General features: G+C 46.9%; 54 protein-coding genes (2 of these 54 cut by a window edge). 30 read left to right on the plus strand and 24 right to left on the minus strand.

Translation table 11 applies throughout. The annotated features are described in order from the left end of the window. Nucleotides 1-1,041: the 3' portion of a translational GTPase TypA gene (gene typA, locus DYB02_RS01830; RefSeq protein ID WP_005456840.1), read on the plus strand. It extends 789 nt beyond the left edge of the window; 1,041 of the gene's 1,830 nt are visible here — the last part of the coding sequence; its start codon lies beyond the left edge, outside the window; its stop codon occupies nt 1,039-1,041. A 72-nt stretch (nt 1,042-1,113) separates the two neighbouring features. Then, a complete protein-coding gene (locus DYB02_RS01835; protein ID WP_015296074.1) occupies nt 1,114-1,656 on the plus strand; it encodes an AAA family ATPase in 543 nt (180 codons plus the stop codon). A gap of 31 nt (nt 1,657-1,687) precedes the next feature. Here DYB02_RS01835 and DYB02_RS01840 read toward each other — a convergent pair whose 3' ends face one another. Continuing rightward, nucleotides 1,688-2,329, minus strand: coding sequence for a DUF2959 domain-containing protein (locus DYB02_RS01840; protein ID WP_005456820.1), 642 nt, complete (start codon nt 2,327-2,329; stop codon nt 1,688-1,690). A 34-nt stretch (nt 2,330-2,363) separates the two neighbouring features. Here DYB02_RS01840 and DYB02_RS01845 point away from each other — a divergent pair, with 34 nt between their 5' ends. The 3 genes from DYB02_RS01845 to DYB02_RS01855 all read left to right on the plus strand — a co-directional run bounded on the left by DYB02_RS01845 (nt 2,364) and on the right by DYB02_RS01855 (nt 4,740). Further along, nucleotides 2,364-3,308, plus strand: a complete 945-nt coding sequence (locus DYB02_RS01845; RefSeq protein ID WP_005456793.1) for a virulence factor BrkB family protein — start codon at nt 2,364-2,366, stop codon at nt 3,306-3,308. Beyond that, nucleotides 3,280-3,714, plus strand: a complete 435-nt coding sequence (gene dtd, locus DYB02_RS01850; RefSeq protein WP_005456795.1) for a D-aminoacyl-tRNA deacylase — start codon at nt 3,280-3,282, stop codon at nt 3,712-3,714. The genes DYB02_RS01845 and dtd overlap by 29 nt, the downstream gene beginning before the upstream one ends. A gap of 108 nt (nt 3,715-3,822) precedes the next feature. Beyond that, nucleotides 3,823-4,740 (plus strand): bifunctional GNAT family N-acetyltransferase/hotdog fold thioesterase, encoded by a 918-nt coding sequence (locus tag DYB02_RS01855; RefSeq protein WP_005456791.1) that lies wholly within the window; start codon nt 3,823-3,825, stop codon nt 4,738-4,740. Here DYB02_RS01855 and DYB02_RS01860 read toward each other — a convergent pair. The 4 genes from DYB02_RS01860 to hslR all read right to left on the minus strand — a co-directional run bounded on the left by DYB02_RS01860 (nt 4,726) and on the right by hslR (nt 10,234). Next, a complete protein-coding gene (locus DYB02_RS01860; RefSeq protein WP_029845785.1) occupies nt 4,726-6,780 on the minus strand; it encodes an AsmA family protein in 2,055 nt (684 codons plus the stop codon). The two genes, DYB02_RS01855 and DYB02_RS01860, sit on opposite strands and share 15 nt — an antisense overlap. Nucleotides 6,781-6,975: 195 nt before the next feature. After that, nucleotides 6,976-8,604 (minus strand): phosphoenolpyruvate carboxykinase (ATP), encoded by a 1,629-nt coding sequence (pckA, locus tag DYB02_RS01865; RefSeq protein ID WP_005478630.1) that lies wholly within the window; start codon nt 8,602-8,604, stop codon nt 6,976-6,978. Nucleotides 8,605-8,940: 336 nt separating this feature from the next. Then, nucleotides 8,941-9,816, minus strand: a complete 876-nt coding sequence (hslO, locus tag DYB02_RS01870; RefSeq protein ID WP_005465326.1) for an Hsp33 family molecular chaperone HslO — start codon at nt 9,814-9,816, stop codon at nt 8,941-8,943. A 31-nt stretch (nt 9,817-9,847) separates the two neighbouring features. Further along, nucleotides 9,848-10,234, minus strand: a complete 387-nt coding sequence (hslR, locus tag DYB02_RS01875) for a ribosome-associated heat shock protein Hsp15 (protein ID WP_005465328.1) — start codon at nt 10,232-10,234, stop codon at nt 9,848-9,850. A 255-nt stretch (nt 10,235-10,489) separates the two neighbouring features. On the opposite strand from hslR, the gene gspC reads away from it, so the two are divergent. The 12 genes from gspC (at nt 10,490) to DYB02_RS01935 (ending at nt 21,807) form a co-directional block, all read left to right on the plus strand. Beyond that, complete coding sequence (gspC, locus tag DYB02_RS01880; RefSeq protein ID WP_005465330.1) at nt 10,490-11,413, plus strand: type II secretion system protein GspC; 924 nt, start codon at nt 10,490-10,492, stop codon at nt 11,411-11,413. Between the two features lie 36 nt (nt 11,414-11,449). Beyond that, nucleotides 11,450-13,474 carry a type II secretion system secretin GspD gene (gspD, locus tag DYB02_RS01885; RefSeq protein ID WP_005496714.1) on the plus strand — a complete coding sequence of 675 codons (2,025 nt, stop codon included), beginning with the start codon at nt 11,450-11,452 and terminating at the stop codon, nt 13,472-13,474. Next, a complete protein-coding gene (gspE, locus tag DYB02_RS01890; RefSeq protein WP_005496716.1) occupies nt 13,474-14,976 on the plus strand; it encodes a type II secretion system ATPase GspE in 1,503 nt (500 codons plus the stop codon). The genes gspD and gspE overlap by 1 nt, the downstream gene beginning before the upstream one ends. Next, a complete protein-coding gene (gene gspF / locus DYB02_RS01895; protein WP_021822962.1) occupies nt 14,976-16,193 on the plus strand; it encodes a type II secretion system inner membrane protein GspF in 1,218 nt (405 codons plus the stop codon). The genes gspE and gspF overlap by 1 nt, the downstream gene beginning before the upstream one ends. A gap of 61 nt (nt 16,194-16,254) precedes the next feature. Then, nucleotides 16,255-16,698 (plus strand): type II secretion system major pseudopilin GspG, encoded by a 444-nt coding sequence (gene gspG / locus DYB02_RS01900; protein ID WP_005465191.1) that lies wholly within the window; start codon nt 16,255-16,257, stop codon nt 16,696-16,698. A gap of 30 nt (nt 16,699-16,728) precedes the next feature. Then, entirely contained in the window at nt 16,729-17,325 is a 597-nt protein-coding gene (gene gspH / locus DYB02_RS01905; protein WP_023624183.1) for a type II secretion system minor pseudopilin GspH, read from the plus strand. Continuing rightward, the gene (gene gspI, locus DYB02_RS01910) at nt 17,312-17,701 is read left to right on the plus strand and encodes a type II secretion system minor pseudopilin GspI (protein ID WP_025525990.1); all 390 of its coding nucleotides are present in this window, start codon (nt 17,312-17,314) and stop codon (nt 17,699-17,701) included. The genes gspH and gspI overlap by 14 nt, the downstream gene beginning before the upstream one ends. Continuing rightward, nucleotides 17,688-18,371: a type II secretion system minor pseudopilin GspJ gene (gene gspJ, locus DYB02_RS01915; protein WP_020839934.1), complete on the plus strand. Its 684-nt coding sequence runs from the start codon at nt 17,688-17,690 to the stop codon at nt 18,369-18,371. The genes gspI and gspJ overlap by 14 nt, the downstream gene beginning before the upstream one ends. Then, nucleotides 18,364-19,374, plus strand: coding sequence for a type II secretion system minor pseudopilin GspK (gene gspK / locus DYB02_RS01920; RefSeq protein ID WP_005478666.1), 1,011 nt, complete (start codon nt 18,364-18,366; stop codon nt 19,372-19,374). The genes gspJ and gspK overlap by 8 nt, the downstream gene beginning before the upstream one ends. Continuing rightward, the gene (gene gspL / locus DYB02_RS01925) at nt 19,343-20,545 is read left to right on the plus strand and encodes a type II secretion system protein GspL (RefSeq protein ID WP_021822857.1); all 1,203 of its coding nucleotides are present in this window, start codon (nt 19,343-19,345) and stop codon (nt 20,543-20,545) included. Before gspK ends, gspL begins: the two co-directional genes overlap by 32 nt. A 7-nt stretch (nt 20,546-20,552) precedes the next feature. After that, nucleotides 20,553-21,044: a type II secretion system protein M gene (locus DYB02_RS01930; RefSeq protein ID WP_005458943.1), complete on the plus strand. Its 492-nt coding sequence runs from the start codon at nt 20,553-20,555 to the stop codon at nt 21,042-21,044. A 1-nt stretch (nt 21,045) separates the two neighbouring features. Continuing rightward, complete coding sequence (locus DYB02_RS01935; RefSeq protein ID WP_021822200.1) at nt 21,046-21,807, plus strand: type II secretion system protein N; 762 nt, start codon at nt 21,046-21,048, stop codon at nt 21,805-21,807. A gap of 286 nt (nt 21,808-22,093) precedes the next feature. On the opposite strand, the gene cysQ is transcribed toward DYB02_RS01935, so the two are convergent. The 4 genes from cysQ to DYB02_RS01955 all read right to left on the minus strand — a co-directional run bounded on the left by cysQ (nt 22,094) and on the right by DYB02_RS01955 (nt 25,160). Beyond that, a complete protein-coding gene (gene cysQ, locus DYB02_RS01940; RefSeq protein ID WP_005458987.1) occupies nt 22,094-22,921 on the minus strand; it encodes a 3'(2'),5'-bisphosphate nucleotidase CysQ in 828 nt (275 codons plus the stop codon). 41 nt (nt 22,922-22,962) lie between these two features. Then, on the minus strand, nt 22,963-23,532 hold the full coding sequence (gene nudE / locus DYB02_RS01945) for an ADP compounds hydrolase NudE (protein ID WP_005459019.1): 570 nt from the start codon (nt 23,530-23,532) through the stop codon (nt 22,963-22,965). A gap of 220 nt (nt 23,533-23,752) precedes the next feature. Then, a complete protein-coding gene (gene nfuA, locus DYB02_RS01950; protein ID WP_005458964.1) occupies nt 23,753-24,337 on the minus strand; it encodes a Fe-S biogenesis protein NfuA in 585 nt (194 codons plus the stop codon). Between the two features lie 97 nt (nt 24,338-24,434). Beyond that, nucleotides 24,435-25,160 carry an amidophosphoribosyltransferase gene (locus tag DYB02_RS01955; protein ID WP_029806006.1) on the minus strand — a complete coding sequence of 242 codons (726 nt, stop codon included), beginning with the start codon at nt 25,158-25,160 and terminating at the stop codon, nt 24,435-24,437. Nucleotides 25,161-25,244: 84 nt separating this feature from the next. Between DYB02_RS01955 and bioH the strand changes: the two genes are divergently transcribed. Together bioH and DYB02_RS01965 are read left to right on the plus strand one after the other, a co-directional pair. Further along, entirely contained in the window at nt 25,245-26,012 is a 768-nt protein-coding gene (gene bioH / locus DYB02_RS01960; RefSeq protein WP_029785475.1) for a pimeloyl-ACP methyl ester esterase BioH, read from the plus strand. 123 nt (nt 26,013-26,135) lie between these two features. Beyond that, nucleotides 26,136-26,600: a hypothetical protein gene (locus DYB02_RS01965; protein WP_005459035.1), complete on the plus strand. Its 465-nt coding sequence runs from the start codon at nt 26,136-26,138 to the stop codon at nt 26,598-26,600. 135 nt (nt 26,601-26,735) lie between these two features. Here the strand turns inward: DYB02_RS01965 and DYB02_RS01970 are convergent, their stop codons facing one another. Further along, complete coding sequence (locus tag DYB02_RS01970; RefSeq protein WP_029806004.1) at nt 26,736-29,057, minus strand: Tex family protein; 2,322 nt, start codon at nt 29,055-29,057, stop codon at nt 26,736-26,738. Nucleotides 29,058-29,269: 212 nt separating this feature from the next. Here DYB02_RS01970 and DYB02_RS01975 point away from each other — a divergent pair, with 212 nt between their 5' ends. The 5 genes from DYB02_RS01975 to envZ all read left to right on the plus strand — a co-directional run bounded on the left by DYB02_RS01975 (nt 29,270) and on the right by envZ (nt 34,637). Continuing rightward, the gene (locus tag DYB02_RS01975; RefSeq protein WP_029806002.1) at nt 29,270-31,150 is read left to right on the plus strand and encodes a putative ATP-dependent zinc protease; all 1,881 of its coding nucleotides are present in this window, start codon (nt 29,270-29,272) and stop codon (nt 31,148-31,150) included. 154 nt (nt 31,151-31,304) lie between these two features. Next, entirely contained in the window at nt 31,305-31,796 is a 492-nt protein-coding gene (greB, locus tag DYB02_RS01980) for a transcription elongation factor GreB (protein WP_005458979.1), read from the plus strand. Nucleotides 31,797-31,908: 112 nt separating this feature from the next. After that, a complete protein-coding gene (locus tag DYB02_RS01985; RefSeq protein ID WP_029806798.1) occupies nt 31,909-32,301 on the plus strand; it encodes a DUF1090 domain-containing protein in 393 nt (130 codons plus the stop codon). Between the two features lie 218 nt (nt 32,302-32,519). Next, nucleotides 32,520-33,239 (plus strand): osmolarity response regulator transcription factor OmpR, encoded by a 720-nt coding sequence (ompR, locus tag DYB02_RS01990; RefSeq protein WP_005459027.1) that lies wholly within the window; start codon nt 32,520-32,522, stop codon nt 33,237-33,239. 105 nt (nt 33,240-33,344) lie between these two features. After that, nucleotides 33,345-34,637, plus strand: a complete 1,293-nt coding sequence (envZ, locus tag DYB02_RS01995) for a two-component system sensor histidine kinase EnvZ (RefSeq protein ID WP_005459014.1) — start codon at nt 33,345-33,347, stop codon at nt 34,635-34,637. Nucleotides 34,638-34,701: 64 nt separating this feature from the next. On the opposite strand, the gene DYB02_RS02000 is transcribed toward envZ, so the two are convergent. From DYB02_RS02000 to DYB02_RS02065, 13 genes are all read right to left on the minus strand, one after another. Continuing rightward, a complete protein-coding gene (locus DYB02_RS02000) occupies nt 34,702-36,093 on the minus strand; it encodes a uracil-xanthine permease family protein (protein WP_025506826.1) in 1,392 nt (463 codons plus the stop codon). Nucleotides 36,094-36,325: 232 nt separating this feature from the next. Continuing rightward, nucleotides 36,326-38,407 carry an ATP-dependent DNA helicase RecG gene (gene recG, locus DYB02_RS02010; protein ID WP_005459023.1) on the minus strand — a complete coding sequence of 694 codons (2,082 nt, stop codon included), beginning with the start codon at nt 38,405-38,407 and terminating at the stop codon, nt 36,326-36,328. A gap of 98 nt (nt 38,408-38,505) precedes the next feature. Next, nucleotides 38,506-39,189, minus strand: coding sequence for a tRNA (guanosine(18)-2'-O)-methyltransferase TrmH (gene trmH / locus DYB02_RS02015; protein ID WP_005478720.1), 684 nt, complete (start codon nt 39,187-39,189; stop codon nt 38,506-38,508). A gap of 57 nt (nt 39,190-39,246) precedes the next feature. Then, nucleotides 39,247-41,367, minus strand: coding sequence for a bifunctional GTP diphosphokinase/guanosine-3',5'-bis pyrophosphate 3'-pyrophosphohydrolase (gene spoT / locus DYB02_RS02020; protein WP_005459012.1), 2,121 nt, complete (start codon nt 41,365-41,367; stop codon nt 39,247-39,249). A 39-nt stretch (nt 41,368-41,406) separates the two neighbouring features. Continuing rightward, the gene (rpoZ, locus tag DYB02_RS02025; protein WP_005379346.1) at nt 41,407-41,679 is read right to left on the minus strand and encodes a DNA-directed RNA polymerase subunit omega; all 273 of its coding nucleotides are present in this window, start codon (nt 41,677-41,679) and stop codon (nt 41,407-41,409) included. 181 nt (nt 41,680-41,860) lie between these two features. Further along, the gene (gmk, locus tag DYB02_RS02030; protein WP_005496750.1) at nt 41,861-42,484 is read right to left on the minus strand and encodes a guanylate kinase; all 624 of its coding nucleotides are present in this window, start codon (nt 42,482-42,484) and stop codon (nt 41,861-41,863) included. Nucleotides 42,485-42,789: 305 nt separating this feature from the next. Beyond that, nucleotides 42,790-44,004, minus strand: a complete 1,215-nt coding sequence (locus tag DYB02_RS02035) for a tetratricopeptide repeat protein (RefSeq protein WP_021822536.1) — start codon at nt 44,002-44,004, stop codon at nt 42,790-42,792. Between the two features lie 12 nt (nt 44,005-44,016). Beyond that, nucleotides 44,017-44,649 (minus strand): energy transducer TonB, encoded by a 633-nt coding sequence (locus DYB02_RS02040; protein ID WP_005458947.1) that lies wholly within the window; start codon nt 44,647-44,649, stop codon nt 44,017-44,019. Between the two features lie 4 nt (nt 44,650-44,653). Continuing rightward, a complete protein-coding gene (locus DYB02_RS02045) occupies nt 44,654-45,061 on the minus strand; it encodes an ExbD/TolR family protein (RefSeq protein WP_005458951.1) in 408 nt (135 codons plus the stop codon). Nucleotides 45,062-45,086: 25 nt separating this feature from the next. After that, on the minus strand, nt 45,087-45,614 hold the full coding sequence (locus DYB02_RS02050) for a MotA/TolQ/ExbB proton channel family protein (RefSeq protein ID WP_005458945.1): 528 nt from the start codon (nt 45,612-45,614) through the stop codon (nt 45,087-45,089). Nucleotides 45,615-45,623: 9 nt separating this feature from the next. Next, nucleotides 45,624-46,985, minus strand: coding sequence for a MotA/TolQ/ExbB proton channel family protein (locus DYB02_RS02055; protein ID WP_021822144.1), 1,362 nt, complete (start codon nt 46,983-46,985; stop codon nt 45,624-45,626). A gap of 3 nt (nt 46,986-46,988) precedes the next feature. After that, on the minus strand, nt 46,989-47,753 hold the full coding sequence (locus tag DYB02_RS02060; protein WP_005496754.1) for a DUF3450 domain-containing protein: 765 nt from the start codon (nt 47,751-47,753) through the stop codon (nt 46,989-46,991). A 72-nt stretch (nt 47,754-47,825) separates the two neighbouring features. After that, entirely contained in the window at nt 47,826-50,426 is a 2,601-nt protein-coding gene (locus DYB02_RS02065) for a TonB-dependent receptor plug domain-containing protein (RefSeq protein WP_005458992.1), read from the minus strand. Nucleotides 50,427-51,246: 820 nt separating this feature from the next. Between DYB02_RS02065 and DYB02_RS02075 the strand changes: the two genes are divergently transcribed. From DYB02_RS02075 to DYB02_RS02100, 6 genes are all read left to right on the plus strand, one after another. After that, a complete protein-coding gene (locus DYB02_RS02075; protein WP_029804662.1) occupies nt 51,247-52,272 on the plus strand; it encodes an ABC transporter permease subunit in 1,026 nt (341 codons plus the stop codon). 1 nt (nt 52,273) lies between these two features. Beyond that, on the plus strand, nt 52,274-53,317 hold the full coding sequence (locus DYB02_RS02080; protein ID WP_015296095.1) for an ABC transporter permease: 1,044 nt from the start codon (nt 52,274-52,276) through the stop codon (nt 53,315-53,317). A gap of 38 nt (nt 53,318-53,355) precedes the next feature. Further along, nucleotides 53,356-55,182, plus strand: a complete 1,827-nt coding sequence (locus tag DYB02_RS02085; protein WP_005458972.1) for an extracellular solute-binding protein — start codon at nt 53,356-53,358, stop codon at nt 55,180-55,182. Between the two features lie 9 nt (nt 55,183-55,191). Next, a complete protein-coding gene (locus tag DYB02_RS02090) occupies nt 55,192-56,049 on the plus strand; it encodes an ABC transporter ATP-binding protein (protein ID WP_021823357.1) in 858 nt (285 codons plus the stop codon). A gap of 36 nt (nt 56,050-56,085) precedes the next feature. Beyond that, on the plus strand, nt 56,086-56,925 hold the full coding sequence (locus DYB02_RS02095) for an ABC transporter ATP-binding protein (protein WP_021822504.1): 840 nt from the start codon (nt 56,086-56,088) through the stop codon (nt 56,923-56,925). A 129-nt stretch (nt 56,926-57,054) separates the two neighbouring features. Next, entirely contained in the window at nt 57,055-57,480 is a 426-nt protein-coding gene (locus DYB02_RS02100) for a phosphate-starvation-inducible protein PsiE (protein ID WP_005458957.1), read from the plus strand. A gap of 157 nt (nt 57,481-57,637) precedes the next feature. Here DYB02_RS02100 and DYB02_RS02105 read toward each other — a convergent pair whose 3' ends face one another. Next, nucleotides 57,638-57,671, minus strand: the 3' end of a protein-coding gene (locus DYB02_RS02105) for a GGDEF domain-containing protein (RefSeq protein ID WP_029804665.1). 656 nt of this gene lie beyond the right edge of the window; only the last 34 of its 690 coding nucleotides appear in the window; its start codon lies off the right edge, out of view — the gene reads right to left on this strand; the stop codon is at nt 57,638-57,640.

Consider the following 57,671-nt stretch of genomic DNA (forward strand, 5'->3'; position numbering starts at 1 on the left):
CTAGAGCGTCACGAAGTTGAGCAAGCTAACGCAGGTGATATCATTGCGATCACTGGTCTTGGCGAGCTAAAAATCTCTGACACTATCTGTGCACAAAACGCAGTAGAAGCACTACCTGCACTGTCTGTTGATGAACCGACAGTAACGATGACGTTCCAAGTAAACACGTCTCCATTCGCTGGTAAAGAAGGTAAGTTCGTAACTTCACGTAACATCCTTGAGCGTCTAGAGAAAGAATTGGTACACAACGTTGCACTACGCGTTGAGCAAACAGACGATCCAGACAAATTCCGCGTATCAGGCCGTGGTGAACTTCACCTATCTATCCTGATCGAAAACATGCGTCGTGAAGGCTTCGAGCTTGCAGTATCTCGTCCAGAAGTAATCATCAAAGAAGAAGATGGTCAGCTAATGGAACCGTTCGAAACCGTAACTATCGACGTTATGGAAGAGCACCAAGGCGGTATCATGGAGAACATCGGCCTACGTAAAGGTGAGCTAAAAGATATGGCTCCAGACGGCAAAGGCCGTGTACGTATGGACTTCATCATGCCATCTCGTGGTCTGATCGGTTTCCAAACGGAATTCATGACACTAACTTCTGGTTCTGGTCTTCTTTACCATACGTTCGATCATTACGGCCCTCACAAAGGCGGTAACATCGGTCAACGTGTTAACGGTGTACTTATCGCGAACGCAGCTGGTAAAGCACTAACGAACGCACTGTTCAACCTTCAAGAGCGTGGTCGTCTATTCATCGGTCACGGTGTAGAAGTTTACGAAGGCATGGTTATCGGTATTCACAGCCGCGACAATGACCTAACAGTAAACGCACTGAAAGGTAAGCAGCTAACCAACGTTCGTGCATCTGGTACAGATGACGCACAGGTTCTTACTCCGCCAATCGTTATGACTCTAGAACAAGCTCTAGAATTCATCGATGACGACGAACTAGTAGAAGTAACACCTGAAAGCATCCGTATCCGTAAGAAATTCCTAACGGAAAGCGACCGTAAGCGTGCTTCACGTTCAGCAAAATAATTTGCTGTAGCGGATTAGCTTAAATACAAGCCTCGAGTTAAGCTCGGGGCTTGTTGTTTTTAGGGAGATAACATGAAGCCGATTGTGATTACCGGTGGTCCAGGAGCGGGCAAAACAACGTTACTCAACGCGTTAGGCAAACAAGGCTACGCCACGTTTGCTGAAGGCTCACGCTCGTTGATAGAGCAGCAAAGTGCATTGGACAATGGCATTTTGCCGTGGACCAATCTGCCTGAGTTTGCCAAATTGTGTCTGAACCTAATGAGTGAGCAAAAGCGTGAGGCGTTGAATACTAACGTGGCTTTTGTAGATCGCGCGATTCCAGATATTGTTGCTTATCTACAAGTCGGTGGTTGTCACGTTGACCAAGCTTTCTTAACTGAAAGTGCTGGGTACCATAGTCAGGTGCTTACTTGTCGACCTGAAGCGTCCATTTACGTACAAGATGAAGTGCGTCCGCACAGCTTTGAAGAAGCGCTGAAAATCCATCAAACCCTAATCAATACTTATGTTGAGCTCGGATATCAAGTGGTGGAAGTGCCATGGGGCAGTGTTGAAGAGCGCGTGGGTTTTGTTCGAAGAGTAATAGGCTTAGTCGGCGAGGTAGCAGACTAAAACCTCCTCGCGAGGAGGAGGCCTGAATGATTTACTTTTGATTAAGCTTTTGCAGGAACTTATCCGATTCAGCGATCGCTTCGTTCATTTGTTTGATGGCAAATTGAATGTCTTTCTCTAAGCTAGAGAACTCGCCTTGCAAAGAACCAATCGCACTCGCGTTGAGGTTATGTTTTAGATACAGCGTATTATCACGCAGTGTGTTCAGCACTGGCGTCATCTTTTTCTCTGCACGCTTCATTGCGCTGAGCATGGTTTTGTAAGAGGCTTTGGTTTCACGCAGTTTTTGTTCGCTTGAGCGGCGCAGTTTCGCACTGGTGTACAAGTCTAACTCGCCTTGCCATTCTTCAAACAGTGCATCAGAGACATCTTCGATTGCAGCAATACGGTCACGCACATCTTGAGCGGCTTTTTCGCTGTCTTCGTATTTGTCATTGATGTTGTTGTAAACGCTTTCTAATTCACCACCGTCAAAATTGGTTAGTGCTGATAAGGCTTCAAGTGCGCTAGTGAATTCTTCTTGTGCTTCTTGTTGTGATTCTTTGGCATCTTCCACTCGGTCAACCATAATATCTCGTTTATGGTAGCCCACTTGCTCCATCGCAGAGTAATACGCAGATTGACACCCTGTTAAAGTGAAAATTGATAGTACAATTGCTAATAAATAAGGCATTCTTATGTCCTCGACGCTAATTATGGGATGAACTATGAACCAGTTATCAGAGAGTTACAAGGCGAGATTGAGCAATCTACTGCCAAGTTGCGTCGCGTTTTTTAAGTATCTTCTTAAGCGTTTGACGCATGATCGCGTTAATGTAAATGCTGGCTACCTTGCCTATATTACCTTGCTATCCATCGTGCCAATGTTAACGGTACTGTTATCAATATTGTCGAAGTTCCCTGTTTTCGCGAACGTTGGCGAAGTGCTGCAAGGCTACATCATCGAAAACTTTGTACCGGCATCTGGTGAGGCGGTGCACACTGCACTGCAAGAGTTTGTGGCGAACACCGGCAAAATGAGTGCCGTCGGTGGTGGCTTCTTGTTTATTGCTGCGCTGATGCTGATCTCCAACATCGATAAAAATCTAAACTACATCTGGCGAGTCAAAGACAAGCGCCGTTTGGTGTTCTCATTTTCGATGTATTGGATGGTATTAACGCTAGGGCCGATTTTAGTCGGCGCGAGTATTGCAGCAACGTCTTATGTCACGTCGTTACAAATCTTAGAAAATGAAACGCTGTCTGGCGCCTTCAATTTGTTCTTACGCTGGTTGCCGCTCTTGCTGTCATTTTTTGCATTTTTAGGTTTGTACATTCTGGTGCCAAACAAAAAAGTGCATTTAGCGCATGGCGCTGTAGGCGCCGCCGTTGCGGCGATACTGTTTGAATTAAGTAAGAAAGGCTTTGCCCTCTATATCACTCAGTTCCCCTCTTACCAGCTGATTTACGGCGCTTTAGCCGCAATTCCTATCTTGTTTGTCTGGGTTTACTTGTGCTGGATGATCGTCTTGCTGGGGGCAGAAGTCACCGCAGCATTGGGTGAGCAAGAGCACTGGAGTGAAGATCTAGACATGATACACTCGTCGGCTGAATCTCAGTTAGCAAATGAAGGAAGCGAGAGTAGTGATAGCGCTAATTCAACGAGTCAGTGAAGCAGCCGTTCGTGTAGACGGTGAAGTGGTTGGGGAAATCAATACAGGTCTTCTTGTCCTACTTGGTGTTGAGAAGGACGACGATGAAGCCAAAGCAAAACGTTTGATGGAACGTGTGACCACCTACCGAGTCTTTGAAGACGACGAAGGAAAAATGAACCTCAACGTCAAACAAGTGAACGGTAAGGTTTTGGTGGTGTCTCAATTTACGTTACCGGCAGATACCAAGAAAGGCACACGTGCAGGCTTTTCTCGTGGTGCGCATCCAGCCGACGCTGAACGTCTGTATGACTACTTTTCTGACTTGTGTGAGCAGGAATTGCCAACCGAGCGTGGTCGCTTCGCGGCCGATATGAAAGTGTCATTAATTAATGACGGCCCAGTGACTTTTTGGCTACAGGTCTAATCTGGCGTGGATACACCCATGGTCTAAGCTATATACCCAAGTGATTTGATTTTACTTGGGTATTTTCTCCCCAAGATTCTTACTGATTTGCACTTTCAAAGGATTGATATGTTCAAACTCATAACTCCAACAACCGAAAATCAGCTTAACAAGTACTATCAATTTCGTTGGCAAATGCTTCGAGAGCCATGGCGCATGCCAGTAGGCTCTGAACGGGATGAATATGATGTGGTGAGCCATCACCGCATGATTGTGGATAGCCGTGGCCGTCCAATGGCGATCGGACGTTTGTACATTACTCCGGATAACGATGGCCAAATCCGCTATATGGCGGTGAAAGGCAATCGTCGCAGCAAAGGCATGGGATCACTGGTGTTGGTCGCGTTGGAATCGCTTGCGCGCCAAGAAGGTGCGAAACGTTTGGTATGTAATGCTCGTGAAGACGCGATTGCGTTTTATGAAAAAAACGGTTTTGAACGTCGTGGTGAGTTGACCGATGAACGCGGTCCGGTTCGTCACCAACAAATGGTGAAGCCGCTTGATCCGATGGCGAATGTGTTACGTCGCCCAGAATGGTGCACGGAATTGCAGCAGCGCTGGGAAGCGCAAATCCCAATTGCGGACAAAATGGGCATCAAAATCAACCAATACACCGGTTATCAGTTCGAATGCAGTGCCCAGCTCAATCCGAATTTGAACCCGCACAATACGATGTTTGCTGGTTCGGCATTTACGTTGGCAACGCTGACGGGATGGGGAATGACGTGGTTACTGCTCAAAGAGCGCGGTTTGCATGGCGATATTGTTCTGGCAGACAGCTCGATTCGTTATCGTCATCCGGTGGAGCAAAATCCGGTGGCGAGTACCTCGCTTGATGGTATCAGTGGTGATTTGGATCGCTTGGCGTCAGGGCGCAAGGCGCGCATTGTCATCCATGTGGTGATTTACAGCGGCGATACGCCTGCGGTTGATTTCGTTGGCACGTACATGCTGTTGCCCAACTATTCGCAACTACTCAGTTGCTAGTTCTTCTTCGGCTACGACCTCGTTCGTAGCCGGCTCTAACTCTTCTGTTATCTCCTCAACCAGCTCTTCTTCCGGTTGCTCTAGATTCGCCTCTGCAATGCCATGAAAGCTCGATTCCTCCGGCTGAGCATCGTTCGTTGGTACGTTCGGTGTTAAGTGGTCTGGCTGTTGTGGTGAGTCGCAGTCATTACGTGATATTTCACCATCGAGCAGATCGCCTATGATTATGCCGCAGTGATCCTTGAGCTGGAATGTCAAACCGCTGAGTGGGTTGTTGGCCATGTCAAACTCGCCGCCAATCTGACCGGATATGACATTGCCGGAGATGGTTACAGGCTTGAGTGATACAGCGCCCCGCTGCGCGTGCACTCGAATAGGGGAAAACGTGATGCTCTTAAGCGACTTATCGGCTTGTGAGCGTAGTGTCGTTTCTCGTAGGTTTGCTTCCACTTGCCCCGTTAAGCTGTACGCCAACATGTTGTTGTCACCAGATAGACCTTGCAGGTCGAGATTGAGGTCAGAAAATCCATCTACCGCGAATACATCGGGCAGGTATGGGTGAAGCAGTTTGAGTGGAATGCCATCTGCACTCAAATTAAGCGCCCAAGGTTGGCTTGCCGTACTTAAATCAAGTTGACCAAAGCCTTCAATGTAACCTTGTTCTAGTGGAGCAAACAGACGAGAGAGTTGCCACAACCCTTGCTCACTTTGTGTCGAAATCGCAGCATGAGAAGACAGAACTTGGTCGTAGCTCGCATTCACGACACTCGCGTCGAGACTGCCATGCCATACGCCCCAATAACGGTGCTGGCGCTTTAACTTTAGCGCTTTTCCTTCGACGTTTAAGCCAGAGAGTTGCCAGAATGGTTCGTGCGCTAATTGGATTATCTGACTACGTTCAATATCAAGTTCTTGGATATCCACTTCTTGTAACGCGCTGGTGGCAGCCTTCCACCAATCCTTGTTGTCATCAGACTGGATAGCCCATTTCAATCCTTGAACAGAAGCCGTGTCGAGTTGCCAGTGCGTCGGTTTGAATTGACCAGATACCTGTACGCGGCCTTGCTGCCAATCTAGGCTCAGTTCTTGGAGCTGGATATTCTCGGGCGTGAAAATGGCGTTCAAGCGTGGCTCTATTGCGGTTTGCTCTTGGAAACGAACACTGTCAGCTTGTAAAGACACTTTGGCAGTGGCATTCCATAGAGATGCAGGCAGTGAGGCATCTTCAACGGACAGTTCAAGGTTTTGCCAGTGCCATTCCCCCCATTCAATATCGGCGTTAAGCAAGTCGAGGCTATTAATGTGGTTAATGGTGAACGGCAATTCTTGCCACGGTTTAGAGAGTAAAGATTGTCGCTGTGCATTGGTGATTGCCAACTTATCAATCGTGACATTGACCAAAGACCAGCCTTGCGGATATTGCTCACCTTGCCCTGAGATTTGGCTATTGTGCCATTTAAAAGACGTGCCATAGAGGGTGCTGTTTTGGGCTTGATAATCCACATCAACCAGTACTTTTTGTATCGCCTCACCGTGCCAATACATTTGCTCTGCAGAAGCCTGAATAGCGCCGTAAGGCCATAATTGTTGAGCGTTTAGCCAAGTAGGATCTTGGATTTGGATACTCAATCCAGTTACGGAAAAGCGCGCATCCGCGTAATCAATATTTTTCAGCGCAATCTGGTGGAACTGGATCGACTCTAAGTTAGGCCGTGTCGGTATGCCTTTTTTTAGACTCACCCCATCGATCAGCAAGCTATCGATAATCCATTTCCCATCTCGTCGTATGTCAGGGTTCAGCCACACGTCGACTTGTTCAATATAAGGCAGTTGAGCGTCTTGGGAGCGAACGTTTTGCAGCGAAAGGTGGTAAGGGAAGTCGTAATGAACGCGCTCCGCTTGGATCGGTAAGCCAAGGTAGGGTGAAACCCATTGCCATGTAGAATTGGCGTATGAGGTGGTTAACAGCGCAATAATGGTCGCCGGAAGGGCAATCAATACCACCAGTAAGAGAATTAGAATTCGACGCGCTGTTTTCATCCCTGTCAGAACCTGTAAGTGAAGTGTCGGAAAACTGATGAGGTCAGTTATACAAATAACCCAGTTAGGCTTTAGCTTGTATCAATCTGGTGTGGGATTCAATAAAAAGCCCCTCAAAAGAGGGGCTTGAAGAGCATTTTTGTAACTAAGTCACTGTTGTCATCAAATCACAGGTCACTCAGTTTTGCTTCGGTATTAGTCCAGTTGAGGACCAGCCGCAACCAGTGCTTTACCTTCCGCGTTGTCTGTGTACTTATCAAAGTTATTGATAAAGCGCTCAGCCAAGTCTTTCGCTTTGCTTTCCCATTGTAGTGGGTCAACGTACGTGTCACGAGGGTCAAGGATGCTTGGATCCACACCTGGTAGTGAAGTAGGTACTTCAAGGTTGAAGATTGGAATGTGCTTAGTTGGCGCATCTTCAATCGAGCCATCTAGGATCGCATCAATGATGCCGCGTGTATCTTGGATAGAGATACGTTTACCTGTGCCGTTCCAGCCGGTGTTCACTAGGTATGCTTCTGCACCTGCGGCTTCCATACGTTTTACCAGTACTTCTGCGTATTTAGTTGGGTGAAGCGTTAGGAACGCTGCGCCAAAACATGCAGAGAATGTTGGTGTTGGCTCAGTAATGCCTCGCTCTGTGCCAGCCAGTTTTGCAGTAAAGCCAGATAGGAAGTGGTATTTGGTTTGCTCTGGAGTCAACTTAGACACTGGCGGTAGCACGCCAAATGCGTCTGCCGATAGGAAGATCACTTTGTTTGCGTGACCGCCTTTTGATACTGGCTTAACGATGTTTTCGATGTGGTAGATAGGGTAAGAAACACGTGTGTTTTCTGTCTTAGAGCCGTCATCAAAATCGATAGAGCCGTCGCTACGAACCGTTACGTTTTCTAGCAACGCATCGCGGCGGATCGCGTTGTAGATGTCTGGCTCAGCTTCTTTCGATAGCTTGATGGTTTTTGCGTAACAACCGCCTTCGAAGTTGAAGACACCATCGTCATCCCAGCCGTGCTCATCATCACCAATTAGAGCGCGTTTAGGGTCGGTAGAGAGTGTTGTTTTACCTGTACCAGATAGGCCGAAGAATACTGCTACGTCGCCGTCTTTGCCCATGTTGGCACTACAGTGCATCGATGCGATGTCTTTCAGAGGAAGGAAGTAGTTCATCATCGCGAACATACCTTTCTTCATCTCGCCGCCGTACCACGTACCACCGATCAGTTGTGTACGCTCAGTAAGGTTGAATACCGTGAAGTTTTCAGAGTTCAGACCTTGCTCTTCCCATTTCGGGTTGGTGCATTTCGCGCCGTTCATTACTACGAAGTCAGGTTCAAACGTTGCAAGTTCTTCTTCGGTAGGACGAATGAACATGTTTTTCACGAAGTGTGCTTGCCATGCTACTTCCGTGATCACACGAATGCTCAAGCGAGTATCTGGGTTAGCACCACAGTAACCGTCAACGACAAATAGGCGTTTGCCAGACAACTGGTTAGTCACCAACTCTTTTAGGTCGTTCCACACTTCCTGAGTGATTGGTTTGTTGTCATTTTTTACGGTGTCAGAAGTCCACCACATGTGTTCTTCTGTCGTCGCATCTTTAACGATGTATTTATCTTTTGGTGAGCGACCAGTAAAGATGCCTGTATCAACAGCAACCGCACCTAATTCAGTAACCACACCGCGTTCGTAACCAGTTAGGTCAGCGCGCGTTTCTTCCTCAAACAGCAATTCGTAGCTTGGGTTGCGAACAACCTCTTTAACGTTATGCAGTCCGTGTTTGGTTAGATCAAGTGTTGCAGCCTTTGTATGTTCCATAACGGTCATAGGTGCTCCTTATAAGGATTTTTGTAGGGATTTTGTAAGAATGTTTTAATTTTTATCTGCTCACCATGCTAGCAACGGGGCGGGGAGAAAACAGGGAGATAGTTCAAAAATTGCCCATGATTTCATTAAGGTTTTAGGTAACCCGTCACATATTGGTGCGAATAGTTTATCGTGCGCGCAATCCTTTGCGCTAGGGCAAAACGATTATTAATTACTTAAAATTAAGCAGTTGTTTTATTACGTGGAAAGCTAGGTGTTACGGGGGATAGATCACAAAAAGGCCAGCATAGTGCTGGCCTTTTGTGGGTAAATTACGTGCTTGATAAGCTATAAAAATTAATGCAGCGTTTTATTGCCGCCTGAAGCTTGCGTATACAGTTCGGTAACTTCAGTTTCATCGAACGTATATGTTGTGCCACAGTAATCACAGTGTAAAGAAACCGATCCTACTTCAGCCAAAATGTCGTAAATTTCAGCTTTCTCAACGGTAATGATTGCCGCGCCGCTGCGCTCACGTGAACAGCCACAGTGGAACGCTACTGGTTGAGGTTCGTACACGCGTACTTTGTCTTGGTTGTATAGACGGTATAGTAGATCGTTCGCTTCTAGGCCAAACAGTTCTTCGTCTTTTACGGTGTTAGTCAGTTGCTCTAGGTGCTCGAAGTCATCTGGAGAACCAGTGCCATCAGGAATAACCTGAATAAGCATACCCGCCGCGTGCGGTTTACCTTCGAATTCGCCAGTGCGGATCCAAAGACGCGTTTTTAGCTGCTCAGAGTTAGCGAAGTAACCTTCTAGCACTTCCGTCAGGTTTTCACCTTCTAGACCAACCACACCTTGGTAGCGCTCGCCTTTTTTCGGCTCGATAGTGATAACTAGGTAACCTTTACCCATCATTTCGTGCAGGCTAGCGTCATCAGCGATGTCACCTTCCCAGCGCGCTACACCACGAACTTGTTGGTTGTGGTCGCCATTGATTACTGCAAGAGAAACAGGGCCGTCACCTTGAAGTTGGATTGTGATTGAGCCTTCGAATTTAAGAGTTGCAGTCAAAAGAGTCGTTGAAACGAGTAGCTCACCCAACAGTTTTTGTACTGCTGCCGGATATTCCTTGCTGGAGATAATACGTTGGTACGCTTCATCCAATTGTACCAACTCGCCACGCACTGAAAGATCTTCGAATAGGTAGCGGTTTAAAACATTATTTGCCATGGAGTGCTTTCCTCGTCGGTAATTCCGGCTTTTATTGGTGTTTGAACTTAATGATGTCTCGGCGCTGCTTTTTATCTGGGCGGCGTTCCGGACTAGGGTTGTGGGCGTTAAGTTTGCGTTGTGTCGCGTGTTCCTCACGTTTCGCTATACTTTCATTAGTTTCGCGATACAGGGTCTGTGCGACAGGGGCGCCTCGTCGTTGATCAGAAATCTTTTCGATAATCACGGTTTTTTCTTCGTTGCCTTGACGAAGTCTGATCTCAGCGCCCAATTCAACGATTTTACTCGGCTTGCTTCGTTGGCCATTATAGTGGACTTTACCACCATCGACCATATTACGAGCGATAGAGCGGGTTTTATAAAATCTTGCGGCCCATAGCCATTTATCTAGCCTAACGGCTTCATTTAGGGAACTCATAGAACACTACGCTATCTAATCACTGCCCGAATGTGGCAATGAGTGCTGGATTATTCACCTACAGATGGAGTCAAGGCGTATTTTTTTCAAGGGAGTTGGCAAAAACTGCATAAGAAAAAGGTATGAAAAGGAAGTTGTGATATAGTTCACTGCTCTTTGTTGAGTAATAATTTTATTGCAAATTTAGCAATTTAGAGTCGATAGTTATATTTTTATAGCCCAATTGACTAACGTTAGAATAAAGGAATCAATTCAGTGAAGCGTTTAGAGCTAAGTGCAGGATTATCAAGCAGACCGCTACTGGCTCAGATCAAGTCCAACCACCACGCAATTCAAGCGAAGCTCAGTTTGCTACTTACTTGCCTATTTATTGCGATAACTGGGTGGATACTCGGTAAAGTGGTGTGGTTAGCAATCCCTCAAACGTCTGATGTGCCAAAATGGAGGCCGTCGGCGGGTAACGTTATTGCCAGCAATAAATCGAATACGATTGATTTCAATGCCCTTCAAAGCGCCAACTTATTTGGCAAGTACACCGAACAAAAGCCTGTGGTCGTTGAGCAACCTGTTGTGAAAGACGCCCCAAAAACACGCCTGAATCTTACCCTTGTTGGCGCCGTTGCTAGCAGCAATCCTCAAACCAGCTTAGCGGTGATCGCTAACCGTGGTAAGCAAGCGACCTACGGAATTAGCGAAGAAATTGAAGGTACGCGTGCCACACTAAAAGCGGTGTTGGTCGATCGCGTGATCATCGATAACGAAGGCCGAGATGAAACTCTAATGCTGGAAGGCGTTGAGTATAAAAAATTGTCAGAATCGCCGCAGGCTACTCGAGTGCAAGCTGCACAGAAAGAACCTGCGTCAGACGTGAGTGACAAACTAGAGCAAATCCGAGAGGAGATTGCGAAAGATCCACAGAGTGTCTTTAAATACATCACCATTTCTCCAGTGAAAAAAGACGACGCCATTATTGGCTACCGAGTTTCTCCGGGTCGTGATGCGGCGTTATTTAATGATGTGGGTCTAGAACCTGGTGATATTGCGGTGCAACTTAATGGGATCGATTTAAGTGATCCATCTTCTTCAGTACAACTGATGCAAGTGATGAGCGATCCGCAAGAACTGAATTTGACTGTTGAGCGAGATGGTCAGCAGTACGACATCTATATCCAATTGTAATACTTAGGCAACCAGCGTAAGTTCAGGGAGACATACGTGAAACATTGGTTTAGCAAAAGTGCTTGGTTACTGGCAGGGAGTCTACTCTGCGTTCCAGGTGCTATGGCAAATGAATTTAGTGCGAGTTTCAAAGGCACTGACATTCAAGAATTCATCAACATTGTTGGTCGTAACTTAGAAAAGACCATCATCGTTGACCCTTCGGTGCGCGGTAAAATCGACGTTCGCAGCTACGACGTGTTAAACGAAGAGCAATATTACAGCTTCTTCCTTAACGTGTTGGAAGTGTACGGCTATGCAGTCGTAGAAATGGACAACGGCGTACTCAAAGTCATCAAAGCAAAAGACTCTAAGACCTCTGCAATCCCTGTTATGGGTGATGGTAGCGCAAAAGGCGATAGCGTCATCACTCGCGTGGTTGCTGTGCGAAATGTCTCTGTTCGTGAATTGTCACCGCTATTGCGCCAGCTGATTGATAACGCCGGTGCGGGTAATGTGGTTCATTACGATCCAGCTAACATCATCCTGATCACCGGTCGTGCAGCGGTAGTAAACCGTCTAGCAGAAATCATCAAACGCGTTGACCAAGCTGGTGACAAAGAGATCGAGCTAGTAGAGCTTCGCAATGCCTCGGCTGCTGAAATGGTTCGTATCGTAGAAGCCCTGAACAAAACGACCAACCAAAAGAGCACGCCTGAGTTTCTTGAACCAAAAATCGTCGCGGATGAGCGTACGAACTCGATCCTGATTTCTGGCGATCCGAAAGTACGTGCACGCCTGAAACGTTTGATTCGTCAACTTGACGTAGAAATGGCAACGAAAGGTAACAACCGAGTGGTTTACCTTAAGTATGCAAAAGCAGAAGACCTAGTTGATGTACTGAAAGGTGTCTCTGACAACCTGCAAGCCGAAAAACAAGCGGGTCAAAAAGGTGCATCCAGTGCACAACGCGGTGAAGTCGTGATTGCGGCTCATGAAGCAACCAACTCACTTGTTCTGACTGCGCCGCCAGATATCATGATGGCTTTGCAAGACGTAATTTCTCAATTAGATATTCGCCGTGCTCAGGTTCTGATTGAAGCCTTGATTGTTGAAATGGCCGAAGGTGATGGTATTAACCTAGGCGTTCAGTGGGGGTCACTAGAAACGGGTGCTGTGATCCAGTACGGCAACACAGGTGCGCCAATCGGCCAAGTCATGGTTGGTTTGGAAGAAGCGAAAGACGTTACCAAAACGGAAAGCTACTGGAATAGTGACACGAACAAGTGGGAAAACCGTCAGTACACTGAAGAAGGTGACTACTCAACACTTGCATCTGCTCTTGGCGGCGTAAATGGTGCCGCAATGAGCATCGTGATGGGTGACTGGACGGCGCTAATTAGTGCGGTTGCTTCGGATTCCAACTCAAACATCCTGTCTTCTCCAAGTATCACTGTGATGGATAACGGCGAAGCCTCATTCATCGTGGGTGAAGAAGTGCCTGTTATTACTGGCTCGACTGCTGGTTCAAACAACGACAACCCATTCCAAACCGTTGATCGTAAAGAAGTTGGTATCAAGCTCAAAGTTGTACCACAGATCAACGAAGGTGATTCTGTTCAGCTAAATATCGAACAAGAAGTCTCTAACGTATTGGGTGCCAATGGTGCCGTTGACGTTCGTTTCGCGAAGCGCCAACTTAACACTTCCGTGATGATCCAAGATGGTCAGATGCTGGTGCTAGGTGGTTTGGTTGATGAACGTGCACTAGAAAGTGAATCGAAAGTGCCACTGCTTGGTGATATTCCAGTATTGGGTCACTTGTTCAAATCAACCAGCACGCAAACCGAAAAACGTAACTTGATGGTCTTCATTAAGCCGACCATCATCCGTGATGGTATGACCGCAGATGGTATCACTCAGCGCAAATACAACTTTATTCGTGCAGAGCAGCTTTACAAAGCTGACCAAGGCTTGAAATTGATGCCAGATGAGAAGATCCCTGTGATCCCAGCATTTGGCCAAGATCGTAAGCATCCTGCTGAAATTCAAGCGTTTATCGATCAAATGGAAAAGAACTAATGGTAGATATGTTAGACACTGCGCCAAGTATGCGTCGTCTGCCATTCAGTTTTGCCAATCGCTTTAAACTGGTTTTGGAGACTGAGCATCCTGAGCGTCCTCCAATTCTTTACTACGTGGAACCGCTAAATCCAGCGGCTCTGGTTGAAGTGCGTCGTGTGCTTAAGCGCAGTTTCGTGCCTCAAGCCATCGATAAAGAATCCTTCGATAAAAAGCTGACTGAAGCGTATCAACGTGATTCATCAGAAGCTCGTCAATTGATGGAAGATATCGGTGCCGACAGTGACGATTTCTTCTCGTTGGCAGAAGAGCTACCGCATGACGAGGATTTGTTAGAGTCGGAAGACGATGCGCCAATCATCAAATTGATCAATGCCATGTTGGGTGAAGCGATCAAAGAAGGTGCGTCCGATATCCATATCGAAACGTTTGAAAAGACGCTTTCTATCCGCTTCCGTGTCGACGGCGTTCTGCGCGAAGTCTTGACGCCAAGTCGTAAGCTTGCGCCGTTATTGGTGTCTCGTGTGAAAGTTATGGCGAAGCTCGATATTGCTGAAAAGCGTGTGCCTCAAGATGGTCGTATCTCACTACGTATTGGTGGCCGAGCGGTCGACGTGCGTGTTTCTACCATGCCATCCTCTCACGGTGAACGAGTGGTAATGCGTCTGTTAGATAAAAACGCAACGCGCCTTGACCTGCACAGTTTGGGCATGACTCCTTCGGTACACGACAACTTCCGTCACCTCATTGGTCGCCCACACGGTATCATCTTGGTGACCGGCCCTACGGGTTCTGGTAAATCGACCACTTTGTACGCCGGCTTGCAAGAAATCAACAGCAACGAGCGCAACATTCTGACGGTGGAAGACCCAATCGAATTTGATATCGATGGCATTGGCCAGACTCAAGTTAACCCGAAAGTCGACATGACATTTGCGCGTGGTCTACGTGCGATCTTACGTCAGGACCCGGATGTGGTGATGGTGGGTGAGATCCGTGACTTAGAAACCGCGCAAATTGCGGTGCAAGCGTCTTTGACTGGTCACCTGGTAATGTCGACGCTGCATACCAACACCGCTGTTGGTGCGATCACGCGTCTGCGTGATATGGGTATTGAACCATTTTTGATCTCCTCTTCACTGCTTGGTGTGCTAGCGCAGCGTCTGGTTCGTACGCTCTGTTCTGACTGTAAAGAACCTTACGAAGCGGACAGCGAACAGAAAAAATTGTTTGGCATGGCAGAAAGTGAATCGCTCATTCTACATCGCGCGAAAGGCTGTGAAGCGTGTAACCAAAAAGGTTATCGCGGACGTACCGGCATTCATGAATTAGTGCTTGTCGATGAAACGGTTCAAGAGCTGATTCACCGCGAAGCAGGTGAGCAAGAAGTGGAAAAAGCCGTTCGTAATCATACGCCAAGTATTCGTAGTGATGGTCTAAGCAAAGTACGTCGTGGTATTACGTCACTTGAAGAAGTGATGCGAGTGACGAAGGAAGCGTAATGGCAGCATTTGAATACAAAGCGCTGGATGCAAAAGGCAAACAAAAAAAAGGCACGATTGAAGGGGATAACGCTCGTCAAGTGCGCCAACGACTGAAAGAACAAGGAATGCTCCCTGTTGAGGTCGTGGAAGCCAAAGCAAAGGCGGCTAAGTCTTCAGGCTCAGTGGGCTTCAAACGTGGTATCAAAACGGCTGAACTGGCTCTGATCACGCGTCAATTATCCACACTTGTTCAATCAGGTATGCCTCTTGAAGAGTGTCTTCGAGCAGTTTCTGAACAAGCAGAAAAGCCACGAATTCGCACCATGATCGCTGCAGTTCGCTCCAAAGTCACCGAAGGTTACCCATTGGCAGATAGCCTAGGTGATTATCCACACGTCTTTGACGAACTGTTTCGCTCTATGGTCGCCGCGGGTGAAAAATCTGGACACCTTGATACGGTTTTAGAGCGCTTGGCGGAGTACGTCGAAAACCGTCAGAAAATGCGTTCTAAGCTGTTGCAAGCGATGATCTACCCTGTCGTATTAGTGGTGTTTGCGGTGGCGATTGTCTCGTTCTTGTTGGCGACCGTGGTACCCAAAATCATCGAGCCGATCATTCAAATGGGGCAAGAGTTGCCACAGTCAACGCAATTTTTGCTGGCGGCTAGTGAGTTCGTCCAAGAGTGGGGGCTGATTATATTTGCCGTGCTAGTAGTTTGTTTTTATGGCTTAAAACTGGCGTTGCAAAAACCAGATTTTCGTTTGTCTTGGGACAGAAAAATCATCAGCTTGCCGCTCGTCGGTAAGATTTCTAAAGGTCTCAATACTGCTCGTTTCGCTCGTACCTTGTCGATTTGTACTTCAAGTGCGATCCCAATTCTTGAAGGGATGCGAGTGGCGGTTGATGTGATGTCGAACCGTTACGTAAAGCAGCAAGTGTTGATTGCTGCAGACAACGTCCGTGAAGGGGCAAGCTTGCGTAAAGCTCTGGATCAAACCCGTCTATTCCCACCGATGATGCTGCATATGATCGCTAGTGGTGAGCAGAGTGGTGAGTTAGAAAGCATGCTGACGCGTGCGGCGGACAACCAAGACCAAAACTTTGAATCTACGGTCAATATTGCGTTGGGAGTGTTCACTCCTGCCTTGATCGCATTGATGGCTGGATTGGTGTTATTCATTGTCATGGCGACCTTGATGCCGATGCTAGAAATGAATAACTTGATGAGCGGATAATATTCGAATTAAGGCGTGTCTAAATTAAGACGTGGCTTGAATCTAACTTTCGGAGAAAAAAATGAAATTTAAGCGTAGTAAGCAACATGGTTTCACACTGTTAGAAGTGATGGTAGTTGTTGTTATCTTGGGTATTTTGGCAAGTTTTGTTGTTCCAAACTTGCTAGGCAACAAAGAAAAGGCAGACCAACAAAAAGCGATCACTGACATTGTGGCGTTAGAGAACGCGTTGGATATGTACAAGCTAGACAACAGCGTGTACCCAACGACAGACCAAGGTCTAGACGCATTGGTTACTAAGCCTTCTAACCCAGAACCGCGCAACTACCGTGATGGTGGTTACATCAAGCGTCTTCCAAATGACCCTTGGGGTAATGCATACCAATACCTAAGCCCTGGTGACAACGGCACGATTGATATCTTCACTCTAGGTGCGGATGGTCAAGAGGGCGGTGAAGGTCCAGCAGCGGATATTGGCAACTGGAACATGCAAGACTTCCAATAAAATGAGCGCAAGCCAGCACTAATGAAACAAATGCGAAAACATAACGGTTTTACATTAATAGAAATCCTATTGGTGCTGGTTTTGCTATCCCTTACCGCGGTGGCGGTGATCACTACGTTGCCTACCAGTCAAAAAGACCTCTCTAAACAATACGCGCAAAGTTTCTTTCAGCGTTTGCAGTTGCTTAACGAAGAAGCCGTACTCAGCGGTAAAGATTTTGGTGTGCGTGTCGACGATACCAAAAAGACCTACACCTTGCTTAGCTTGACCGCTGAAGGCTGGAAGCCGCTAGAAATGAAGCAAATTCCAAGCAAAACCAAATTAGAAGATGACATTGCATTGCAATTGGATCTAGGTGGCGGTGCTTGGGATAAAGACGATCGTTTGTTTGAGCCGGGTTCACTGTTTGAAGACATGTTTGCCGACGAAACTGAAGAAAAGAAAGTGAAACCACCGCAAGTCTTCATTTTCTCGAGCGCAGAAGTCACGCCGTTTACCTTGTCTTTTTTCCCACAAAAAGGCGATGCGTTTAACGATGGTTGGAGAGTGATCGGAAAAGAGAGTGGGCAAATTCTGTTGGTAGCGCCAGGTGAAGAAGTGGAAGAGGATGCGAATGCGCAATTTTAAGCAAACTCAACCAAACTTAAACCGTCGCCGAGTGCGAGGGATGACGTTGCTTGAAGTGTTGGTTGCACTGGCTATTTTTGCCACCGCGGCGATCAGTGTGATTCGCTCTGTGAGTCAACACATCAACACAGTCAGCTACTTAGAAGAAAAGATGTTTGCAGCAATGGTTGTGGATAACCAAATGGCGAATGTGATGCTAGATACTGGCGCGCTGAAAGCCAAGAATGGTACCGAAGAGCTAGCAGGGCGTACATGGTATTGGAAAGTCACGCCTGTAGCCACCATGCAGCCATTGCTGAAAGCATTTGATGTAAGTGTCGCGACCGCGAAAAACGCGAGTCCAGTTGTTACGGTAAGAAGCTATGTGGCGCAGTAAACCCAATCGCGCAAATAAGCGCCGCGCAGCAAAAGGTTTTACACTCATTGAAGTGCTGGTGTCGATAGCGATCTTTGCCAGTTTGAGCGTGGCGGCATACCAAGTGGTGTCGCAAGTTCAGCGCAGTAATGAGTTGTCGCAAGAGCGAACTCAGCGTTTGAATGAACTGCAACGCGCCATGGTGATGATGGATAACGACTTCCGCCAAATGGCATTGCGTCAAACGCGTACCAACGGCGAAGACCCTGCCGGGCAACTGATCTTTTGGTCGGATTATTTACTCGATTCCGACGCGAAAGGCCTAATGTTTGCACGTGTGGGTTGGCATAACCCGCAGCAACAGTTCCCGCGTGGTGAAGTGACTAAAGTGGGCTATCGCGTTAAAGAAGAAACCTTGCAGCGTGTTTGGTGGCGTTATCCAGATACCCCAGTTGGGCAGGAAGGCATTGTCACTCCGTTGCTGACGCAGGTGGAATCTTTCGACATGCGTTTTTATGACGGTAAACAGTGGAAGAAAGAGTGGGACAGCAATAAAGAGCTGCCGAAAGCTGTCTCAGTTGTCTTGAAGTTGAAGGATTACGGTGAAATAGCGCGCACGTATCTAACGCCAGATGGCAAGCTTGCGGAAAGTGAAAGAAACAAAGCATCGGAGGGCAACAACAATGGCTAATCGTCAGCGTGGTGTTGCTTTGATTATTGTACTGATGCTGTTGGCGATTATGGCGACCATTGCTGCCACCATGTCTGAACGTTTGTTTTTGCAGTTTCAGCGCGGTTCAAACCAAATCCATTACCAGCAAGCATATTGGTACAGTGTTGGTGTTGAAGCCTTGGCTGAAGTGGGTATCGAGCAGAGCTACAAAGACAGCGATACCATCAACCTCAGCCAACCTTGGGCGATTAAAGAACAAGTGTACCCATTGGACTATGGTCAAGCTGCAGGACGTATTTGGGATAAGCAAGCGTGCTTTAACCTCAATGTGTTAAGTCGAGTGCAGCCGACCGGACAACAAACCACTCGACCATATTTGGTTCAAGTGCTGCAGCGTTTGTTGGAAGAGTCAGATGTAGAGCCGTATCAAGCGGAAGTGATTGCCGATTCCACTTGGGAATACATTGATTCAGACAGCACAGTACGTTCAACCACCGGCGTGGAAGACAGCACCTACGAATCGATGAAACCTTCGTATTTAGCGGCTAATGGTTGGATGGCAGACAAAACTGAACTGCGCGCGGTATATCAAGTGAGTGGTGAAATTTATCAAAAGATTGAGCCCTTGGTATGTGCGATCCCAAGTGATGATTGGCGTTTAAACGTCAACACGATAGAGGTGGAACAAGCGCCGATTTTAGTCGCTATGTTTTCACCGAACTTGAGCAGCAGCGATGCGGTTCAACTGATAGAAAAGCGTCCCTTCGATGGTTGGGACAGCGTAGATGAATTTCTAGCGGAGTCAGAATTAACTGGCTTGAGCGATGATGTAAAGAAAAACGCCAAAGGCTATTTAGGAGTGGATAGCTCCTTCTTCGAATTGGATGCACAAGTGTTGGTGGATGATTCACGAGTACGTATCCGAAGCCTTTTGCAAAGTACAAATAGAGAAACGGTGACGGTCGTTCGCCGTCGTTTTGGAGGGATCAGTGAGCGAGTTTCTGACCGTTCGGCTGAGTAGCGAACAACAAAGTACCATTCCTTGGGTGGTGTGGTCGACAGAACAACAGGAAGTGATTGCCAGCGGTGAACTTGCCGGATGGGAACACTTGGATGAGTTGGTATCGTATGCTGGCCAGCGCCAAGTCATCGCTTTACTAGCGAGTAATGATGTGGTGTTAACTCAGGTGGACATTCCGCCTGGTGCCACACGTCAGTTCGACAACATGTTGCCTTATTTGATTGAAGATGAAGTCGCGCAAGATGTGGATAGCTTGCACTTCACCGTATTGGGTAAGCAAGCGGATAAAGCACAAGTGTGTGCGGTCGAGCGTGCATGGGTACAAACCGTGCTACAGCGTTTTGCTAGCCAAGGGTTGACCATCAAACGCATCTTGCCAGATGTATTGGCATTGCCTGTCAGTGATGACAACAGCAGTGCGGCACTGATTGGTGAGCAATGGCTAATTCGTCACTCAGAGACGGAAGGCGCGGTGGTGGATTCGGCGTGGCTGGATCTTTACCTCTCTTCTTACCTGCAAAACCATGAAGGTTGGCAACTCGATTGCTACAGTTCCGTGCCAGAATCGACTGTTGAGAGTGTATGGGTTCCTAAGCCAGAAGAAATGACGATGGCGTTGCTCGCGAAAGGCGTCGTGAGTAGTAAAACGAACCTGTTAACTGGCGAGTTTAAGCCGAAGTCTTCTTGGGGTAAGTACTGGAAAGTTTGGCAAAAGGCGGCTATCGCTGCGGGTGTTTTGTTAGTGGTGGTCGTGGCTCAGCAACTTCTCGTCGTCCACAAGTACGAGGCGCAAGCACAAGCCTATCGTGAAGAAAGCGAACGTATTTTCCGTCAGGTTTTCCCAAACAAGAATCGAATTCCGACCGTAAGCTACTTAAAGCGCCAAATGACGGATGAAGAGCGCCGTTTATCTGGTGGCTCAACAGATGTTGCGATGTTGTCTTGGCTTGCTGCCTTGCCAGCAACGCTTGGTCAGGTGAAAGATCTAGAAATCACCAGCTTTAAGTATGACGGCCAACGTGGTGAAGTGCGCATTCACGCACGTAGCTCAGACTTCCAGCCTTTTGAGCAGGCTCGTGTGAAGTTGGCTGAGAAGTTTAATGTTGAGCAAGGTCAGCTTAATCGCAGCGATAACGTTGTGATGGGTAGCTTTGTGTTGAAGCGTCAGTGAGGTGATGATGAAGAATTTAATTTCTCAAGCGCAAGCTTGGTGGAGTGGCATCTCTCAGCGTGAACAACGACTTGTGCTGGGCTGTGGTGCATTCGCCATCCTTGGCATTCTTTACTGGGGGCTGCTGCAGCCGATGAGCCAACGTGCAGAGTTGGCGCAATCTCGTATCCAAAGTGAAAAGCAATTGCTTACATGGGTACAAGACAAAGCTGATGACATTACCGCATTGAGAAAAAGCGGGGGTGTCAGTTTTTCCAATCAGCCACTTAACCAACTTGTCTCTTCATCAGCGCGCCGTTTTAAGGTGGAACTGATTCGTGTGCAACCACGCAACGACAGTGTGCAAGTGTGGATTAAACCGCTCGCATTCAACCAGTTGGTGGATTGGTTACGCTACTTGAAAGAGCAGCAAGGCATTGAAGTTGAATTTTTAGACATCGATCGTACAGACCAAGCGGGCATGATTGATGTGAACCGTCTGCAATTTAAGCGAGGTTAAGGTGAAGCGAGCAGTACTTTACGTTGTAATCTTTATCGTTTGTTTTTCTGTTAGCTTGATCATGGGGTTACCTGTTTCTTGGGTTCTCCAGCAAGCCCCCACTGTGAAAGGGCTAGACATACAAGGTGCTCACGGTTCCGTTTGGCAAGGTCAGGCTTCCAGCGTGCGTTGGCAGCGTCAAAACCTAGGGCAAGTGAATTGGGATTTCCAATGGTCTAGCTTATTTACCGGCAAAGCCGAATTTTCGGTACGTTTTGGGCGCGGCAGCGATATGAACATTCGCGGTCGAGGTTTAGTTGGATACAGTCTCAGCGATGGCCCTTACGCAGAAAATTTGGTTGTGTCGATCCCTGCATCGAAAGCCGTCGAACAAGCGCGCCTGCCGGTGCCTGTTGGTGTTGATGGCCAGCTGGAGTTGAACATTCGTCATGCGACTTACGCAGCTCCGTGGTGTAAAACTGGTGAAGGCACATTGGTTTGGAGTGCCAGTGGCATTCAAAGTCCAGTGGGAAGCTTAGAGCTCGGCCCTGTTATTGCTGATTTGAAATGCCAAGATAGCGTGCTAACTGCATCAGGTGAGCAAACCAGTAAGCAAGTTTCCTCGGCGTTTTCAGCGGAGCTGATGCCGAATCAACGCTATTCAACGAAAGCGTGGTTTAAACCTGGCGCAGATTTCCCATCAAGCATGGGGGAGCAGTTGAAATGGCTTGGACAGCCAAACGCACAAGGCCAATACGAGTTTGACTACAAAGGCCGATTCTAATCTCGAGCCAACCTAATATAGAAAAGAGCTGCCAATGTGCAGCTCTTTTTGCTTTTGGATCATAGTAGGCCAAACCCTCTATTCGCTGTACGTAAATAAACGAGGGACAAAACTGATTGTTTAAGTGTTTGTATTTTAATGGAATTGTGTGATTTTGTGCAGTTTAATTAGCTTTAGGTATATGGCAGGTCAAATACTGTTAAAGCTGCTCATGCGGGAAAAAGAAAAGGCCGTGAACGGAATTCACGGCCTAATGATACAAGTTGAGTTACGCAAGTATAAGTACTTAATCTTTGCGTTGCAGGATGTCATCCCAAGGCAAATTCGTATCGCCCAGCACGATAAAGTTCGGGTTCTCTAGCGTTTCCCGTTCGTTGTAAGACAAAGGTTCGAGGTGAGTGCTGAGAATGCGTCCGCCGGCTTCTTCCACGATGCATTGCGTTGCTGCTGTATCCCATTCGCCAGTAGGGCCCAAACGTAAATAGCAATCGACCGCTCCTTCCGCCACCAAACACGCTTTTAGTGCTGCAGAACCGAGAGGAATTAAGTCGTAGTTCCAAGCGCTGCTCATGCGGCTGGTGATACGATTAATGTCTTGGCGACGGCTGATAGCAATCGCAATGTTTTGTCCTGCTTGTTCATGTTTGTGCGTGTGGATTTTCACGCTTTCAGACATGTCTGGGATTTTCCACGCACCTTTGCCGCTGTATGCGTAATACGTGACGCCAGAAACAGGCCCATACACCACGCCCATCGCTGGCTTGTTGTTGTCAATTAATGCAATGATGGTCGCAAAGTCGCCACTGCGTGCGATGAATTCTTGTGTGCCATCTAATGGGTCGACCAACCAATAACGCTGCCATTGTGCGCGCTGCTCTAAGCTGATGTCGGCGGCTTCTTCAGACAACACGGGGATGTCTGGTGTCAGTTCACTTAAACGTTCAGTGATGAGTTTGTGCGCGGCAATATCGGCGCTTGTGACCGGTGTTTCATCACTTTTGGTATACGCTTCATATTGCTTTTTCTCGTAGATATCGAGAATCATTTGTCCCGCACTGCGGGCAATTTCGATAACTTGAGGAAGCAGGTGAGATAGATCTTTTGTCATTGGCATAGGTGATAGTCCTTACTCACAATATTTGTCGGTTTACACCGTTATTGATTGTTGTTGTGAGTGGTGTTTGGTAAGTGTTTCAGTGCCAACATTAACGCCGTGATGCTTCGTGCTTCACAGAAGTCCAAATGCGTTAATAGCTCTTCGGCTTGTGCGAGTGGCCAGCGCACAATTTCTAACGGCTCTGGTTCGTCGCCTTCTTGCTTTTCAGGGTATAGCGATTGACCTAGAAACAGCGTCATCTTGCTCGAAAAATAAGAAGGAGCAAGGATCACTTGTTTTAACGGGGTGAGTTCCTTACAACCAAAACCAATTTCTTCTTTTAGTTCGCGGTCAGCGGCCTGATGTGGCGTTTCACCGGGATCGATAAGACCTTTAGGAAAACCCAGTTCGTAACGCTCTGTACCAGCAGCGTATTCACGTACCAACAGTAAATCGCCCTGTTCGGTTACCGGTACAACCATTACGGCATCGCGGCCACTTGGCTTCATGCGCTCATAAGTGCGATGCTCGCCATTGGAGAAGCGAAGGTCGAGGGCTTCCACAGCAAACAGTTTTGATCGTGCGACCGTCTGACAAGAGAGAATCTCTGGTGGGGTCCTTTTCGACATGGCGCTGACTCCTTGGTGTCGTTGGCTTTTGTAAGGTGCGTAAGATTCTTAATATATGAGAACTCTGCAAGAGTTGCTAGTTTGATTTCATCGCTTCGGCAGTGTTCGCTCGATAACCTTGAAAGAGGTCGTGTGTGACGAAGAATCTCACGTGTTTAATGGATTGTTCAGATACAAAAATGGGAGACCAAAGCCTCCCATTTTCACCGACGATAAGCTCTTAGTAGTAAGAGTGGTCACCACGGTCGTGTTCTGTTGCATCTCGAACTGCTGTTAGCTCACCAACGAACTGGTTTAGTAGCTCTTTCTCGATGCCTTCTTTTAGTGTTACGTCAACCATTGAACAACCGTTACAGCCGCCACCGAATGCAACGATAGCTACGCCTGCTTCAGTAATCTCAACCAAGTTCACGTGACCGCCGTGGCCAGCAAGCTGTGGGTTAACTTGAGTTTGGATAACGTACTCAACACGCTCAACAAGTGGCGCATCATCCGACACTTTACGCATTTTTGCGTTTGGTGCTTTCAATGTCAGTTGAGAACCCATTTTGTCGGTAACGAAGTCGATTTCAGCGTCTTCAAGGAAAGGTAGGCTTAGCTCATCCACGTAAGCTGAAAAACCTGCGTAAGGGATCTCAGTGTCGGTCGCTTCAACCGCTTCTGGTGGGCAGTAAGATACGCCACACTCAGCGTTTTGTGTACCTGGGTTCACAACGAAAATACGAATGTTAGTGCCTTCTGGCTGTTGGCCTAGAAGGTTAGCGAAATGCGTTTGCGCAGTTTCTGTAATAGTAATATTTGACACGACGAATACCTGAGTAATTTTGTAGGTTACTGCTGCTATTCTACTCCTGTTGACGTATGGGTCTAGTCTTTTTGATGCTAAGGCATGGCGAAGCGAACTAGACAGCACCAGGAGCAGGGGTTCTGCAGATGCAGTAAATATCGACGGTTTCTACGCCAACTTCAAGTAGTAAATGACATAATTGTCGAACCGTGCTTCCCGTCGTGACCACATCATCTACGATTGCGACGTGGTTATACTTTGGTGGCTGATTTAAGGTGAAAGCGCCTTTTAAATTCTGTTCTCGGCTGGATTTCTTGTACCCGCGCTGCGACTGGGCGTGTTTTACGCGGCGAAACACGTGATTATCAAACCTCACATTAAGGTGGCCAGCCAAATGTCGCGCCAGTATGTCGCTCTGATTAAAGCCTCGATACAAGTAGCGTTGCCAGTGCAATGGCACTGTGGTGATAAGCGGAGCGGGAGTTGAAATGCGCTGGGCAAGCAATTGCGTTAAAGCGCGAACATGCCATGTTTGTCCGTGATCTTTGAAGCGTTGTACTTCTCGAGACAGCGGAAAATCGTAGTCTCCCAAGGTAAATAGCCGTTGCCAAGGGGGAGGCTCGGAGAGGCACTCGCCGCAAATACTCTCTATATTCGCTTCCTCTGCTTTTAAGCTCAATCCACAACGTTGGCAGCGTTTTACTGGCGTAAGATATTGATAACAGTGATCACACCAACGCAGCGCATTGGGTTGAGCGGCAGCCAGAATCGGGAAGCGACATAAACCGCATTGACTGCTGAGCACACGATGCATGATGTTTTGCCAGTGATGAGATAACATACCGCTTATTCAAGGTTAGATTTTGCACAGCCTAACGCTTGAGTGAAGCGATAAGGAATAAAATAAGTGGGAGAGATTGAGATCATGAGCACGAATTTACACTGGCAGTCGTTCGGTCAGGGACCGGATTTGGTGTTGCTGCATGGCTGGGGGATGAATGGCGCAGTTTGGCAGCAAACGGTCGAATCTCTGCAGGCCGATTTTTGTGTCCATGTCGTCGATCTTCCTGGATACGGCTTTAGCGCTGAGCATCATGGTGAAGACCTCGCACAAATCGCTGCCATGGTACTAAAAGACGCGCCAGAGAAAGCAGTGTGGCTAGGTTGGTCGTTGGGTGGTTTGGTGGCTACGCACATTGCGCTCAATGCTCCTCAGCGAGTGAGTAAGCTGATCACCGTCGCCAGCTCACCAAAATTTGCCGCAGAAAAACCGTGGCGCGGCATTCAACCGAATGTACTGAGCGCGTTCACCTCTCAGTTACTAGAAGACTTTTCACTGACCATTGAGCGCTTTATGGCGCTGCAAGCCATGGGAAGTCCATCTGCACGTAAAGATGTTAAACAACTCAAACAAGCGGTGCTATCGCGTCCTCAGCCGAACCCAGAGTCATTATTGGTTGGTTTAAATATTTTGGCGGATGTTGACCTGCGTGATGCTTTGATTTCCTTGACTATGCCGATGCTACGCCTTTACGGTCGTTTGGATGGTTTGGTGCCGATTAAAGTGGCGACCGATCTCAGCCAGCAACTGCCTCACACGCAACAGTTTGTCTTTTCTCAATCTTCTCATGCACCGTTCATGACTGAACATGATGAATTTTGTGCGAAAGTTCGAGATTTCGCTCGGGATTAAAATCGCGCAGTGAAAAAGGCTAAAGTTGATTAAAATTTGGCCGATATAATTGTCGGTAAGGTTTTATTCGTAAATAAGGCCAAGCCATATTGACGAGTTGGGCGACTCTGAGGAGGGTTCGCAATGATTGTGTCACCGACCAACGTAAGTGTGCCACTGATCGCCCCATCCGTTAATGTGCAGACGGAACAAGCTGCTCGTGACAACAGAGTCCGAGAACCTGTGACGCCGACGGTCGCATTGGCAAAAACCAATGCCGAGCGCAAAGTAAAAAGTGATGAGAAGCGACGACGTCAGTCCTCTTGGGATCCCTCTGAGCATCCCGATTACGAAGTGGACCATGAAGTTGATGCGCGTTATCACGAGGAGCCGGAAGACACGCTTGAAAGGCTTTTCGATTTACTGGCACTGAAATCGTACAGTGAAGATCAGGGAAAGGGCTATGCGATACGCTTTCGTTTACCGAAGCGCATTTTGGATGCTGCGATCAACCAAGGATTGATGGAAAAGCGCAGGAAGGTGATCAAATTTCATTATGGTCATTCGGTCGTGCCCCATACCCCGTCAGAAGTGATAGCAGTATTATGACGAATCAATATCCTATCCAATAAAAACGCTCCAATCAGCATGACTGACTGGAGCGTTTTCTTTTTTCTTCTGGATGCTTGAAGCCGTCGCCCAGCTGCAACCTTAATATCTCAAGTGCAGCCGTTAAAACCTAGACTACTTCTTTGCTTTGGCGAAAGCCGCCGCAAATGCGCCACCCATCGCATTGTTCGATGAGGAATCATCACGGCGAGGTTGACGACGTTGTGGTTGGTCATTACGACGCGGCGCTGCGGATGAGCGTTGACTGCGGTTGTCTTGACCCGACTCGTCGTTTAAACGCATCGATAGACCGATACGCTTGCGCTGTACATCCACTTCCATCACTTTCACTTTAACGATGTCACCTGCTTTCACCACTTCACGCGGATCAGAAACGAAACGATCCGTCAGGGCTGAGATGTGCACTAAACCATCTTGGTGAACACCAATATCGACGAAAGCACCAAAGTTGGCCACGTTCGATACGACGCCTTCGAGAATCATGCCCGGTTCTAGATCTGCAACTGAGTTAACGCCTTCAGCGAAGGTTGCGGTTTTGAACTCCGGGCGAGGGTCTCGGCCTGGTTTGTCCAGCTCTTTGATGATATCGGTCACCGTTGGAACACCGAAGTGCTCATCGGTGTAATCCACCGCGTGCAGACCTTTAAGGAACGTCGAATCGCCAATCAGTGCTTTGATGTCTTTACTATTCTTCTCGGCAATCGCTTTGACTACAGGGTAGGCTTCTGGGTGCACTGCAGAGGCATCCAGTGGGTTTTTACCATCCATAATACGAAGGAAACCCGCACACTGCTCGAACGCTTTAGGACCTAAACGAGGCACTTTCTTCAAAGTTGTACGTGCTTCGAAACGACCGTTTTCATCACGGAAGTCGACAATGTTCTGTGCGATGGTGCTCGACAAGCCTGCAACGCGCGTCAGTAGCGCTGCAGAGGCAGTGTTCACATCAACACCCACCGCGTTTACACAGTCTTCGACAATCGCATCAAGACGTTTTGCCAGCATAGATTGGCTAACATCGTGCTGATATTGGCCCACACCGATCGATTTAGGATCGATTTTAACGAGCTCCGCTAGCGGGTCTTGCAGACGACGAGCAATCGACACCGCACCACGCAGAGATACGTCCATATTTGGGAACTCTTTCGCTGCAAGCTCAGACGCTGAGTAAACCGATGCCCCCGCTTCACTTACGATGATCTTCTGAACTTTCAGGTTGCCGCGTTTGATCACGTCTGCGACAAAGCTGTCGGTTTCACGCGAAGCCGTGCCGTTACCAATCGCAATCAAATCCACGTTGTATTTGCGCACCAACTGATCAACGATTTGCGCTGATTTATCGTATTGCTTTTGTGGTGGGTGAGGGTAGATGGTTTCTGTTGCAAGCACTTTACCAGTAGGATCGACAATAGCGATTTTAGAGCCTGTACGCAGACCCGGATCGAGACCCAGCGTCGCACGAGGGCCTGCCGGTGCTGCCATCAACAAATCTTTTAGGTTGGTGGCAAACACTTCAATCGCTTCGATTTCAGCGCGTTCTTTCATTGCACCCATCAGCTCGGTTTCCATGTGCATCGATACTTTGATGCGCCATGCCCAACTGATTACTTGTTTACGCCATGCGTCCGCCGGTGCGCTGCTTAGCGTCACGCCATAATGGTCGGCAATGATGGTTTCACAGTACGATTGGCGTGCACCTTCTTCTTGTTCTGGGTCGGCGTTCATCGCCAGCGTCAAAAAGCCTTCATTACGGCCTCGTAACATCGCCAGTGCACGGTGTGATGGCACTTTGCTCAGTGGCTCGTTATGGTTGAAGTAATCTTTAAACTTCTCGCCTTCTTGCTCTTTACCTTCAACGACACGAGAAACCAGTTCCGCGTTGCGGTTTAGATGAGCACGAATTTTTTCAAGCAGGTTCGCATCCTCAGCAATGCGCTCCATGATGATTGCGCGAGCGCCATCCAGTGCCGCTTTGGTATCCGCGATGCCTTTGTCCGCATCAAGATATTTCGTCGCTTCGCTTTCTGGTTCAGTTTGTGGCTGGTTCCAAAGTGTATCCGCGAGAGGTTCTAAGCCAGCTTCAATCGCGATTTGGCCTTTGGTGCGGCGCTTTGGTTTGTATGGCAGGTAAAGGTCTTCCAGGCGAGTCTTGCTGTCGGCTTGCGTGATCTCTCGTTCTAGTTCTGGCGTCAGTTTGCCTTGTTCTTGGATCGACTTCAGAATGGTTTGACGGCGATCGTCGAGCTCGCGAAGGTATGACAGACGGCTGTCCAGAGTACGCAGTTGGGTATCATCAAGGCCACCTGTCACCTCTTTACGGTAACGTGCAATAAATGGGACCGTGTTACCATCATCAATCAGGGTGACAGCGGCGTTGACTTGCTCTGGGCGAACATTCAGTTCTTGAGCAATCATGCGACAGATAGCTTGGCTCATCCGTGTATTCTCTTTTAATTCGGTTTGGATATTGGTTGTGTATAGAACATTGGGGTCATTCATAGAATTTGCAATGTTTTAAATTAGCTTCGCAAAAATTTACCGGGTGCTGGTGGACATCGGTCAGATTTATGTCAAAACTGTAATTAAATTGAGAACTTATAAGTTCTGTTGGCGACTAATTTTATATACCTTGGCTCACACGGATAATCATGATGAAAAAAATGTCTTTGGCTCTGGCACTCTCTAGTGCTCTCCTGATAGCCCCGTTTGGTTGGGCGCAATCCATCTCTGCAACCACGCAAGATCCCATCTATCAACTTGATGATAAGTTAGTTTTAGGGCGGGTCGAAAGTGTGTATTACAGCGAAATTCCTGAGCTAAGTGACGTCCCTTTCATCGGTAAAATTGATACCGGCGCTGACACCACCTCCATGCATGCAGAAAATATTCACGTAAGCAGCAGCAATCCCAAATACAAAAATCTTAAAGATGACAAACTGCTGTGGGCAATTGTCGATGATTTAGGTGGCACGCAAGCCAAATGGGAAGCCAACAGTTTTGAACCTTATCAAGTCACCGTCAGTTTCACGATTCAGCATCCTTATACTGGCAAAGAGATCACGGTAACCGACGATCTTGAGCGCATCAGTGCTATCCGCAGTCGCACCAGCAAAAAACCGATTTTGCGTCCAACCGTAAAAATGCCGATGACGATTGCTGGGCATACGGTAGATACCGTGGTGAACCTTACCTCGCGCAAACAGTTCTCTGCGCCAATCCTGATTGGCAAAACTTACCTAGATGATAACGCGTGGGTGTTTGCTGGGTATGACTACCTGCAAGAACAACCCAACGCGAAAATGATTGGTAAGAAAGAGACGGTAGAAATCGAAGGCATTCCCTACAAAACCAGCGTTTCGACAAGCAGCCGTTACACCAACGTTCACGCTCTCGACATCAAAGTGGATAAAAAAGCCAAGCAAGTGTCGTTTACCTTAGAGGGTGAGAACGGCAAGCGCCATCCTATGACACTGCCATTGGTGCGCATGTTGAAAACCACCAAGAGCGAGCGACCTTTGGTGTATCTGCCTGTCAAGATTGACGAAAACGAAACTCAGCAATGGTTGGTGTACTTACGAGACCGCAGCAAGTTCAGTTCGCAAATCCGTCTGGGCCGAGACGTAGTGAGCCAACATTTCGTAATAGATACCGACAAAGAGAATTTGCTCGGTGGCGTGGAAAAAACCTTTAAGAGTGCACTGAAGTCCAAGCCATTGGTGATTTCACCGGAAGAGGAAGTGAACATTGATGGCTACGTGGTTCCCGCTTATCCAACCTTTACCGTGAAAACGCCATTATTACGCGTGAATGGATTTGAACTGAGTGAAAAGGGCAAAGACGAAGTCGCGACGTTCTATTTGAGCAACGAAAAAGGCAAAGAAGAAAAAATCACCAAACCCGTGCTGAAGAAACTCAAAGTCGGCGACATGGTGCGTCCTGTGGTGGAAGGTGACTTCTTGTTCGGTAACAAAGAAAAGTCGATGGAGTTTGCTATCGACGTGCTAGATAAAGATGAAGAGCAGCCGTTTTTCGTTTTCGGCCACAACATGGCTAAAGGTGGCGTGCTACTGAATACGCGCGCTGATCACTTGCTCGATGCAAAACCTTTGTTCCGAGCCGGCCACATCGAAGTGGCCGAAGTGGAAGGCATGTCTTTCCCGGTCAAACTGGACACCGGTGCGGATGTCAGTTCTATCAATGCTAAGGACATCAAACTGTTCCAAAAAGATGGCAAAGACATGGTGAGCTTTACCTACGAAAATGACCTCGGTATGCAAAAGGCCTTTACTCGCGAAGTGGTAGACGTAATGAAAATTACTGCGAAAAAAGGCGAGAAAGCAAACGTCCGTCCGGTGGTGGAAATGCACGTCAAACTGGGTGACTTAGAGAAGAAAATTCGCGTGAATTTGCAAGATCGCGGACGCTTTCATTACAGCATGATTTTGGGTAAAAACTTCTTAAAGTACGGTGCGTTAGTGGCGAGTGAAACCAATTACATCGTGACGAAAAAACCAGATTACGAAAAATAGTCGAACTGTCGCCTAACCTAATTACCAATACCCAAAGTCCGCTCTGAGAATCTTGTGGCTTTGGGTATAATTCTAGGTTTAGGATGAAGATCGCGTAAGCGTCGATGCTGCTGAATGTGCGGCATTTTTTATGCCGAAATGAATAGGAGCCAAATTGAAAACTAAGCTGATTACCCGTGAAGGTTATAACAAACTCAAGCAAGAGCACGATTACCTCTGGAATGAAAAGCGTCCAGAAATCACCAAGATCGTGACGTGGGCGGCCAGCCTTGGCGATCGTTCGGAAAATGCTGACTACACCTTCAATAAACGACTGCTGCGTCAAATCGATCGACGCGTTCGTTTTCTCAGAAAGTTTTTACCTGAAGTCACCATCGTAGATTACTCACCTCAACAAGAAGGCAAAGTCTTTTTTGGTGCTTGGGTCGAGATTGAAAACGAAGCCGGTGATGTGAAGAAGTTCCGCATTGTGGGGCCAGAAGAAATATATGGCGATGCCAAAGATTACATCTCCATTGATTCCCCTATGGCCAGAGCCATGTTGAAAAAGCAAGTGGATGAAGAATTTACCGTTCGAACGCCGGAAGGTGACAAAGAGTGGTTCATCAATTCGATTGAATACAACAAGCAAAGCGCAGAATCTTAACTTCCTCGACCTTGAAACATTCGGCGAGCGAAGTGCGTTTGCCAATGATGTTGACCTATTTTTATGCGCCCTCATTTGAGGGCGCGAGCTGTATTTACTGGAGAGGTATAAAATGAAAGCCGTGATTTGTGGTGCTGTGTTGATGATGGCTATTTCGCTTCCTACTGTCGCTCAAGAAGAGCTAAAAGGGTGTGATGCCAAAGAGTTTGCACTTGAGCAGCAAATTGAATACGCCACAGTACAAGGTAATCAAAAGCGCATTGATGGATTAAAACGAGCCCTTGCTGCGATTGAGGATGAATGCTCGGAAGAAGATTTACGCGAAAAACTGCAAGCAGAAGTCGAACAAAAAGCGCAAAAAGTAAAAGCTCGCGAGCTAGAATTGGCAGAGGCACAAACGTCGGGTTCGAGCGACAAAATCGAGAAAAAGCGCCGAAAGTTAGATGAAGCGCAAAAAGAATTGTTAGACGCTAAACGTGAGTTGGAATGGAATTACGGCCAGTAGGCACACCGACCTTTGCGGCGGTTAAAGCCATCTCTCACCGCAGTTTTGTGGCGTTGTTCACATCTCGAAACAAAGTCAATATCGCTAAATACTTAGGGCGGCGCGCAAATAATTTCCCAAAACCGCGTCTAAGATAAAAAGAGTAACAATTTGCACAAGCACGTTTGAAAAAACAGTGATACATTTTCGTCAACAGATGCTTCTGAAAGGATGTTTCAATGCAGGAAAATCATAAAATTTTAGTGGTTGATGACGATGCTCGTTTGCGTGCTCTGTTGGAGCGTTACCTTTCTGAGCAAGGTTTTCAAGTCCGTAGTGTAGCAAACGGCGAACAAATGGATCGCCTACTAACACGCGAAAACTTTCACCTAATGGTATTGGATTTGATGTTACCAGGCGAAGATGGCTTGTCGATTTGTCGCCGTTTACGCCATGCCAATAACATGTTGCCAATTCTGATGCTGACAGCAAAAGGTGACGAGGTTGACCGTATTGTTGGTTTGGAAGTTGGTGCGGACGATTACCTACCTAAACCGTTCAACCCGCGTGAACTACTCGCTCGTATTAAAGCGGTTTTACGTCGCCAAACGGTTGAGCTACCGGGCGCGCCAAGTACGGAAGAAAAAGTGGTCGAGTTTGGCGAGTTTCGTTTAAATCTCGGCACGCGTGAAATGTTCCGTGGTGATGAGGCGATGCCATTAACATCGGGTGAATTTGCGGTGTTGAAATCACTGGTAACCAACGCGCGTGAGCCAATGTCGCGTGATAAGCTGATGAATATGGCGCGTGGTCGTGAATACTCGGCGATGGAGCGTTCTATCGACGTACAAATTTCTCGTCTACGCCGCATGTTGGAAGACGATCCGAGTAAACCTCGCTACATCCAGACCGTATGGGGTTTAGGTTACGTATTTGTCCCAGACGGTAAAGAGTCGTAACTCTTACTCGCTTAACCGGCAATCGGTTTTTAAAACTTCGGCCATCAAATTTCCTTCTTATTTGGTGGCCGAGGTTTTCGCAATTAGGATCATCAGGAAATTTCCATGCGAATCCGAAGTTCACTGACACAATCTATTCTACTGTTCATCTCCTTGCTTCTCGCTAGCCAAGTCTTTTCTTATTACGCCGTTTTTAACTACGCGTTGATGCCAAGCCTGCAACAGTTCAACAAAATTCTCGCTCACGAACTGAATCTGGTTCTCGATGAAGATGGCCCGCTCAAATCGGATGCACCATTGCGTCGCCAGTTATTAGAAAGGTTGGGCGTGACAGTTCACAGCATCAACAGCGAGAAGGCAGTTGAGTTTAACCATGCGATGTCGATTGATTTGATGTCGGAGGAAATGACTCAAGAGCTAGGCTCACCAACCGAAGTACGCCTGCTGCTAGGTAGTGAAAGCTACATTTTGTGGATGCACATCGAGAAGCTGCCCAATTCCATTATTCGCATCCCGCTGTCTGAGCTGCAAGAAGAGGACTTTGCGCCGCTATTTCGCAACAGCCTGATCATGGCGCTATTAATTATCGCAGGTGGTTGGTTGTTTATTCGCTTGCAAAACCGGCCGTTATTGGCGTTGCAACGAGCGGCAGAAGGCGTTGGGAGAGGGGAAATTCCCCCACCGCTACCAGAAAAAGGCGCATCGGAAATTCGTTCGGTAACTCGTGCGTTTAACCAGATGTCGAAAGGGATTCAAGAGCTCGAAGAAGACCGCGCTCTGTTAATGGCAGGCATCAGTCATGATTTACGTACGCCGCTGACGCGAATTCGTCTCGCTACTGAAATGATGTCGCCAGAAGACAGCTATTTGGCGGAAGGGATCATCAGTGACACTGAAGAGTGCAATGAGATCATCAGTCAATTTATGGATTATCTAAAGCCTGTAAACAAAGAATCGTTTGAGTCGGTTGATGTCAGTACCATCGCTAGTGACGTGGCGAGCTCTGAAGGGGGATATGAAGTCGAGATTGAAACGGACTTGAACATGCACCTTCCTCCTGCGAAAGGCAGCCCGATTGCTATTAAGCGAGCGGTGAGTAACTTAGTTGTCAACGCACTGCGTTACGGCAACGGTTGGGTGAAAATCAGCACAGGCGTGACGGCAGACAAACAGTTGGTTTGGATATGCGTAGAAGATAACGGTCCGGGGATTGAGCAGTCGCAAATCGCGAAGTTGTTCGAACCGTTTACCCGTGGTGATACGGCGCGTGGCAGCGAAGGTACTGGTCTGGGTTTAGCGATTGTAAAACGTATTGTTATCCAACATTCAGGTTCGGTGGTGATGCGTAATCGCAGTGAAGGCGGCTTGATCGCCCAAATCAGTTTCCCGACCAAATAACCCTCTAAAACCAAAAAGCCCAACCAAAAATGTGGTTGGGCTTTTTAGTTTCTAAGTACAAGTATTAAGACTCTTTCACTTCTTGAGCGACAAGTTCATCTTCTTCTGTCAGTTTTTCTGGAAGCAGCAAGTTCAGCAGTATCGCGGTGATACCGCCAGCAGCCACACCGGTTGAGAAGATGCTTTTAATAAACTCAGGCATAAACTGCAGAATCTCAGGTTTCTGAGCGATACCTAACCCCATCGAGAATGACAACGCCATAATCAGAATCGCGCGGCGGTCGAGGTCAACACGCGAGATAATGCGCACGCCTGCAGCGGCAATGGTACCGAACATCACGATGGTTGCACCACCAAGTACAGGTTCTGGGATCAGCTGAACAAAACTGGCCACGCCCGGGAATAGACCAAGAATCACTAACATGCCCGAGATAAAGTAACCCACGTAACGGCTTGCGACGCCCGTTAGCATGATAATGCCGTTGTTTTGACTGAAGGTAGAGTTTGGAAAGCTGTTGAATACCGCAGCGATAGTCGAGTTCAGGCCGTCCGCTAATACCCCACCTTTGATACGCTTCATGTAAATAGGGCCTTTAACTGGCTCGCCAGATACTTCAGACGTTGCGGTAATGTCGCCGATCGCTTCCAACGCCGTGATAAAGAAAATCAGCACGAGAGGGATAAATAGTGACCAGTCAAATGACAAGCCGTACTGCATCGGAATCGGTAGCGCAACGAGGTTGGTTTCCCCCAATTTTGAGGTGTCGACCATACCCATGAAGTATGCCATTACATAGCCAACTAGCATGGCAATCACGATCGAAGCCACGCGAATGTAAGGGTTTTTAGAACGATTCAAAATCACAATTAGCCCAAGTACGGTACCAGCGAGCGCCAGTTTGTCTAAGCTACCAAAAGTACCGTCGCCCATTGCAGCATAGCCTCCACCCATAGAAACCAAGCCGACTTGGATCAGCGTCAGGCCAATCAGAGTTACGACAATGCCAGAGACGAGAGGTGTGATGATGCGACGTGCATGCTCAAGCACACGAGACAGTAAAATCTCGGCAAAAGAGGCGACTAAAATCGTCCCGAAAATCGCCGCCATCATGGTGCTGATGTCCGCGCCACCTGCTTTGAGTGATAAACCCGCACCGATGATTGGACCCAAAAAGTTAAAGCTGGTGCCTTGCACCGATAGCAAGCCGGAGCCGACAGGGCCAAAGGTACGGATTTGGATAAAGGAAGAAACACCAGATGCAAACAGCGACATGCTGATAATGGTGTTGGTTTGATCGGCCGGAACGCCCAAAGATTGGCAAATGATTAAGGAAGGTGTAATCACCGCAACGAACATCGCCAATAAATGCTGAAGTGCAGCAAAAATCGTTTGTGGCAGTGGTGGACGATCATTTAATTGATAGACCAGTTCCGAAGATCGGTTTGAAGTTGTCATGATTTGTCTCGCTAGTCGCAATGTGTTCCCAGATCTCGCTGAATGGGAGGGCTGGGTGGAGTTGACGTCGTTACCTGTGATTGCTGTTAATCAGTGTCAACTCAGGTTGGTGAAGTGTGATGAGGCACACTCTAGAAATTTTGAGCGCGATTATAGAGAGATTTATCCAAAAAGCAATCGTTTGCTATTTGTGGCGGCACTAAAAAACGAGCCATTTGGCTCGCTTTAAGATTTACGCTTTGGAGTAGATATCACGCTCGCCTAGCCAGCGATCGATAATAGCGGCTGCATTGGTTGGGTAATTGTCGTGAATATGACGTGCAATACGCTGAACTTCTGGGATTAAGCGTTGATCTCGAACTAAATCGGCAATTTTGAAATCAGCCAAGCCTGTTTGTTTGGTGCCCAACAATTCACCGGGCCCGCGGATCTCTAGGTCTTTCTGCGCAATAACAAAGCCATCGTTACTTTCACGCAGCACACCGAGGCGTTTTTGCGCGGTTTTCGACAGGGGGGAGTGGTACAGCAGGACACAGTGACTGGCAACCGAGCCTCGACCGACGCGGCCTCTTAACTGGTGTAATTGAGCCAAACCAAGGCGTTCAGGGTTTTCGATGATCATCAAGCTAGAGTTTGGCACGTCTACGCCAACTTCTATCACCGTCGTGGCTACGAGCAGGTGGAGCTTGTTGTCTTTAAACTCTTGCATGACAGCTTGTTTTTCGGCGGGTTTCATACGGCCATGAACTAGGCCAATTTTTACATCTGGCAGTTTGCGCTGTAACTCTTCGGCGGTGTCTGCTGCGGCTTGCGCTTCTAACACTTCTGATTCATCGATCAGCGTACACACCCAATACGCTTGCTTGCCTTCGTTAAGACAAGCGTTTCGTACCCGCTCGACAATGTCGTCACGTTTGGTATCTGGAATGGCGACGGTTTGAATCGGCGTTCGGCCTGGTGGTAATTCGTCTATCACCGACGTTTCCAAATCAGCATACGCTGTCATTGCTAGTGTGCGAGGAATCGGAGTTGCCGTCATGATGAGCTGATGCGGATACGCGCCTTGTTTTGCCCCTTTCTCACGTAACTCTAATCGCTGATGGACGCCAAAGCGGTGCTGCTCATCAATGATGACTAAAGCTAGGTGATGAAATTCCACATGTTCTTGGAAGAGGGCGTGAGTGCCCACTATCATTTGTGCTTCACCGCTGGCAATGCGAGCCAGTTCCGTCTCTTTGGCTTTGCCCTTGAGCTTACCAGCAAGCCAGCCAACTTGAATGCCCATGGCTTCAAACCAGTTGGCGAAATTGATGGCGTGTTGTTCGGCGAGCAGCTCAGTTGGTGCCATTAAAGCCACTTGGTAACCGTGCTCAATGGCTCTGACTGCGGCTAGCGCGGCAACCAATGTTTTTCCTGAGCCTACGTCACCTTGGACAAGACGCATCATTGGGTGCGGCTTTTCGAGGTCGGATTCAATCTCTTTCACCACGCGTGCTTGAGCATTGGTCGGAGAAAACGGCAGTTGCGCCAACAGCTGCTTTTTCAGTTTGTCACATGGTGCGAGCGGTAAGGCGATATCTTGCTGGCCTTTGCTGCGAACCGCCAACATCGACAAGTTTTGGGCGAGCAATTCTTCCATGATCAAACGGATTTGAGCGGGGTGCTTACCTTCATCAAATTCATCTAAATTAATGGTTGGCGGCGGGCGATGAATGGTGTGCAACGCCTGCGACATAGTAATCTGATGGTTATACAAGCCAGAAGGTAGCAATTCTTGCACTGCCGCTTTATCGAGTAGCGCCAATGCTTGTTCAGTAAGGTTACGTAAAGTGATTTGACGCAGGCCATCTGTGGTTGGATAAACCGGGGTTAAGCTTTGTTCCACATCTGGCTTTTGTTCACTGGCGTAAAATTTGTAGTCAGGGTGCACAATTTCCAGCCCCATACCACCACGCTTAATTTCTCCGTAAGCGTGTACTAACTTACCCTGTGAAAAATTGTTCTTCATCGCTGCAGTAAAGTTGAAAAAACGCAGCGTGATGGTGCCATTGCCGTCACTGATTTTGACTGTCAGCATTTTGCGTTTACCAAAAATGGTATCGACGGTCATGACTTTGCCTTGTACCGCAGCCCAAAGGCCTGCGTGCAGTTTGGCAATAGGATAAATGCGGGTGCGATCTTCGTAGCGTAGGGGCAGGTGGAACAACAAATCTTGAACGCTATGCAAGCCGACTTTAGCGAGTTTTTCTGCGACTTTGGCGCCAACTCCTGATAGAGAAGTTAAAGGAACAGCAGATAGCATTTGGGCAGACATAGAAAGCTCAAGAAAATGGTTAACATAGCAGTATGTTAACCATTGAGCTGTGTTTTTGTACAGGAAAAACTATAAGAAGTGGCGTAGAAAGCTTCAGCTTAAGCTTTTTGCATCTCTTGCCACCACGCCTCATCTGCGATGATTTGACCTTCATCGTCGAGTGGCGGGTATTCCAGTTTCTTGCGTTTCGCTACTTTGGCAAGCACTGGGTGACCACGTTCAAATAAGATGCGATGAATGGTTTCTTTTGGTAGTGCGCTTTCTTCTCGATCATACATGCCTGCCGCTTCACGTTGGCGTTGCGCTTCATACAGAATAACTGCGCTGGCGACTGAGACATTCAAAGATTGCACCATTCCAATCATCGGAATAATGATGTCTTGATCTGCGAGTTTTTTCGCTTGTTCAGACGCGCCAATTTTTTCACTCCCCAGGATGATTGCAGTCGGTTTGGTGTAGTCGATTTCACGAAAATCGACCGCGGTGTCCGATAAGTTGGTCACCAATACTTGCATGCCTTGGGCTTTGAGCTCGGTAATGGCGGTTTCAATCGAGTTGTGAGTTTCTACTTCAACCCAGTTACGAGCACCAGCAGAAGTGTGGGTTAAAGTGCGCATTTTATCAGGCCAGATAGCATGAACTTTGTGTAAGCCCGTGGCGTCAGCCGTACGAATAACGGCAGAGACGTTGTTAGGTTTGTGAACCTCTTCTAGGCACAAAGTAAGGTCGGTTTGGCGTGCTTTCAGCACCTGATGGATACGGTGGTAACGTTCTAAATTCATAGTAAATAAATAGGGTATAAAAAAATCGCCACCCAGTGTGAGTGGGTGGCGATGAGTTTAGTTCTTTCTTCGTCTGACTCGGGTCGCCTGCGGCATCGCTTTGATTTTTCGCATGATACCTGCAAGGTGGACACGATCTTTAGTCGTCAGCAGAACGGTGACAGTATACAGTCGGCCATCACGTTCTTCGGTCGACAGGCCATGGATATTGGAGCCTGTTTTCGAAATCACGTTGGTCAATTCTGCCAGAGCACCTTGGTGGTTGAGCATGTCGACTTTCAGTTCTGCGATAAACTCTTTGTCGTAATCGTCAGACCACGCAACGGCCATGTATTTGTCCGGCTCTTTTTGGTAACCGCGCACATTTGGACACGTTTCACGGTGAACAACCAAGCCACGGCCAGGAGACACATGCGCAATGATGTGGTCATCTGGAATTGGGTGACAGCAGTTAGCAAACGTCAGCAGCAAACCTTCCGCGCCGCGAATTGGAAGTTTCTTCTTCGAGTCGGTTGGAATGGAACTGGTTGTCGTTAGTTCTTCAGTATCGCCCAGCAAACGACGAGCAATCACAATACTCATGAGTTCGCCTAAGCCAATTGCTGCGAGTAAATCGTCTGTGCTTTCTAAGCGCAGATCGGTCAGTACTTCTTGAATGTTCTCTGGGTAGATGGAGTCAATCGAGTGACGACCCAAAGCGTGATTCAATAGGCGGCGGCCGAGCGTGATGGATTCTTCACGGCGCATGGTTTTCAGTACTTGACGAATCTTAGTGCGAGCGCGAGAAGTCACGACATAGTTCAACCAAGCGGCATTTGGACGCGCACCTGGCGCACTGATGATTTCTACTGTCTGGCCGTTCTTCAGCGCCTTACTTAGTGGGTAAGGGTTACGGTCAACACGAGCACCAACACAGGAATTACCTACATCGGTATGTACCGCGTAAGCAAAATCTACGGCTGTCGCGCCAAGTGGCAGTTCAACAATACGACCTTTTGGTGTGAAGACGTAAATCTCATCTGGAAATAGATCCGATTTTACGTTTTCAATGAATTCGAATGAGTTACCGGCACTTTGTTGTAGCTCAAGCAAGCTTTGCATCCAACGCTGTGCTTTCACTTGTGCGGTCGTGCCCGACTTATCGCCCTTGTCTTTATAAGACCAGTGAGCTGCGACACCTTTGTCCGCCATTTGATCCATATCTTCAGTACGGATCTGAACTTCAACAGGCACACCGTGTGGGCCAACCATGGAAGTGTGAAGCGATTGATAGCCGTTCGCTTTTGGTACCGCGATATAGTCTTTCATGCGACCTGGGCGCGGCTTATACAAGCTGTGTACTTGGCCTAGAACGCGATAACAAGTATCGGCAGTATCAACAACCACTCGGAAAGCGTAGATATCCATGATGGTGTGAAAACGCTGTTCTTTGGTTTTCATCTTGTTGTAGATGGAGAACAGGTTCTTTTCACGACCTACGACGCGTGCATTCAAACCAACATCTTGCAGTCGGCCTTCGATTTCACTGTGAATACGCTGAATCATCTCTTTGCGATTACCGCGAGCCGCTCTCACGACTTCTTTGAGTACGCGATAACGGTTTGGGTACAGCGCTTCGAAACCCAGCTCTTCCAACTCAGTTTTGATATTGTGAATACCAAGACGATGAGCTAATGGGGCATAGATTTCTAGTGTTTCACGAGCGATGCGACGTTTTTTGTCTGGTCGAAGTGCACCTAACGTGCGCATGTTGTGCGTACGGTCAGCCAGTTTGATCAGGATAACGCGGATATCTTGCACCATCGCCAGAACCATCTTGCGAAAGTTCTCAGCTTGAGCCTCTTTCCTGTCACGGAATTTGAGTTTGTCCAGTTTAGATACACCATCAACCAACTCAGCGACGGTGTTGCCGAATTTCTCTTCGAGATCTTCTTTTGTAACGTCACAGTCTTCAATGACGTCATGCAGCAAAGCAGCTTGGAGGGTTTCAATATCGAGGCGCATTTCGGCCAAGATACGAGCCACAGCGACAGGGTGGATGATGTATGGTTCACCGCTAGAGCGGGTTTGCCCTTCATGGGCATCTCTCGCTACCACATAAGATTGACGCAGAGCCTCAATTTGAGGCTCTGTTAGGTATTCTTGGGCAACGTCTTTGAGGCTATCGAATAGATACAAATTATAGGCCCGGGAGGTTGTTGAATTCTAAAGACAGAATTAACGGTTGTGAGCGATGCTGCTTACTGCCGCTAGCTCTGCCGCTTCTTGCTCTTGCTGTTCTTGACGTTCACGAGCGTCTAGAACTTCTTTAGTAATTAAACCTTCTTCGATTTCGCGTAGAGCGATAACCGTTGGCTTATCGTTCTCTTCTGGCACTAGTGCATCTTTACCGCCAGTTTGCATTTGACGAGCGCGGCGAGCCGCAATCAGTACTAGGTCGAAACGGTTGCCAACTTTTTCAACAGCGTCTTGAACAGTTACGCGTGCCATGAGGACTCCAAATAGTTAACTAAATTTTAGAATGACGAGAAAGTATACAACCTAACTACTTTATTTACTAGCAATTAGACAAGCCACAATGTGTGGGCTTTCTCTCTTGTTTATTATGGCTACTTTGCACAATACAAAGTAGCGGAAATTCTGGTTAAACAGACTGACTCTTTGGTGAGAGCTATTCTGCTAATAACGCGTCAAGCATACCTTTATATTTAGCAGCTTGTTTTTCTTCCTTCAATCTTTCTGCACGAAGGATAGCTTTAAAGTCCATTAATGCTGTGTCGAAATCATCATTCACGATGACGTAGTCATATTCGCTGTAATGTGAGATTTCCGATTTTGCTTCAGCCATGCGCTTGGCGATGACTTCTGCGCTGTCTTGACCACGAGTATTTAAACGACGTTCAAGCTCACCGTTTGAAGGTGGAAGAATGAAGATGCTTTTCGCTTCTGGCATTTGCTCACGAATTTGGCGAGCACCTTGCCAGTCGATATCTAGGAATACATCGATGCCTTTCTCTAGCGTTTCTTCAATCCATACGCGAGACGTACCGTAATAGTTGCCAAACACTTCGGCGTATTCTAGGAAGTCGCCTTTAGCAATCAGAGTTTCAAACTCTTCTTTTGCGACGAAGTGGTAGTGGACACCGTCTTCTTCACCAGGACGCATGTTGCGAGTAGTGTGAGACACAGACACTTTCATTGCGTATGTTGGATTACGTTCCAACATTGCTGAGATCAAGCTAGATTTACCTGCGCCGCTAGGTGCAGATACGATATAGAGAGTACCTTTGCCCATTGTACTGTTCCACTTTTGATTGGATTGATTGAGTGCCGAAGGAAAGTTTCGACAGTCTTATAACGATAGCACTGGCGGCAAGGAATCAGCCATTATGGAAATGGTGATTGGTGATAATCCCGCCAGAAAAATGGAGGCGAAGAGTATCATGATCTCTATGTGGTTACCAGTTGATCTTTTGGTTTGCATACCCTTCAATGACAACGGATTGAGAACTGAAAAACGACGAAAAAAGGGGAAGCTTTCACTTCCCCAGGCGTGCGACTGACTCACACTTAATTTTCGCGCCATGATAAATGCATGACTTACCCTTGTGACTCTAGGAAATTAATCCAAGGGCTCGCCATTGCTCTCATATCCGGAGATTGAGCCGCACTTTTCATTGCTTTTAGAGCATTACTCGGTTGGTTTAACTCAAAATATGCCATGCCACGAATGTAAGAGAGCTCTCCTTTTTGTTCGTGCTTAGCATCTGGGGCGGCGTTTTGCGTAAACTTCGTCGCCTCCGTATATTGCTTGTCTAAAATCATTAGACGAGCAATTTTTATTTGAGTTTTTGCTTGTGGAGCAAGATTGTAAGCTTGCTGATAGACGTCGATAGCCTGTTCAAGTTCTTGTGCTTGCTGCCAAAACGAACCAAGTGTTTCCAAATTTTTTGCGTTGCGTTCTACATGACCATTATCAAAGGCTGCTTGAAGTGTTTTCGCTGCGCGGAAAGGCACCCCTTGATAAGCTTGGAAGTTTACTAAACGCAGGTATTCTTTCTCACCTTCTAATAGACCCAATTTATGAGCCATTTCTAGTGTTGAAAGGGCATTGCGCTCTTGATTTAACTCCATGTAAATACCAGACAATTGAGTCCAGTAACGCTTATTTTTTGGATATTTAGTGGTTAATGTTTTCAATACACCCGCAACGCTCTTGAACTGCTTAAGTTCATAATGCGCAGACATCAGTAGCTGATACCAAGATTCACTAGGTTCTTTACTCATAGCGATTGCTTGCTTAGCTGGTGGAATCGCGTTTTTGTAATCTTCTAGCTGAACATAAGCACTCGCTAGAGTGATGTATGCATGCGCTTGTGGCTTTTCTTCGGTGGTTTCTGCAATTTTGAACCACTCATTCATGGTTGCTACTGACTTTTTAAATTGCCCTTCGGCTAAGTAAAGCTGCGCCAAGCTATAACGAACTTGCTGGGCTACAGGCACTGGAAGTGCGTTTAAACTTAACGCATCAGCAAAATACTTTGCTGCTTTCGGGTAGTCATCTTGCAGAGAGTACAAAAAGCCCATCTGTTGCAGTAAGACTGCACGGTCATATTGTTTTTTGCTTGTACTACTTAATGCTGAGTTCAATTTAGAAAGGGCATCAGCGTACTTTTCTGTAGCAATGAGTTCCTGAACTTTGTTTACCGTTCGAAACGTTTTGTCTGACAACTCCGGAGTGTTGGCAAAACCAGGCGCGCCATACGCGCCTGACAATAACACTAGAGAAGCCAACAGTTTGGTATATGCTTTCATACGTATGACTCCTTAGTTTGTAGAGAACTCAATTTCTTGAGAAAGGCGAGAGCTAACCGCTTTACCATCAACCATCTTGGGTTTGAAGGTCCACTTAGATACGGTTTTCTTCGCGGCTTGTCCCAAGCCCAACTTACGTGGTGTCTCTTTTAAAACTTTGACGTCCTCGACGCTACCACGTTCGTTAACAGTAAACTCTACAAGTACGATACCTTTCTCAAGTCCAGAACGGGCGGCCTTACGAGGCATCTGAGGTTGGAATGTTGCTAAAGGCACAGGACCTCCGCTACCTGCCAGTCTCGCTCCGCCACCTTGGCTGTAATGACCGAGCACTGAGCCACCAGTGACGTTTACTGGTAGATCGAGTTTTGGCATATCCATTGGAACTTGGTCCATCACCGGTTTTACTGTCGACGTCACCTTCATTTCTGGTGGTGGCGGCGGACGCTTAGGTGGTGGCGGTTTCGGGAGTTCGCGTTTTTTCTCCTGTACTTTTTCGTCCGGTTTAATGCGAATGAAATCGACCATACGCTGATCATCATTCGACACTAGTTCGTGGCGCTCTTTGTTTACCAGCTTGTCCATCCCCCAGAACAATCCGAGGGAGACAATGAGCGCCAGTGCAATTGAGGCCAGATACCGCATAAGCTTAATCCTTATTCGTTGCGGCAATGGAGATGCTTTCGACACCTGCCATCTTAATCTGGTCCATAACCTTCACGACTACCCCTGCATTGGCCTCGGTATCCGCTTGGATAACAACAGCGCCATCAGGGCTTTCTGCGCGAAGACGTTCGATGTTGGCGCGAACAGCGTCGACTTCAATGCGTCGTTTATCAACCCATACGTCTCCAGCGGCACCGATGGCAACCATAATGTTCCCTTTCTTCACGGTTTGTGCTGAGCTTGCTGTTGGGCGGTTTACTTCCAAACCTGCTTCTTTAACGAACGATGTTGTTACGATAAAGAAGATCAACATGATGAATACGATGTCGAGCATCGGTGTCATATCGATAGCTGTTTCGTCACTGCTATCACTGCTATAGCGTCTTTTCATGACCTATACCTCTAATTCCATTTACTCAGGCAATATGCTTTAGCTTATCTTCCAGCTTTTGCGTTGTGACTTTGGCTAAATGATCAAGACGTGAACTAAAGAACAGTCCTGACAGAGAAGCCACCATCCCGGCTAAAGTTGGGATTGTTGCCTTTGAGATCCCCGAGGCCATTGCTCGAGGGCTTCCTGTTCCGGTTACCGCTAAGATGTCGAATACTTGGATCATGCCGACTACGGTGCCGAGCAGGCCAAGTAGGGGACAAAGTGCAATCAGTACTTTGACGATTGGTAGCCCCTTTTTATTCTCAATATCCTGACGAGATACAATTTCTTGTCGGATCATCTTTGCGTTCCAGCTTTGATGTTCTGAACGCTCACTCCAAAGAGTCACGGCTTTTTTCGCGGCTCTTGGAGCGACGGCGGCAAAGTAGAACCAGCGTTCTAGCAGCACTGCCCATAACATGAAGCTGAGGATGAAGATAGCGACGAGTACATCGCCACCCATTCCCAAGAAGCGCCTAATTGATTCAAGTTCTCCAACTAACCACCACATAACGCCTCCTTAGCTTTCGGCTTTATGTAGTTTTTCCTGATAGCGAGCGATGAAACCTGCACTCTGTTCTTCAAGAGTTTGAACCAAACGACGACCTTTACTGTGTACGATGGTGTAAAGGAACAGTAGAGGAATTGCGACAACCAGACCTAGCATGGTGGTTACCAATGCTTCAGAAATACCGCCAGCCATTAGTTTCGGATCGCCGGTACCAAATAGCGTGATTGCCTGGAAGGTACCAATCATACCCATTACTGTACCTAGTAGTCCCAGTAGTGGTGCTACAGAAGCAAACAGTTTGATTGAGCTGATAAAGCGTTCAATGCTTGGTGCATTGCGTAGGATGATTTCGTCCAACTTCGCTTCCAGATCTTCAAGGTTGTCGCCTTTGTGATCTTGGTAAGCTTGGATAACTTCACCTAGAGGGTTGCCAGGGATAACTGTGTCTGATTTCGCCTGTTTACGCATTTTGCCACCGATGATCTGAAGGCGTAGGAAGCACAATAGCGCGATGATGACACCAACAGCGCCCATTGCTAGGATGACGTAACCAACGATACCACCTTGGTCAATACGTTCCTGAACGGTAGGACTCTGTACTAGTAGCGATAGAATTACGCCACGAGATGGATCAAGGAATAGCGGCTCATAAGTGCCTTTTGCTGATTCAAAACCAGCCACTTGGCTTGTGATGTTCTTGCTTGGCTGACGTGATAGTTCTTCGAACTTGCCAGTTTGAGGTACGTAAATGACGTATTTGCCATCTGCAATTGCGTTAAATTCACCTACTAGCGTTACGTCGCGAACGGCTTCTTTACCTTCACCGTAAACAACCGTTGCTTGTGTTGTTGATGTATCACCAGATACGACAACTTGTTGAAGAATAGTGTGCCAGAATGCTTCCAGCTCTTGAGTTGATGGTAGTTCTTTACTTTCTGCCAGTTTCGTCAGCAGTGCATCACGCTCTGGGAACTGAACGGCATTTTGCGAAGCGGCAAACAGCCCTTTAAATTCGCCTGCGTATTGACGAACCACACCAAACATTTCACCCAAGGTACCGGAGCGAACACGCAGTGTTTCGGTTAGTTCAGTCAGTTGTTTGTCGTTTTCGTCGAAAGTGGCTTTTAGTTGATCGCCAAGCGCTTGCTGTGCAGCTAGCTCTTCACGAGCCTGTTGTAATAATGCAGCTTGTTGGTCGCGATCGCGCTTGAACACAGCTTCGCGTTCTTTGTTTTCTTTTGATTCAACAATGCTTTCTGATTTTACGTTTTTTAGTAGTTCAGAAAGTGTTTGTGGGGTTTCAGCTTGAACGCCACAAACCATAAATAAGCTGGCTAGTAGACCAGCGGCTAGAGTTTTGAATCCTTTCATCTCTTATTCCTCCCCAGCAAATACAGGCAATTTGATTAGCGCTGGTGGCGCTTGCTTCTTCGCAATACGAAGGCCTTGCTGTACCGCAATACGGTAGCTTTCAGGTAGTGTCTCCCATTGACGTGTTTGTTGGTTCCACATACCTGTTTCACCGCCGTCTGGAGATTGGAATAGAAGTGCTGTACGACCAATACGTAAGAAATCGTACGTTACGATTTCGCCGTTACGATCTAAGCTCGCTTTGTAAGACTCAATTGAGCGAGAGAAGCCTTCTTCAATTTGGTACGCTTCCATCACTTTACGGAATTTCTCAGAAGTCGTTACGTCTGCGCGATCCATCAGGCGGCGTAACTCTTGAACGCGTTTGTTGCGTTCTTCTTTTTGGAAAGGCAAATCGAGAGTAACGAACTCATCTAGCGCATCGATCATTTTTAGTGTTAGAGGAACAACTTCTGTTGCTGTTTGATCGATTTGAGCAATTTGGTTATTCAATGAGTCCAGTTCGCCCTGTTGCGATTGAACCATTCGATTAATTTGCTCGTTGTAGACTTTCATACTATCGATTTGACGAAGTAAGCCCTTATATTCTGCCAACATACCTTCTGTGCTTTCAGCGTAAGTATCGATTTTTTGCTGAGAAGCTTGAGAAGACTTCGTTGTTTGTGCTTGATTGGCGACTACGGTTCCAGAGTCTGCAGCAATCGCTGCACCACTTACCGAGAGAATCGCGGCAGTAACTGCACTTACGCCAAATTCCTTTAACGTCATAGTAGCATCCTTGTTAGTGTAAATAGTCAGTCGAATAGGGCGCAGGAAATACTCCTGCGCCAAAGGTTTTAATTAAAAGTTTTGAGAGTATTTCAAGAAGTAAACGCGGCCTTGAATGCTGTATAGGTCTTTATCGTAAGTTACACCATCAGATTCAAATGCAGGATCTTCATCAGTTAAGTTACGAACACCAGCAGTAAACTTCGCATCCCATGGAGCTAAGTAGTTGTACGCGATGTTCCACGTTGTTTGTGATGATATATGGCCAGTTTTATTATAGTTGTCGTCAACATCTTGAGCTTGATCGGCGATGTGATCAGCAGATAGGTAGATGTCATGTTCTTCCAAGAAGTTTACGCCAACACCTGTGTTGAAACGGTATTCTGGTAGACCATTTCGACCCACTTGGTTGTTTACAGGACCACCAACGTATTCTGGTGAGCTGTAATCAAGCACGTAGCTACCTGTAAAGTCATAACGGATTGTTGCAACATTAAAGTCATAACGATAACCGATTTTAAGGTCTAGACCTGATGTATCAAGTGTTCCTAGGTTTTGAAGTCCAGCAGTAGCTTCTTTGATTCGTCCATTTTCTCGAACGATATTTGGATTCGACACACCAGAACTACGTTCTTGATCAATCATGCTCTGGAGCGTATTCAGAGTGATTACGTCATCAATGCTAATGTTGTAGTAGTCTAAAGTCAGGTCTAGGTCGTCAATTGGTGAGTAACTGATCCCGAAGTTAAAAGATACAGACTTTTCTGCATCCAGATCTTCATTGGATGTGCGAGTAACGTCATATTGAGTTTCCGGACATTCTGAAGCTGATATGCCATTCTGGCTACAGAATACGTAGTCTTTCGCATAGTCAGATGAGAAGCTATCAGCTCCGTATAGATCTGATAGGGTTGGAGCTCGGAAACCAAGACCTGCACCAGTACGGAACATCAAGTTGTCTAACGGCTGGTAACGGAAAGATACTTTTGGTGAGATTTCATCTCCAAAGTCACTGTAATGGTCGTAACGAGCTGCAATGTTCATCTCTAGTTCATCAGTAAACGCAATGAGAGATTCAGCATAAATTGCGTATGTTTCGCGGTCACCACCAGCGGAGTTCCCCGAACTACCAATGATATTACCCGCTTCACTTTGTGGATCGTATTGGTCAAAGTAGTCGTAAGTTGTGTACTCTGCCCCTACATATAGTGGGATAACAATGTTTCCCACTTCTGCTAGATCAAATTGAAGTCCACCATAAACTTGGTGCATTTCCATTTGAGTTTCGCGCCCTGTTCCTGCTGACAGTTGGCTAGTCGCATCGGCACTGAACTCGCCATTTACAAACTGACCTGAGTTTGCCAGTTGTTCAGCTGGAGAGCGGAACACATAGCCAGTACCAGTTTCGTTACTATTCGAGAAGTTTAGGTGGTAACCAGTTTCCCAAATGACTTCACCAAATGAATCTGTGTAAAGTGTGCCATCTAAGCCGGCTTTTAAGTCTGCTTGGAAATCGGTAACACTATTGTCACGTGTACCAACATTGTTGAATCGGTAATAAACAGCAGCAGGACCTTTAGTTGCATCTAAGCCATTTTCGGCAAAGAATGCTGCGCCACCAGTAGTTGTTGGATCGACTTCGAAATAACCAGCCGCTGGCGCGAAGCGTCCAAAGCTTTCATTTCGGTTTAAAAGAACCTGAGCGTTAAACGTGGTGTCATCAGATAAGAAAATGTTACCGTTCATAAAAACGGTGTTGCGTTCTAGAGATGCTGTTTGAGCAGCTTCCGATGTGTAGTCGTAGCCGCAGATATCACCTAAGCCAGGGTAGTTCGTTAACCCTACAAAACCTTTTGAAGGATCACACGAAGCGTCTGTGTCGTAGCCTTTAAGTGCTTTCAACTGACCATCATGATAAACGTTACGCCCGTAAATACTAACGCCTGACATATCGAAGTAGTTTGCAGAGCCAGTGTTGGTTGAGCTTAGGTAATCACGATCGCGTTGGTAAATTTCGTCTTTGCTGTCATGTTCAAATGAGAACATGATGTTACCTTTCTCACCGCTTGTACCTAGCACAATTGAAACGTTTTCTTCGTCAGCTCCTTCGCGACTTGGAATACCAGACCCCAGGGTTACGTTGATGCCATCAAATTCTTCTTTAAGAATGATGTTTACTACGCCTGCTACAGCATCAGAGCCATACACCGCAGAACCACCGTCGGCCATGACTTCCACGCGCTCTACGATCGCTGACGGAATTACGTTGATGTTTGCTGCACCACCACCCATTGATGCGGAACCAGGGAGACGTTTACCATTGATCAAAACGAGAGTGCGCTCAGAACCTAGGCCACGTAGAGAGATCGTTGCTTGACTTTGCGCAGAGCTACCTGAACGCTCGTTGTGTGAACCAAATGAGTTAAAAGATGATTTACGCAATACATCGGCAATCGATACGTCACCAGCGCGTTCAATTTCAGCTCGACCAATTACTGCTACTGGAGTGCTTCCTTCCATAGATGCGCGCGTTAGGCGCGAACCAGTAACTTTCATCTTTTGAAGTTTTTCGACTTGTTGCTCTTCTGCCTGTGCTGTTAGAGGGGCCACTGCTGCCGCTGTCCCCAAAGCAAGACTGATCGCAACAGATAAAGCGGTTGTGTTTTTATACATCCTTGTTGCTCCGATTATTATTATTTCCTATGTCTGGTCGCATAGCGACCAAATGTGACGTTAATATTTCGTTAACGGTCGGCCAATGTATAACCGAGAAGAAAAAAGGAAGTCAAACCAGTGGTAAACGGAGATGTGGAAATGTAAAAAAGATGTAAACAACTAAAAGTGATTTAAATCACGGAATAATTTACTGTGTAGGTTCTATAAATCGAGATCAAATTTTAATAAAACACCGTATTTTGTGTTTCTTGTAAACTTTAATGACATATATTGCCTATGGTTTTTAAGCGGGTAATTGAATCTGAAAATACTCATTTATCCAGTGAATTATTCTAAAGGTGGAATTTTATCGAATGCTAACCATGTTGACTTGGTTGCACTGGGTGGTATCAAAATATGATACCCATTGCTGTAAAAGGGCTCACTCGTATTTTTCAGTCAAATGTAACCACAGCTTATGTGTCTATTTATTCTTGCTATGTGCATTTTTATATAGGGTTTTGGCTCTAAAGTGCCTAGATTGATATTCTGCAGGAATTCTTTTTGTGGTTTTTTATAATTTTTTACAAAAACATTTCTGTTTTTCGACATCGGAGGAAGTTTGTCATGTTTTGGTTTCAAACACTTGAAGCTGATGTGGATTCAAGATAAATATGACGCTGAAATTATTGCCGTAGAAGAAAAAACTAGTTATTGAATCGCAGGGAGTGTGTTTCAACAGCTTTAGTTACTACGCGGATAGATATGCACCATTTTGGGCCGGAAACTTCCCACCAAACCCGCCTAATTTGGACAGTAGACAAGGAGCAAGTTGTATATGCTGTCGTACTTTTTACGCCGTTTAGCGTTAGTCATTCCGACGTTTCTCGGTATCACCATTCTTATCTTTGCCATCACTCGATTTGTACCGGGTGGGCCAGTTGAACGCATGCTGTCACAAATGCAGTCTCAGGGAGACGGCGCAGCATCGATGACGTCAGCGGGTGGCAATACTGCACTGTCTGATGAGCAAATCGCTGAGCTAAACGCATTCTACGGGTTGGATAAACCTGTGATGGAAGCTTACGTTGATTGGTTGAGTCGATTAGTGACGTTGGACTTTGGTGAATCAACGCGTTATTACGAACCAGTATCGGATATGATTGCAGAGCGTCTGCCTGTTTCGCTGTTCTATGGTGGCATGACTTTCTTTATCAGCTACTTCATCTCGATACCGCTTGGCTATTACAAAGCCCTCAAGCACGGTTCTGTGTTTGATTCTACCTCCTCCATTTTGATATTCGTCGGTTATGCCTTGCCTGGCTATGTGGTTGGCGTGTTATTGATTACTTTGTTTAGTTATCACTTGGAATGGTTCCCTATGGGGGGCTTTGTCGGTGATGATTTCGATGACTATGAAACCTTCTTTGAACGCGCAAAAGACGTGATGTGGCATGCTGTGCTTCCGCTGATCTGTTACTTGATTGGTGATTTCGCAACGCTCACTATGACGATGAAAAATAACCTGATGGAAAACTTATCATCGGATTACATCCGTACCGCGATCGCAAAAGGCTTGCCGTTTAAGAAAGCGGTACGCAAACACGCGCTACGCAATAGCTTAATTCCAATTGCTTCTCACTTTGGCAACTCACTGTTGTTCTTCATGACAGGGGCATTTTTGATCGAAGTTATCTTCAACATCGACGGCATTGGTTTATTAGGTTACGAATCCATTATGGAACGTGATTACCCAGTAGTGATGGGCATCGTTGCTATCAACGCGGTATTGCTGCTGATCGGCAATATTATTTCGGATATCTGTGTTGCTTTAGTCGACCCACGTGTGAAGTTTGGAGCGTAATATGATTAAAGTAAGTCCATTAACTCAAAAGAAAATCCGTCACTTTAAAGAAATTAAACGTGGTTATTGGTCGTTTGTGATCTTATCTATCATGTTGATTCTTTCACTATTTGCTGAGCTGTTAATCAACAGTAAAGCGTTGATGGTGAAGTACGATGGTAGTTATTACTTTCCGGTTGTCAGTGACGTTCGTTTAGGTAGCGAGTTTGGTCAAGATTCTTCAAGTGAAGCTGATTACCGAGTTCTCCAACAAGTCTTTGAGGAAGAGGGGGGGGACAACTTTGTGATTCTACCTATCGTTCCTTGGAACCCATACGAACAAGACTTCAGTGGCGATTTCCCTCCGACCGCGCCAAGCGCTGAGAATAAACACTATCTAGGTACTGACGTTATTGGTCGCGATATTTTAGCGCGCTTGGTGTATGGCTTCCGTACTGCGATGGGGTTTGCGTTGTTAACGATGGCGGTGTCCTACGCTATTGGTACTGCTGTAGGCTGCGCCATGGGCTTCTGGGGCGGCAAGTTCGACCTATTTGTCCAACGTTTGATTGAGGTTTGGTCAATGGTGCCATTCCTGTACGTCATTATGATTTTGGTGTCCATCGTTCAACCGACTTTCACGCTCTTTGTCGCCATCAACGTGTTGTTTGGATGGATGGGGATGACATGGTACATGCGTACTATGACTTATAAAGAATCTGCACGCGAGTACGTAATGGCAGCTCGTGCGTTAGGTGCCTCGACAGGCCGAATCCTGTTTAACCATATTCTGCCAAATACCATGGTCATGATTGTTACCTTGGCGCCATTTACCATTGCTGCCAACATCACCGCACTGACAGCGCTTGATTATCTTGGTTTAGGCTTGATGCCACCAACACCAAGCTGGGGTGAGTTACTGCAGCAAGGTAAGTCCAACTTGGACTCGCCATGGATTGTGGCGTCTGTTGTGACTTCCATTGTACTGGTACTGGTGATGGTCACCTTTATCGGTGAAGCGATTCGAGCGGCATTCGACCCGAAAAAATTCACACGCTATGTTTAAGCATGCATTGTGAGCAAAACATAAAAAAGGGAAGTTTTATGAAAAGAATAATTTTAGCGTCCACGCTAAGCGCCCTAAGTTTTGGTGCGATGTCAGCGACGCTACCGACTGACTTAAACTGGCAAACGAACTGGGATGAGCCTCAATATGGCTCTCCTGAAGCAAAGCGTGGTGGGACTTACCGCACTTTCATGTCGAGCTTTCCTCAGACTCTACGCAGTGTTGGTCCTGATGCAAACTCTGGTTTACGTTCTTTCATCTTGGATGAAACGCCAGGGTTGGTGGTTCGCCACCCAGATACGCTTGAATTCATCCCTGAGCTAGCCAATGAGTGGGCATTAGCGGGTGACAATAAAACGGTTTATTTCAAACTGAACCCACAAGCTAAATGGTCGGATGGCAAGCCAGTCACGGCAGACGATTTTGTTTTTATGCTTAAGTTTTACCGCTCGAAAGACATTTTAGAGCCTTGGTACAACGACTATTACAACAAAACGGTTGCTGATGTTATCAAATTTGACGATCACACCTTCGCCGTGAAGGCCGCGAAAGAGCTCAATCCAGAAGAGTTGTTGTTGAGAATGGGGGCGCTACGTCCTCGTCCTGCTCATTTCTATGCGAATCCGAAGAAAGACGAGAACGGTGACGGCATTCATGATGATTTTGTGCGCTACTACAACTTTAAAAGTGAACCAACCACCAGCGCTTATTATTTAGCCGACGTCAAAAAAGGTAAAAGCGTTACCTTTAAGCACGTAGGTGAGGACTGGTGGGGTTATACCAATAAGTACTACGAGAATCGCTATAACGTCGACAAAATTCGTATCACGGTTATCCGCGATAGTGATATTGCGATGAAGCACTTCGAAAAAGGTAAGTTGGACGCATTTGGATTGGTTTTGCCAAGTCTATGGCATGACAAATCCAATACTGCCCCTTATCAAAAGGGTTATATTGAGAAGTTCTGGGGTTACAACCAATATCCAGTTGGTGCTGGTGGCGTTTGGATAAACACGGCCATGCCTCTACTTGATGACTTAAACATTCGCAAAGGGATCACTTACGCGACAGATTTCGACGGCATGATCGAGAATGTTATGCGTGGAGACTACAGTCGTAAACCCAACCCAACGGGCTTTGGGCATGGTAAGTACACGTTACCAGATGTGAAAGCGCCAAAGTTTGAACCAGAAAAAGCGGCGGCAGCGTTTGAAGCTGCGGGCTTCGATAAGATTGGTTCCGATGGTATTCGCGTGAATGATAAAGGTCAGCGTTTGAGCTTTGAATTGACGTACTCATCTCCAGTTCATACACCGCGTATTGCTTTCTTGCGTGAACAGGCAAAATTGGCAGGGTTGGACATTGAGCTGAAGCTGATTGATGGTTCATCGATGTTTAAGTATGTGCGTGAGAAAAAACACGAACTTGCTTTCTTCGATATGGGGACTTCGGAAATCCCAACTTATTGGGAATACTTCCATTCCGTGAACGCGAACAAACCACAAACGAACTCATTCACTAACTACAGCACGCCAGAGCTAGATGAAAAGATCATTGCGTATCGCTTTAACATGGACATGGATAAGAAGATCCAACTAGGTCATGAGATTCAGCGAGACATTATTGATGCTCACGTGATTGTCACTGGCTACATGGTGCCTTACGTTCGTTATGGACACTGGCGTTGGTTGAAATTGCCAGAGAAACCAATGAATCGAATGACAGAAGCATTGTTCAGTGGCGGAATTATCGGTGATGGCACGTATTGGATCGACAAAGACGTGAAGAAAGAAACCCAGAAAGCGATGAAGTCGGGTAAAACCTTTGAACCGGTTGTTGTCGTTGATGACACGTATAAGCTGTAAGGATGTGTTATGGAAAACGATGTAATTTTGAGTGTAAAAGACCTCGAAGTGGAATTCATCACGGATGATGGCCCGGTAAAAGTACTCCATGGCGTGAACTTTGATGTTCGTTCAGGACGAACGCTCGGTCTCGTTGGTGAGTCTGGCAGTGGTAAGAGCGTGACCTCAATGTCCATCATGGGACTGTTGCCAAAGCCTTACGGCAATATTGTCAATGGTGAAGTTAACTACCGAGGTACCAATCTGGTGTCGCTACCAGCGGAAGAAATGTACGCCATGCGCGGCGACCGCATTTCGATCATTTTCCAAGACCCAATGACGGCATTGAATCCAGTGCATACCATTGGCCGCCAACTGTGCGAAGTGTTGGAATTACACCGTCCTGAGCTAGGTAAAAAAGAGCGCGAATCCTACGCGGTAGAAATGCTGGCTAAAGTGAAAATTCCAATGCCAGAAAAGCGCCTCAACGAATACCCGCACAACCTATCTGGTGGTATGCGTCAGCGCGTGATGATCGCAATGGCACTCGCATGTAAACCAGATATTTTGATTTGTGATGAGCCAACGACGGCACTGGATGTAACGGTACAGGCGTCTATCCTTGAACTAATGAATGAACTTCAAGAAGAAACGGGCATGGCAATGATCTTCATTACCCATGATTTAGGCGTAGTTGCTGAAGTGTGTGATGACGTTGCGGTAATGTATGGTGGTCGTATTGTCGAAAAAGCGGAGATTTTTGAGCTGTTTGACAATCCGCAGCACCCTTACACGGAACGTTTGATGGGCTTAATGCCAAGTTTGGACAACGAACCTAAGCAGATGATTGATATCAAACCAATCGATGCCAGCATGTTTGCTAGCTAACTGGTGCAAAGTGAACAAGTCATAAAAGAGGATGTTATGGCCAAAGAAGTATTAAGAATTGAAAATCTTAAGCAGCACTTTGTATCTGGTAAAGGACTGTTTAAGAAGGGCTACACGATCAAAGCTGTAGACGGCGTTTCCTTGTCGGTTTCAGAAGGAGAAACATTGGGACTCGTTGGTGAATCCGGCTGTGGTAAAAGTACCTTAGGACGTACGATTCTAAAATTGTATGAGCCAACAGAAGGTAAGATTTTCTTTGAAGGCAAAGACATTACAAAGCTCTCTGTCAAAGAGATGCGCTCGTTGCGTAAAGACATGCAGATTGTCTTTCAGGACCCAATGGAGTCACTTAACCAGCGTCACACCATTGGTATGATTTTGGAAGAGCCGTATATCATCCATAAAATAGGCACTCCTGCAGAGCGTAAACAATGGGTGAAAGAGCTGTTGGTGAAAGTTGGCTTGCCTGAAACGGCTGTGAACCGTTATCCGCACGAATTCTCTGGTGGCCAGCGTCAGCGTATTGGTATTGCTCGTGCGATAGCACTGAAGCCAAAGCTGTTGATTTGTGATGAATCAGTATCTGCACTGGATGTATCGGTTCAGGCGCAAATTCTCAACTTGCTGCTACAACTTCAACAAGAAATGAACCTTGCCATCATCTTCATCTCTCACGATTTGTCGGTGGTTAAGCATGTCTCCGATAAAGTTGCGGTGATGTACTTTGGTAAAGTGGTGGAAGCGGGGAATGCGAAAGAAATTTACGCGAACCCACAAAACGATTACACCAAGAAACTGCTCTCCGCGATTCCGATTACCCATCCTAAATATCGCAAGAAAAAGCGTGTGGCAGAAAAAAAGCAGCAAGTGGCGTAAGCCGTGCCACCATCGCATTCAAGAAAACACGCTCCGTTAAATAAACGGGGCGTTTTTCTTATGTATCCTTTTTTATCTTGCATGCTAAACTCAAAGCTTATCTCTTTGGTTTTGCTTGGATAATTGGCTATGCCATCAAATTTACCTAAATCGTTCAGTCGCCCATTTTTAAAGATGTTCCACATCTTAGAAGCGGTTCTGTTGGTCGCTATTACCTTGGCAACTATTTATGCCATGGCTCAAGAGTTCATTCATGTTTTTGTTGAGAAGCGAGTGCTGTTGACGGACATCTTATTGATGTTCATCTATCTTGAAGTTTTAGCGATGGTGCAGCAGTTTGTAATGAACGGTAAGATCCCCGTTCGCTATCCTATTTATATCGCGATGATGGCCATTGCTCGCTACATCACCTTAGGTATGAAAGAGTTGGATGCCACTTTGGTGGTTTGGCTTTCTATTGCGGCGTTTATCTTGGCGGCAGCGACCTTGGTGATTCGCGTTGGACACCACTATTGGCCGTATGTTGACAACCGAACCTTGGAAAAAGACGAATAAAATAAAGCCCCGCATTAAGCGGGGCTTTCAATATGTAATCTAAATGTTTTTAGATTATTCGATGTTTTGGATCTGAATGTTGATTTATTTGTAAAAATTCACTTATATCAACATTTATTGTGTCTAAGTCGTTATTTTATATTTTTTAACCACCACATTACCCACCGACTGGTTCTTTATAGACATAACTT

It is taken from the genome of Vibrio parahaemolyticus (assembly GCF_900460535.1).
Classification (GTDB): Bacteria; Pseudomonadota; Gammaproteobacteria; order Enterobacterales; family Vibrionaceae; genus Vibrio; species Vibrio parahaemolyticus.

Excerpts from the sequence above, each read along its gene's own strand:
- DYB02_RS01985 (WP_029806798.1), top strand. The coding sequence starts at position 31,909 with ATGAAAGCCGTGATTTGTGGTGCTGTGTTGATGATGGCTATTTCGCTT.
- DYB02_RS01930 (WP_005458943.1), top strand. The coding sequence starts at position 20,553 with ATGAAGAATTTAATTTCTCAAGCGCAAGCTTGGTGGAGTGGCATCTCT.
- DYB02_RS02095 (WP_021822504.1), top strand. The coding sequence starts at position 56,086 with ATGGCCAAAGAAGTATTAAGAATTGAAAATCTTAAGCAGCACTTTGTA.
- DYB02_RS01855 (WP_005456791.1), top strand. The coding sequence starts at position 3,823 with ATGTTCAAACTCATAACTCCAACAACCGAAAATCAGCTTAACAAGTAC.
- envZ (WP_005459014.1), top strand. The coding sequence starts at position 33,345 with ATGCGAATCCGAAGTTCACTGACACAATCTATTCTACTGTTCATCTCC.
- DYB02_RS02060 (WP_005496754.1), bottom strand. The coding sequence starts at position 47,753 with ATGACGTTAAAGGAATTTGGCGTAAGTGCAGTTACTGCCGCGATTCTC.
- DYB02_RS02085 (WP_005458972.1), top strand. The coding sequence starts at position 53,356 with ATGAAAAGAATAATTTTAGCGTCCACGCTAAGCGCCCTAAGTTTTGGT.
- DYB02_RS02000 (WP_025506826.1), bottom strand. The coding sequence starts at position 36,093 with ATGACAACTTCAAACCGATCTTCGGAACTGGTCTATCAATTAAATGAT.
- gspJ (WP_020839934.1), top strand. The coding sequence starts at position 17,688 with ATGTGGCGCAGTAAACCCAATCGCGCAAATAAGCGCCGCGCAGCAAAA.
- pckA (WP_005478630.1), bottom strand. The coding sequence starts at position 8,604 with ATGACCGTTATGGAACATACAAAGGCTGCAACACTTGATCTAACCAAA.
- rpoZ (WP_005379346.1), bottom strand. The coding sequence starts at position 41,679 with ATGGCACGCGTAACTGTTCAAGACGCTGTTGAAAAAGTTGGCAACCGT.
- DYB02_RS01975 (WP_029806002.1), top strand. The coding sequence starts at position 29,270 with ATGATGAAAAAAATGTCTTTGGCTCTGGCACTCTCTAGTGCTCTCCTG.
- DYB02_RS01970 (WP_029806004.1), bottom strand. The coding sequence starts at position 29,057 with ATGAGCCAAGCTATCTGTCGCATGATTGCTCAAGAACTGAATGTTCGC.
- DYB02_RS02035 (WP_021822536.1), bottom strand. The coding sequence starts at position 44,004 with ATGAAAGCATATACCAAACTGTTGGCTTCTCTAGTGTTATTGTCAGGC.
- DYB02_RS02045 (WP_005458951.1), bottom strand. The coding sequence starts at position 45,061 with ATGAAAAGACGCTATAGCAGTGATAGCAGTGACGAAACAGCTATCGAT.
- DYB02_RS02090 (WP_021823357.1), top strand. The coding sequence starts at position 55,192 with ATGGAAAACGATGTAATTTTGAGTGTAAAAGACCTCGAAGTGGAATTC.
- nudE (WP_005459019.1), bottom strand. The coding sequence starts at position 23,532 with ATGTCGAAAAGGACCCCACCAGAGATTCTCTCTTGTCAGACGGTCGCA.
- trmH (WP_005478720.1), bottom strand. The coding sequence starts at position 39,189 with ATGAATTTAGAACGTTACCACCGTATCCATCAGGTGCTGAAAGCACGC.
- gspF (WP_021822962.1), top strand. The coding sequence starts at position 14,976 with ATGGCAGCATTTGAATACAAAGCGCTGGATGCAAAAGGCAAACAAAAA.
- DYB02_RS01845 (WP_005456793.1), top strand. The coding sequence starts at position 2,364 with ATGAACCAGTTATCAGAGAGTTACAAGGCGAGATTGAGCAATCTACTG.
- DYB02_RS02040 (WP_005458947.1), bottom strand. The coding sequence starts at position 44,649 with ATGCGGTATCTGGCCTCAATTGCACTGGCGCTCATTGTCTCCCTCGGA.
- DYB02_RS02055 (WP_021822144.1), bottom strand. The coding sequence starts at position 46,985 with ATGAAAGGATTCAAAACTCTAGCCGCTGGTCTACTAGCCAGCTTATTT.
- DYB02_RS02100 (WP_005458957.1), top strand. The coding sequence starts at position 57,055 with ATGCCATCAAATTTACCTAAATCGTTCAGTCGCCCATTTTTAAAGATG.
- gspK (WP_005478666.1), top strand. The coding sequence starts at position 18,364 with ATGGCTAATCGTCAGCGTGGTGTTGCTTTGATTATTGTACTGATGCTG.
- gspH (WP_023624183.1), top strand. The coding sequence starts at position 16,729 with ATGCGAAAACATAACGGTTTTACATTAATAGAAATCCTATTGGTGCTG.
- DYB02_RS02080 (WP_015296095.1), top strand. The coding sequence starts at position 52,274 with ATGATTAAAGTAAGTCCATTAACTCAAAAGAAAATCCGTCACTTTAAA.
- cysQ (WP_005458987.1), bottom strand. The coding sequence starts at position 22,921 with ATGCCAATGACAAAAGATCTATCTCACCTGCTTCCTCAAGTTATCGAA.
- DYB02_RS02065 (WP_005458992.1), bottom strand. The coding sequence starts at position 50,426 with ATGTATAAAAACACAACCGCTTTATCTGTTGCGATCAGTCTTGCTTTG.
- DYB02_RS01965 (WP_005459035.1), top strand. The coding sequence starts at position 26,136 with ATGATTGTGTCACCGACCAACGTAAGTGTGCCACTGATCGCCCCATCC.
- gspE (WP_005496716.1), top strand. The coding sequence starts at position 13,474 with ATGGTAGATATGTTAGACACTGCGCCAAGTATGCGTCGTCTGCCATTC.
- gspG (WP_005465191.1), top strand. The coding sequence starts at position 16,255 with ATGAAATTTAAGCGTAGTAAGCAACATGGTTTCACACTGTTAGAAGTG.
- DYB02_RS02075 (WP_029804662.1), top strand. The coding sequence starts at position 51,247 with ATGCTGTCGTACTTTTTACGCCGTTTAGCGTTAGTCATTCCGACGTTT.
- DYB02_RS01835 (WP_015296074.1), top strand. The coding sequence starts at position 1,114 with ATGAAGCCGATTGTGATTACCGGTGGTCCAGGAGCGGGCAAAACAACG.
- gmk (WP_005496750.1), bottom strand. The coding sequence starts at position 42,484 with ATGGGCAAAGGTACTCTCTATATCGTATCTGCACCTAGCGGCGCAGGT.
- DYB02_RS01860 (WP_029845785.1), bottom strand. The coding sequence starts at position 6,780 with ATGAAAACAGCGCGTCGAATTCTAATTCTCTTACTGGTGGTATTGATT.
- bioH (WP_029785475.1), top strand. The coding sequence starts at position 25,245 with ATGAGCACGAATTTACACTGGCAGTCGTTCGGTCAGGGACCGGATTTG.
- DYB02_RS01840 (WP_005456820.1), bottom strand. The coding sequence starts at position 2,329 with ATGCCTTATTTATTAGCAATTGTACTATCAATTTTCACTTTAACAGGG.
- hslO (WP_005465326.1), bottom strand. The coding sequence starts at position 9,816 with ATGGCAAATAATGTTTTAAACCGCTACCTATTCGAAGATCTTTCAGTG.
- DYB02_RS01955 (WP_029806006.1), bottom strand. The coding sequence starts at position 25,160 with ATGTTATCTCATCACTGGCAAAACATCATGCATCGTGTGCTCAGCAGT.
- recG (WP_005459023.1), bottom strand. The coding sequence starts at position 38,407 with ATGTCTGCCCAAATGCTATCTGCTGTTCCTTTAACTTCTCTATCAGGA.
- gspI (WP_025525990.1), top strand. The coding sequence starts at position 17,312 with ATGCGCAATTTTAAGCAAACTCAACCAAACTTAAACCGTCGCCGAGTG.
- DYB02_RS02050 (WP_005458945.1), bottom strand. The coding sequence starts at position 45,614 with ATGTGGTGGTTAGTTGGAGAACTTGAATCAATTAGGCGCTTCTTGGGA.
- hslR (WP_005465328.1), bottom strand. The coding sequence starts at position 10,234 with ATGAGTTCCCTAAATGAAGCCGTTAGGCTAGATAAATGGCTATGGGCC.
- ompR (WP_005459027.1), top strand. The coding sequence starts at position 32,520 with ATGCAGGAAAATCATAAAATTTTAGTGGTTGATGACGATGCTCGTTTG.